At 66.1% G+C, this 55,160-nt stretch carries 58 protein-coding genes and 1 tRNA gene (2 of these 59 only partly in view); 27 read left to right on the top strand and 32 right to left on the bottom strand.

The window, feature by feature from the left end:
• The 4 genes from A3Q7_RS0116775 to A3Q7_RS0116760 form a co-directional block, all read left to right on the top strand.
• Positions 1-721 carry the 3' portion of a protein kinase domain-containing protein gene (locus tag A3Q7_RS0116775; protein ID WP_018413069.1) on the top strand. Its footprint begins 572 nt before the window's first position, so the window shows 721 of its 1,293 coding nt (coding positions 573-1,293); its start codon lies beyond the left edge, outside the window; it ends in the stop codon at positions 719-721.
• A 4-nt stretch (positions 722-725) separates the two neighbouring features.
• Entirely contained in the window at positions 726-2,036 is a 1,311-nt protein-coding gene (locus A3Q7_RS0116770) for a serine/threonine-protein kinase (protein ID WP_018413068.1), read from the top strand.
• A complete protein-coding gene (locus tag A3Q7_RS0116765; RefSeq protein WP_018413067.1) occupies positions 2,033-2,902 on the top strand; it encodes a fructosamine kinase family protein in 870 nt (289 codons plus the stop codon). Before A3Q7_RS0116770 ends, A3Q7_RS0116765 begins: the two co-directional genes overlap by 4 nt.
• Before the next feature lie 291 nt (positions 2,903-3,193).
• The gene (locus A3Q7_RS0116760) at positions 3,194-3,757 is read left to right on the top strand and encodes a phasin family protein (RefSeq protein ID WP_026224957.1); all 564 of its coding nucleotides are present in this window, start codon (positions 3,194-3,196) and stop codon (positions 3,755-3,757) included.
• 74 nt (positions 3,758-3,831) lie between these two features.
• Here A3Q7_RS0116760 and A3Q7_RS0116755 read toward each other — a convergent pair whose 3' ends face one another.
• On the bottom strand, positions 3,832-4,581 hold the full coding sequence (locus A3Q7_RS0116755) for a competence/damage-inducible protein A (protein ID WP_018413065.1): 750 nt from the start codon (positions 4,579-4,581) through the stop codon (positions 3,832-3,834).
• Between the two features lie 99 nt (positions 4,582-4,680).
• Positions 4,681-6,174: a 4-hydroxy-3-polyprenylbenzoate decarboxylase gene (gene ubiD, locus A3Q7_RS0116750; protein WP_018413064.1), complete on the bottom strand. Its 1,494-nt coding sequence runs from the start codon at positions 6,172-6,174 to the stop codon at positions 4,681-4,683.
• Between the two features lie 170 nt (positions 6,175-6,344).
• Between ubiD and A3Q7_RS0116745 the strand changes: the two genes are divergently transcribed.
• The 3 genes from A3Q7_RS0116745 (at position 6,345) to A3Q7_RS0116735 (ending at position 8,546) form a co-directional block, all read left to right on the top strand.
• The gene (locus tag A3Q7_RS0116745) at positions 6,345-7,259 is read left to right on the top strand and encodes a histone deacetylase family protein (RefSeq protein ID WP_018413063.1); all 915 of its coding nucleotides are present in this window, start codon (positions 6,345-6,347) and stop codon (positions 7,257-7,259) included.
• Between the two features lie 68 nt (positions 7,260-7,327).
• On the top strand, positions 7,328-7,999 hold the full coding sequence (locus tag A3Q7_RS0116740; RefSeq protein WP_018413062.1) for a hypothetical protein: 672 nt from the start codon (positions 7,328-7,330) through the stop codon (positions 7,997-7,999).
• Between the two features lies 1 nt (position 8,000).
• Complete coding sequence (locus A3Q7_RS0116735; protein ID WP_018413061.1) at positions 8,001-8,546, top strand: FlgO family outer membrane protein; 546 nt, start codon at positions 8,001-8,003, stop codon at positions 8,544-8,546.
• On the opposite strand, the gene A3Q7_RS20015 is transcribed toward A3Q7_RS0116735, so the two are convergent.
• The 4 genes from A3Q7_RS20015 to A3Q7_RS0116720 are packed head-to-tail and all read right to left on the bottom strand — an operon-like array spanning position 8,526 to position 10,548.
• Positions 8,526-9,476: an alpha/beta hydrolase family protein gene (locus tag A3Q7_RS20015; protein ID WP_018413060.1), complete on the bottom strand. Its 951-nt coding sequence runs from the start codon at positions 9,474-9,476 to the stop codon at positions 8,526-8,528. The two genes, A3Q7_RS0116735 and A3Q7_RS20015, sit on opposite strands and share 21 nt — an antisense overlap.
• Positions 9,476-9,976 (bottom strand): DinB family protein, encoded by a 501-nt coding sequence (locus A3Q7_RS0116725; RefSeq protein WP_018413059.1) that lies wholly within the window; start codon positions 9,974-9,976, stop codon positions 9,476-9,478. The genes A3Q7_RS20015 and A3Q7_RS0116725 overlap by 1 nt, the downstream gene beginning before the upstream one ends.
• 1 nt (position 9,977) lies before the next feature.
• Entirely contained in the window at positions 9,978-10,178 is a 201-nt protein-coding gene (locus tag A3Q7_RS20615; RefSeq protein ID WP_077231373.1) for a DUF1127 domain-containing protein, read from the bottom strand.
• The gene (locus tag A3Q7_RS0116720; protein WP_026224956.1) at positions 10,153-10,548 is read right to left on the bottom strand and encodes a hypothetical protein; all 396 of its coding nucleotides are present in this window, start codon (positions 10,546-10,548) and stop codon (positions 10,153-10,155) included. The genes A3Q7_RS20615 and A3Q7_RS0116720 overlap by 26 nt, the downstream gene beginning before the upstream one ends.
• A 225-nt stretch (positions 10,549-10,773) precedes the next feature.
• Here A3Q7_RS0116720 and A3Q7_RS0116715 point away from each other — a divergent pair, with 225 nt between their 5' ends.
• The 6 genes from A3Q7_RS0116715 (at position 10,774) to A3Q7_RS0116690 (ending at position 17,645) form a co-directional block, all read left to right on the top strand.
• Positions 10,774-12,195 carry an aminotransferase-like domain-containing protein gene (locus tag A3Q7_RS0116715; protein ID WP_018413057.1) on the top strand — a complete coding sequence of 474 codons (1,422 nt, stop codon included), beginning with the start codon at positions 10,774-10,776 and terminating at the stop codon, positions 12,193-12,195.
• A gap of 165 nt (positions 12,196-12,360) precedes the next feature.
• On the top strand, positions 12,361-12,918 hold the full coding sequence (locus A3Q7_RS0116710; RefSeq protein WP_018413056.1) for an FxDxF family PEP-CTERM protein: 558 nt from the start codon (positions 12,361-12,363) through the stop codon (positions 12,916-12,918).
• Positions 12,919-12,961: 43 nt separating this feature from the next.
• Positions 12,962-14,461, top strand: a complete 1,500-nt coding sequence (locus tag A3Q7_RS0116705) for a PhoX family protein (protein WP_018413055.1) — start codon at positions 12,962-12,964, stop codon at positions 14,459-14,461.
• Positions 14,462-14,564: 103 nt separating this feature from the next.
• Entirely contained in the window at positions 14,565-16,085 is a 1,521-nt protein-coding gene (locus tag A3Q7_RS0116700; protein WP_026224955.1) for a PhoX family protein, read from the top strand.
• Positions 16,086-16,151: 66 nt separating this feature from the next.
• On the top strand, positions 16,152-16,916 hold the full coding sequence (locus A3Q7_RS0116695; RefSeq protein WP_232418013.1) for a DNRLRE domain-containing protein: 765 nt from the start codon (positions 16,152-16,154) through the stop codon (positions 16,914-16,916).
• Between the two features lie 12 nt (positions 16,917-16,928).
• Entirely contained in the window at positions 16,929-17,645 is a 717-nt protein-coding gene (locus A3Q7_RS0116690; RefSeq protein WP_018413052.1) for a DNRLRE domain-containing protein, read from the top strand.
• A 171-nt stretch (positions 17,646-17,816) separates the two neighbouring features.
• Here the strand turns inward: A3Q7_RS0116690 and ubiA are convergent, their stop codons facing one another.
• Positions 17,817-18,680: a 4-hydroxybenzoate octaprenyltransferase gene (ubiA, locus tag A3Q7_RS0116685; protein WP_018413051.1), complete on the bottom strand. Its 864-nt coding sequence runs from the start codon at positions 18,678-18,680 to the stop codon at positions 17,817-17,819.
• On the bottom strand, positions 18,677-19,222 hold the full coding sequence (locus A3Q7_RS0116680; RefSeq protein ID WP_018413050.1) for a chorismate--pyruvate lyase family protein: 546 nt from the start codon (positions 19,220-19,222) through the stop codon (positions 18,677-18,679). Before A3Q7_RS0116680 ends, ubiA begins: the two co-directional genes overlap by 4 nt.
• Positions 19,223-19,351: 129 nt before the next feature.
• Here A3Q7_RS0116680 and A3Q7_RS20975 point away from each other — a divergent pair, with 129 nt between their 5' ends.
• Positions 19,352-19,768 (top strand): hypothetical protein, encoded by a 417-nt coding sequence (locus A3Q7_RS20975; RefSeq protein ID WP_198289178.1) that lies wholly within the window; start codon positions 19,352-19,354, stop codon positions 19,766-19,768.
• Here A3Q7_RS20975 and ccoS read toward each other — a convergent pair.
• Together ccoS and A3Q7_RS0116665 are read right to left on the bottom strand one after the other, a co-directional pair.
• Positions 19,744-19,929 (bottom strand): cbb3-type cytochrome oxidase assembly protein CcoS, encoded by a 186-nt coding sequence (gene ccoS / locus A3Q7_RS0116670; protein WP_018413048.1) that lies wholly within the window; start codon positions 19,927-19,929, stop codon positions 19,744-19,746. The genes A3Q7_RS20975 and ccoS overlap by 25 nt on opposite strands.
• A 3-nt stretch (positions 19,930-19,932) precedes the next feature.
• On the bottom strand, positions 19,933-22,404 hold the full coding sequence (locus A3Q7_RS0116665) for a heavy metal translocating P-type ATPase (RefSeq protein ID WP_018413047.1): 2,472 nt from the start codon (positions 22,402-22,404) through the stop codon (positions 19,933-19,935).
• Between the two features lie 205 nt (positions 22,405-22,609).
• Between A3Q7_RS0116665 and cfa the strand changes: the two genes are divergently transcribed.
• A complete protein-coding gene (gene cfa / locus A3Q7_RS0116660) occupies positions 22,610-23,770 on the top strand; it encodes a cyclopropane fatty acyl phospholipid synthase (protein ID WP_018413046.1) in 1,161 nt (386 codons plus the stop codon).
• A 22-nt stretch (positions 23,771-23,792) separates the two neighbouring features.
• Here the strand turns inward: cfa and A3Q7_RS0116655 are convergent, their stop codons facing one another.
• A complete protein-coding gene (locus A3Q7_RS0116655) occupies positions 23,793-25,124 on the bottom strand; it encodes an N-acetylmuramoyl-L-alanine amidase (protein ID WP_026224953.1) in 1,332 nt (443 codons plus the stop codon).
• The gene (gene tsaE / locus A3Q7_RS0116650) at positions 25,079-25,585 is read right to left on the bottom strand and encodes a tRNA (adenosine(37)-N6)-threonylcarbamoyltransferase complex ATPase subunit type 1 TsaE (protein WP_018413044.1); all 507 of its coding nucleotides are present in this window, start codon (positions 25,583-25,585) and stop codon (positions 25,079-25,081) included. The genes A3Q7_RS0116655 and tsaE overlap by 46 nt, the downstream gene beginning before the upstream one ends.
• A 63-nt stretch (positions 25,586-25,648) precedes the next feature.
• Between tsaE and queG the strand changes: the two genes are divergently transcribed.
• Positions 25,649-26,731 carry a tRNA epoxyqueuosine(34) reductase QueG gene (queG, locus tag A3Q7_RS0116645; protein ID WP_018413043.1) on the top strand — a complete coding sequence of 361 codons (1,083 nt, stop codon included), beginning with the start codon at positions 25,649-25,651 and terminating at the stop codon, positions 26,729-26,731.
• On the top strand, positions 26,728-26,928 hold the full coding sequence (locus A3Q7_RS0116640) for a SlyX family protein (RefSeq protein ID WP_018413042.1): 201 nt from the start codon (positions 26,728-26,730) through the stop codon (positions 26,926-26,928). Before queG ends, A3Q7_RS0116640 begins: the two co-directional genes overlap by 4 nt.
• On the opposite strand, the gene gluQRS is transcribed toward A3Q7_RS0116640, so the two are convergent.
• Positions 26,922-27,830, bottom strand: coding sequence for a tRNA glutamyl-Q(34) synthetase GluQRS (gene gluQRS / locus A3Q7_RS0116635; protein ID WP_018413041.1), 909 nt, complete (start codon positions 27,828-27,830; stop codon positions 26,922-26,924). The genes A3Q7_RS0116640 and gluQRS overlap by 7 nt on opposite strands.
• A 24-nt stretch (positions 27,831-27,854) precedes the next feature.
• Between gluQRS and trxA the strand changes: the two genes are divergently transcribed.
• From trxA to A3Q7_RS0116620, 3 genes are all read left to right on the top strand, one after another.
• Complete coding sequence (trxA, locus tag A3Q7_RS0116630; RefSeq protein WP_018413040.1) at positions 27,855-28,232, top strand: thioredoxin; 378 nt, start codon at positions 27,855-27,857, stop codon at positions 28,230-28,232.
• Positions 28,233-28,502: 270 nt separating this feature from the next.
• Positions 28,503-29,480, top strand: coding sequence for a UDP-glucuronic acid decarboxylase family protein (locus A3Q7_RS0116625; protein WP_018413039.1), 978 nt, complete (start codon positions 28,503-28,505; stop codon positions 29,478-29,480).
• Between the two features lie 13 nt (positions 29,481-29,493).
• Positions 29,494-30,561 (top strand): exostosin domain-containing protein, encoded by a 1,068-nt coding sequence (locus tag A3Q7_RS0116620; protein WP_018413038.1) that lies wholly within the window; start codon positions 29,494-29,496, stop codon positions 30,559-30,561.
• 5 nt (positions 30,562-30,566) lie between these two features.
• On the opposite strand, the gene A3Q7_RS0116615 is transcribed toward A3Q7_RS0116620, so the two are convergent.
• The gene (locus A3Q7_RS0116615) at positions 30,567-31,247 is read right to left on the bottom strand and encodes a glutathione S-transferase family protein (RefSeq protein ID WP_232418012.1); all 681 of its coding nucleotides are present in this window, start codon (positions 31,245-31,247) and stop codon (positions 30,567-30,569) included.
• A 203-nt stretch (positions 31,248-31,450) separates the two neighbouring features.
• Between A3Q7_RS0116615 and A3Q7_RS0116610 the strand changes: the two genes are divergently transcribed.
• Positions 31,451-33,277 (top strand): thioredoxin domain-containing protein, encoded by a 1,827-nt coding sequence (locus A3Q7_RS0116610; RefSeq protein ID WP_018413036.1) that lies wholly within the window; start codon positions 31,451-31,453, stop codon positions 33,275-33,277.
• A gap of 1 nt (position 33,278) precedes the next feature.
• On the opposite strand, the gene A3Q7_RS0116605 is transcribed toward A3Q7_RS0116610, so the two are convergent.
• The 9 genes from A3Q7_RS0116605 to A3Q7_RS0116565 all read right to left on the bottom strand — a co-directional run bounded on the left by A3Q7_RS0116605 (position 33,279) and on the right by A3Q7_RS0116565 (position 40,907).
• Positions 33,279-33,782: a DUF1579 domain-containing protein gene (locus tag A3Q7_RS0116605; RefSeq protein ID WP_018413035.1), complete on the bottom strand. Its 504-nt coding sequence runs from the start codon at positions 33,780-33,782 to the stop codon at positions 33,279-33,281.
• A 123-nt stretch (positions 33,783-33,905) separates the two neighbouring features.
• The gene (ychF, locus tag A3Q7_RS0116600) at positions 33,906-34,997 is read right to left on the bottom strand and encodes a redox-regulated ATPase YchF (protein WP_018413034.1); all 1,092 of its coding nucleotides are present in this window, start codon (positions 34,995-34,997) and stop codon (positions 33,906-33,908) included.
• Positions 34,994-35,650: an aminoacyl-tRNA hydrolase gene (gene pth / locus A3Q7_RS0116595; RefSeq protein ID WP_018413033.1), complete on the bottom strand. Its 657-nt coding sequence runs from the start codon at positions 35,648-35,650 to the stop codon at positions 34,994-34,996. Before pth ends, ychF begins: the two co-directional genes overlap by 4 nt.
• Positions 35,651-35,659: 9 nt before the next feature.
• A complete protein-coding gene (locus A3Q7_RS0116590; RefSeq protein WP_018413032.1) occupies positions 35,660-36,268 on the bottom strand; it encodes a 50S ribosomal protein L25/general stress protein Ctc in 609 nt (202 codons plus the stop codon).
• 60 nt (positions 36,269-36,328) lie between these two features.
• Entirely contained in the window at positions 36,329-37,279 is a 951-nt protein-coding gene (locus tag A3Q7_RS0116585) for a ribose-phosphate pyrophosphokinase (RefSeq protein WP_026224951.1), read from the bottom strand.
• Positions 37,280-37,492: 213 nt separating this feature from the next.
• Positions 37,493-37,569, bottom strand: a tRNA-Gln gene (locus tag A3Q7_RS0116580).
• A gap of 100 nt (positions 37,570-37,669) precedes the next feature.
• A complete protein-coding gene (gene ispE, locus A3Q7_RS0116575; protein WP_018413030.1) occupies positions 37,670-38,566 on the bottom strand; it encodes a 4-(cytidine 5'-diphospho)-2-C-methyl-D-erythritol kinase in 897 nt (298 codons plus the stop codon).
• Complete coding sequence (lolB, locus tag A3Q7_RS0116570) at positions 38,566-39,165, bottom strand: lipoprotein insertase outer membrane protein LolB (RefSeq protein WP_018413029.1); 600 nt, start codon at positions 39,163-39,165, stop codon at positions 38,566-38,568. Before lolB ends, ispE begins: the two co-directional genes overlap by 1 nt.
• The gene (locus A3Q7_RS0116565; protein WP_018413028.1) at positions 39,165-40,907 is read right to left on the bottom strand and encodes a tetratricopeptide repeat protein; all 1,743 of its coding nucleotides are present in this window, start codon (positions 40,905-40,907) and stop codon (positions 39,165-39,167) included. The genes lolB and A3Q7_RS0116565 overlap by 1 nt, the downstream gene beginning before the upstream one ends.
• A gap of 202 nt (positions 40,908-41,109) precedes the next feature.
• Here A3Q7_RS0116565 and mutM point away from each other — a divergent pair, with 202 nt between their 5' ends.
• Together mutM and A3Q7_RS0116555 are read left to right on the top strand one after the other, a co-directional pair.
• A complete protein-coding gene (gene mutM, locus A3Q7_RS0116560) occupies positions 41,110-41,922 on the top strand; it encodes a bifunctional DNA-formamidopyrimidine glycosylase/DNA-(apurinic or apyrimidinic site) lyase (RefSeq protein WP_018413027.1) in 813 nt (270 codons plus the stop codon).
• Positions 41,923-42,106: 184 nt separating this feature from the next.
• Positions 42,107-44,059, top strand: a complete 1,953-nt coding sequence (locus A3Q7_RS0116555; protein ID WP_018413026.1) for a dynamin family protein — start codon at positions 42,107-42,109, stop codon at positions 44,057-44,059.
• Here the strand turns inward: A3Q7_RS0116555 and A3Q7_RS0116550 are convergent, their stop codons facing one another.
• The 5 genes from A3Q7_RS0116550 to A3Q7_RS0116530 are packed head-to-tail and all read right to left on the bottom strand — an operon-like array spanning position 44,060 to position 48,117.
• On the bottom strand, positions 44,060-44,311 hold the full coding sequence (locus tag A3Q7_RS0116550) for a YfhL family 4Fe-4S dicluster ferredoxin (protein WP_026224949.1): 252 nt from the start codon (positions 44,309-44,311) through the stop codon (positions 44,060-44,062).
• Position 44,312: 1 nt separating this feature from the next.
• Entirely contained in the window at positions 44,313-44,813 is a 501-nt protein-coding gene (gene coaD / locus A3Q7_RS0116545) for a pantetheine-phosphate adenylyltransferase (protein WP_018413024.1), read from the bottom strand.
• Positions 44,810-45,343: a 16S rRNA (guanine(966)-N(2))-methyltransferase RsmD gene (gene rsmD, locus A3Q7_RS0116540; protein ID WP_018413023.1), complete on the bottom strand. Its 534-nt coding sequence runs from the start codon at positions 45,341-45,343 to the stop codon at positions 44,810-44,812. The genes coaD and rsmD overlap by 4 nt, the downstream gene beginning before the upstream one ends.
• 52 nt (positions 45,344-45,395) lie before the next feature.
• On the bottom strand, positions 45,396-46,700 hold the full coding sequence (locus A3Q7_RS0116535; RefSeq protein WP_018413022.1) for a M16 family metallopeptidase: 1,305 nt from the start codon (positions 46,698-46,700) through the stop codon (positions 45,396-45,398).
• A gap of 31 nt (positions 46,701-46,731) precedes the next feature.
• Positions 46,732-48,117: a M16 family metallopeptidase gene (locus tag A3Q7_RS0116530; protein WP_018413021.1), complete on the bottom strand. Its 1,386-nt coding sequence runs from the start codon at positions 48,115-48,117 to the stop codon at positions 46,732-46,734.
• A 107-nt stretch (positions 48,118-48,224) separates the two neighbouring features.
• Between A3Q7_RS0116530 and ftsY the strand changes: the two genes are divergently transcribed.
• Genes ftsY through dacB form a run of 4 tightly spaced genes read left to right on the top strand, consistent with a single transcriptional unit; the run spans position 48,225 to position 52,261 of the window.
• Positions 48,225-49,274, top strand: coding sequence for a signal recognition particle-docking protein FtsY (gene ftsY, locus A3Q7_RS0116525; protein ID WP_018413020.1), 1,050 nt, complete (start codon positions 48,225-48,227; stop codon positions 49,272-49,274).
• Positions 49,275-49,290: 16 nt separating this feature from the next.
• A complete protein-coding gene (locus A3Q7_RS0116520; RefSeq protein ID WP_018413019.1) occupies positions 49,291-49,941 on the top strand; it encodes a cell division ATP-binding protein FtsE in 651 nt (216 codons plus the stop codon).
• On the top strand, positions 49,938-50,837 hold the full coding sequence (gene ftsX / locus A3Q7_RS0116515) for a permease-like cell division protein FtsX (protein WP_018413018.1): 900 nt from the start codon (positions 49,938-49,940) through the stop codon (positions 50,835-50,837). The genes A3Q7_RS0116520 and ftsX overlap by 4 nt, the downstream gene beginning before the upstream one ends.
• Positions 50,837-52,261, top strand: coding sequence for a D-alanyl-D-alanine carboxypeptidase/D-alanyl-D-alanine endopeptidase (gene dacB, locus A3Q7_RS0116510; RefSeq protein WP_018413017.1), 1,425 nt, complete (start codon positions 50,837-50,839; stop codon positions 52,259-52,261). Before ftsX ends, dacB begins: the two co-directional genes overlap by 1 nt.
• Before the next feature lie 83 nt (positions 52,262-52,344).
• Here the strand turns inward: dacB and grxD are convergent, their stop codons facing one another.
• The 4 genes in view from grxD to hemA are tightly spaced (at most 57 nt apart) and all read right to left on the bottom strand, a layout consistent with a single transcriptional unit that may run on beyond the window.
• On the bottom strand, positions 52,345-52,656 hold the full coding sequence (gene grxD, locus A3Q7_RS0116505) for a Grx4 family monothiol glutaredoxin (protein WP_018413016.1): 312 nt from the start codon (positions 52,654-52,656) through the stop codon (positions 52,345-52,347).
• A 37-nt stretch (positions 52,657-52,693) separates the two neighbouring features.
• Complete coding sequence (gene prmC, locus A3Q7_RS0116500; RefSeq protein ID WP_018413015.1) at positions 52,694-53,521, bottom strand: peptide chain release factor N(5)-glutamine methyltransferase; 828 nt, start codon at positions 53,519-53,521, stop codon at positions 52,694-52,696.
• Positions 53,518-54,603 (bottom strand): peptide chain release factor 1, encoded by a 1,086-nt coding sequence (gene prfA, locus A3Q7_RS0116495; protein WP_018413014.1) that lies wholly within the window; start codon positions 54,601-54,603, stop codon positions 53,518-53,520. Before prfA ends, prmC begins: the two co-directional genes overlap by 4 nt.
• 57 nt (positions 54,604-54,660) lie before the next feature.
• Positions 54,661-55,160 carry the 3' end of a glutamyl-tRNA reductase gene (hemA, locus tag A3Q7_RS0116490; protein WP_018413013.1) on the bottom strand. It continues 772 nt past the right edge of the window, so only the last 500 of its 1,272 coding nucleotides appear in the window; the start codon falls outside the window, past its right edge — the gene reads right to left on this strand; its stop codon occupies positions 54,661-54,663.

The raw sequence follows: 55,160 nt of genomic DNA, 5'->3' as shown, positions 1-55,160 counted from the left end.
CAACCACCAGACCGACATCTTTTCCCTGGGTGTGGTCATGTACCAGTTGCTGACCGGGCAGCTCCCGTTCCAGGGCAGCAACAACTACAGCATGATGTACCAGATCACGCATGCCGAGCCGGTGCCGCCGTCGGCACTGCGGCCCGAGCTTCCGCCTGTGCTGGACGACATCGTGATGCGTGCGCTGCAGAAGTCTCTTGATGATCGCTATCCGACCTGGGACGCGTTTTCCTTCGAACTCGCCGAGGCTTTCCGGGCGGAGGCGCAGCGCGACCAGGACCATCGCATCGCGGACAGCGAGAAATTCAATTCGCTGCGTCGGCTGCCCTTCTTCCAGGACTTTTCCGACGTCGAGCTGTGGGAGGTGGTGCGCCTGGGCGACTGGCATCGCATGAGCGCCGGCCAGTCTCTGCTGCGCGAGGGTGAAGCAGGCGACGGATTCTTCATCCTGGCGGACGGCGAACTGAAGGTGACCCGGGGCCGCAAGCTGCTCAACGTGCTGTCGGCCGGCGAATGCGTCGGCGAAATGGCTTATCTCACGCCGGAGCGCGCCACGCGCGGCGCCGACGTGTCCACGCTGTCCGATTGCGTGCTCATCCATCTTGCCAATGCGGCGCTGGCGCATGCATCGGAAAGCTGCCGCCATCGCTTCGACCGCGCCTTCCTGCGCATCCTGGTCGAACGCCTGACGCTGGCCAACCAGCGGCTGACCGGTGTCTGAGCACGTGCCCTTCGCCTACGCGCCCGGCACATCGCTCGGCCGCTATCAGTTGCGCCGCATCATCGGCCGCGGCAGCACCAGCACGGTCTGGCTTGCGTGGGATCCAGCCAGCCAGCAGGAAGTGGCGATCAAGTGCATCGCCGCGGACGTGCTGAATGACCCGGTGCGCGGCAAGCTGCACCGCACACTGCTGATCAACGAGGCCTCGCTGGCGAACAAGCTGCAACACCCGCACATCGTCGCGATACATGATGCAGTGATCGCCGACGATCACGCCTACATCGTGATGGACTACGTGGCCGGCGGCACACTGGAAGTCCATACGCAACGGCCCGGCCTGCTGCCGATAGAGCGCATCGTCGAACTCATTTTCAAGTGCACGCGGGCGCTCGACTACGCCTGCCAGATCGGCGTGACGCACCGCGACATCAAGCCGGCGAACATCCTGCTCACGCGCGACGGCGACATCCGCCTGAGCGACTTCGGCGCCGCGCTGTTCTCGACCATGGAGCGCACCCAGGTGGAAGGCGTGGGTTCTCCCGCCTACATGAGCCCGCAGCAGGTGCGCGAAATGCCGCTGAACCACCAGACCGACATCTATTCGCTGGGCGTGGTGCTCTACCAGTTGCTGGCGGGAGAGCTGCCGTTCCAGGCCAGCAACAAGTACAGCATGGTGTACCAGATCATCCATGTCGAGCCGCCGCCGCCATCGGCGCACCGGCCGGGCATTCCGCCGGCGCTCGACGCCGTCGTCGCGCGGGCGATGCAGAAGGACATCGGTCTGCGCTATGCAACCTGGGCCGAATTCACGCACGACCTCGCGCAGGCCTTCCGCAATCGCCGGCTCAAGCCGCGCGACGATGATTCGGCCGCGCCCGAAATGTTCCGCCTGCTGCGCACGTTGGCCTTCTTTGGAGACTTCAGCGACGTCGAACTGTGGGAGGTGGCTCGATTCTCTCGCCTGGAGAGGATTGCCGCCGGCACCGTACTGATGAAGGACGGCGAACAGGGCGACCGGCTCTATGTGGTGGCGGAGGGTGAACTGGCCATCAGCAAATCCGGACGAACGCTCACCATACTGACCGGCGGCGAGTGCTGCGGCGAAATGTCGGTGGTGGCGCGCGAGCGCAAGCTGCGTGCCAACGACGTGATCGCCACGACCGACAGCCTGCTGTGCGCCATCGATGGCGAGCAGATCCGCCGCGCGTCGGAAACCTGTCGCATGCGCTTCTACGAGGCTTTCCTGCAGGTGCTGGCGTCGCGGTTGTCGGTTGCCAATGTGAGGCTGGCGGATAGCTGGCCACCCGGAACATGAACCGGCTGGCACACGAAATCTGCGCCGCGCTCGGCACGTCCGCGGTGGAAGTGACCGAGTTGCCGGCGGTGGGCGCCCGGCGCGCGCTGCGCATCCTGAGTGCCGACGCCCCGCTGTTCGTCAAGTCGCGCCCCGCTGCCCAGGCGGATCTGTTCGCCGCCGAAGCCGAAGGACTGGCCATGTTGACCGACGCCGGCCGATTCCGCGTGCCACGCGTGTTCGGCCAGGGTAAACACGGGAACGACGCCTGGCTGGCGCTGGAGTGGCTGGACCTGACCCCGCTGCGCAGTCACGACGACGGCGTGCTGTTCGGCGACGCGCTTGCCGGTCTTCATGCACGGCATGGCGAGCGCTACGGCCTCGCGCGCGACAACTGGCTGGGCGACAGCCTGCAGGAGAATGGCTGGGCGGCATCCTGGCCGCTGTTCTACGCACAGAGGCGCATCGCACCGCAGATCGCACGGCTGATCGAAAACGGCGAACGCGGAGAACTGCTGCGCACGCTGCAAGCACTGATAGAGCGCATTCCTGCACTTTTCCTCGATTACCGCCCCGCTGCCTCCCTGCTGCACGGTGACCTGTGGCACGGCAATGCCGGCATGGTCGATGGCAGACCGGCGATATTCGACCCGGCCGTCCACTTCGGCGACCGGGAATCCGATTACGCGATGACCGAACTGTTCGGCGGCTTTCCGCTGTCCACGTACGCGAGCTACCAGAAGGCTGCGCCGCTCGATCCCGGTGCCGCGTCGCGGCGCGATCTGTACCGCCTCTACCATCTGCTCAACCACCTGCTGCTGTTCGGTGAAGCCTACCGGCGGGAAACCGCACGCACCGCAGCACGCCTGCTTTCCTCGCTGCGCTGAAGCACTTTCCACGGCTGCCGGCGCAGCGCACATGAAACACAGCCGAAATGTGAACGACCGTTCACACAATCTTGTTTCATATGGAAAAAGTCCGGAAAATTATTTTTGTGCGGCGCAGCAAAACCGCTTGACATCCTGAAGTCGGTTTCTATAATCCTGTTCATGGTGCAGCGCAAAACCTTCGTGTCATCGGGATGAGCGTTCTGCCGTATCAAGTGACCTCGTGGGTGTCTTGCAGTCATGCCCGGTTCGTGGTCGCTCTTTCAACATAAATGTATGGAGATACCCACCATGGCCTTTACGACCGAGCACTTCACCGCCGTAAACAAGCACAACATCGAATCCCTGCTGACCCTGGCCAACACGGCCTTCGCCAGCACCGAACGCCTGGCTGCCCTGAACCTGAATACCGCGCGCGCCATCCTGGAAGACAGCGTTGCCAACGCGAAGTCGCTGCTGGCCGCCAAGGACGTGCAGGAAATCGTCGCGCTGCAGGGCAATCTGGTGCAGCCGTCCATCGAAAAGGCGGTTGCCTACTCGCGCAGCGTCTACGAAATCATGTCGCAGACCCAGGAAGAAGTGAGCAAGCTGGTGGAAACCCAGGTCGGCGAAATGAGCAAGGCAGTCACCAGCACGCTTGATCAGGCCGCCAAGCAAGCGCCGGCGGGTTCGGACGTCGCGGTTGCCGCTGTCAAGTCGGCGATCGCCGCCGCCAACAGCGCCTACGACAGCATCGCCAAGGCCACCAAGCAAGCGGTGGAACTGGCTGAAGCGAACGTGAATGCCGCGACCACGGCCACCGTCCGCGCAGTCGGCGCTGCCAGCACCACGGCGAAGAAGAAGGCTGCGGCCTGATCTTCACCCGCTCTCCGGTACAAGGAAAAAGCCTCGCTTCGGCGAGGCTTTTTTCGTTCACGCGATGAAAGCGATCAATCCTCCAGCGCGATGACCAGGCCGCGCGCCAGGACCTCTGCACGCATCGCCGCCATCGCCAGCGGCACCTTGTCAGCGGCGCCTTTCGCACCCAGCTCGATGTGTGGCCGGCCGTGGCGCGCGTTGCCGAAGCTGGGGAGGCTGAACACCGTGACACCGTGGTCCGCCTCGATCGCCTGCATCAGATCCAGCAGCCGGCTTTCGTGCGCATCGAACACGAATATCGACGCCTCCACCCAGTCACGGCTGTGATGCAGATGGGCGTACCGCGTATCCAGTACCCACTTGATCATGGGCCACGCCATTTCGGGAAATCCCGGCACGAAGTGGTGATCGCCACAACTGAAGCCCGGTATCCGGTTGAAGGGGTTGGGGATGATGCGTGCGCTGGCCGGGAATTCGCCCAGGCGCAGCCGGTTTTCCGTGATGTCGGCGCCGAAGCGCGCGCGGATTTCCGCTTCCGCATCGGGATGCAGCACGCAGTTCTCGCCCAGCGCGGCGGCGACGGCCTGACGGGTGTGATCGTCTGGCGTGACGCCTATGCCTCCGCACGAGAAGACGATGTCGTCGCTGGCGAACGACCGCCGGAAGGCGTCGATCAGGCGCGGCCGCTCGTCGCCGAGGTAATGCACCCACGACAGTTGCAGGCCGCGCTCGTCCAGCAGTTCGCGCATCTTCGCGAAATGGCCGTCCTGCCGGCGGCCGGACAGTATTTCATCACCGATGATGTACAGGCCGAAAGCCATCGCTCGAACTCCCTCTTGCTGAAGATGAATGCGGACCGTCAAACCGGAAAACCGCGGACCTCTGCCGCTCGAAGACGCACGACGTCAGCGGCGAGAGGCTCACAGTCCCAGTTCCGACCACATGGCATCGACCCGCCGCTTCACGTCCGCGTCCATCTCGATCACCCGCCCCCATTCACGGCTGGTTTCACCCGGCCACTTGTTGGTCGCGTCCATCCCCATCTTGGAGCCGAGGCCAGCCACCGGACTGGCGAAATCGAGGTAGTCGATCGGCGTATTGTCCACGATGACGGTATCGCGCTTCGCATCCATGCGCGTGGTCATGGCCCAGATCACTTCCTGCCAGCTGCGGATGTCGATGTCCTCATCGACGACGATGATGGTCTTGGTATACATGAACTGGCGCAGGAAGCTCCACACCCCGAACATGACCCGCTTGGCGTGTCCCGGGTACTGCTTGCGCATCGACACCACCGCCAGCCGGTACGAACAGCCTTCCGGCGGCAGGTAGAAGTCGGTGATTTCCGGAAACTGCTTCTGCAGCAGCGGCACGAACACCTCGTTCAGCGCCACGCCCAGCATGGCCGGCTCGTCCGGTGGTTTGCCGGTATAGGTCGAGTGATAGATCGGGTCGCGCCGCATCGTCATGCGGGTGACCGTGAACACCGGGAATTCCGCCACTTCGTTGTAGTAGCCGGTATGGTCGCCGAACGGACCTTCCGGCGCGTGCTGGTAGCCGGACGGATGCGCGGCATCCGGACACAGCTCGCCTTCGAGCACGATTTCCGCGCTGGCGGGCACATCGAGGTCGTTGCCGATGCACTTCGCCAGTTCCGTGCGGCTGCCGCGCAGCAGGCCGGCGAACTGGTACTCGGACAGCGTGTCCGGCACCGGTGTCACCGCGCCCAGTATCGTGGCCGGATCGCAGCCCAGCACCACCGACACCGGAAACGGCGTGCCGGGAAACTTCCGCGCGTGGTCGCGGAAATCCAGCGCGCCGCCGCGATGTGCCAGCCAGCGCATGATCACCTTGTTCTTCGCGATCACCTGCTGCCGGTAGATGCCGAGGTTCTGCCGCTTCTTGTCCGGGCCGCGCGTCACCACCAGTCCCCAGGTGATAAGCGGTGCCGCGTCGCCCGGCCAGCAGTGCTGGACCGGCAGCGTGGCAAGATCCACGTCCGGGCCTTCGATCACGACCGTCTGGCACGGTGCGGACGACACCTTCTTGGGCGCCATCGAGAACACCTGTTTCAGCATCGGCAGCTTGTCCCAGGCGTCCTTCAGCCCCTTGGGTGGCTCCGGTTCCTTCAGCATGGACAGCGTGCGACCGATATCGCGCAGCGCTTCCGCCCAGCGCCCGCCGCTCACCCCCATGCCCAGCGCGACGCGCCCGGGCGTGCCGAACAGATTTGCCAGCACCGGCATGGCGTGGCCGGTCGGCTGTTCGAACAGCACCGCCGGCCCCTGCGCCCGCAGCACGCGGTCGCAGATTTCGGTCATTTCAAGGTGGGGCGACACCGGGCGGGCAACCCGCTTCAGTTCGCCCAGACTTTCAAGCTGCGCGATGAAGTCGCGCAAATCGGTGTATTTCATGTGTCGTTCAGCCTTTTGTCGCGGCCGATGGTAAGCGAGAACGTCCGCGCGGGGGCAGACACGTGGATGTGGTCACAGACCGGCAACGCGCACGCCCGTTCCTGTGCAACCGCCCGTGATGTCACCTGTCAGAAGCGGCGCCGCCCTGCCCGCCGAGGTTTCGTCATCGCATGATCGCCTGGTACGCCGATCACTTCGTCCTGCCCTTGCCGGACGGCCACCGCTTTCCGATGGACAAGTACCGGCGGTTGCGCGAGAGGGTGGCCGCCGAGTTGCCGCAGGTCGTGCTGCGCGAGCCGCCGCCCGCCACCGATGAGCAGTTGCTGCGCGCGCACGAGGCGGATTACGTGGCGCGCGCCGTGGGCGGCATGCTGACGGCGCCGGAAATCCGTGCGATCGGCTTCCCCTGGTCGCTGCAGATGGTGGAACGCTGCCGCCGCTCTGCGGGCGCCACCCTTGCCGCCTGCCGCACCGCGCTGGACGAAGGCGTATCGGTAAACCTTGCCGGCGGCACGCATCACGCCAGGCGCGCCAGCGGCGCCGGTTATTGCGTGTTCAACGATGCCGCCGTCGCCGCCCGCATGCTGCAGGTGGAGTGCGGCATCGAACGCGTCGCCGTGATCGACCTCGACGTACACCAGGGCGACGGCACGGCGGACATTCTCGGCACTTCGGATGACGTGTTCACGCTGTCGCTGCACGGCGAACGCAACTTCCCCTTCCGCAAGGAACGCAGCCATCTCGACATCGGCCTCCCCGACGGCACAGGTGACGAAGCCTATCTGGCCGCACTGGACCGCGCACTGCTTGAACTGGAAGCCCGCCTGCACGCGCAGTTCGTGATCTATCTCGCGGGCGCCGACCCCTACGCGGGCGACCGCCTCGGCCGCCTGCGGCTGAGCAAGCAGGGACTGGCCGAACGCGACCGGCGCGTCGTCGGGTTCTGCCGCAGCCGCGATCTGCCTCTGGCCATCGCCATGGCGGGAGGCTATGCACCGGACATCGAAGACATCGTCGACATCCATCTGCGTACGGTAGCCATCGCCAGCACACTCCATTGTCGTCCCTCGCCCGGCAATCGTTGACCGCAGCGCGGTGATTTCTGGTAGCTTTCGCCCTGTATATTCATATGTCATTAACGGAGGCTGCCGAGATGACCCCTGCCGCAATCCCGCATGGCGCACTTTTCCTGCTCATCCTGCTCGCGGGCTGCGCCGCGCCCTACAGCGAAACACCGCTCGCCACCAACTTCCCGACCTCGCGACAGCCCAAGCTGCAGGCAGCCGATCACTGGGCGACCATCGCGCGTGACGTGGCGCGCCAGCTCGCTGCCGGCCTGAACGACAGTCGTCCGGTCCATATCGACGAGGCGTCCTCGCGCAGCGAATTCGAGCGCGCCTTCGCGCGTCAGCTCGCATCGGCACTGATGGAGCAGGGGCACGCGGTGAGCCGCAGTCCGCACGACGCACTGATACTGGCTTTCGATACCCAGGTCGTGCGCTTCTCGCCCGATCGCCTGCAAAGTCGAGACCATGGCGGTCTGACCTTGCTCGCAAGCGGTCTGTGGGCGCTGGCGGCGGTCGATGCCACGGCAGCCGGCGCCGCCACCGCCGGCGTGGCCGGATACGACGGCTATCGCGCAGCCTCCAGCGAATTTGCGCGTGGCGACACACCGGCGACCGAAATCCTGATCACCGTGCATGTGAGCGATGGCGCGCGCTACCTCGCGCATCGCAGCCTGGTCTATTACGCGGCGGATGGCGACCGGGCGCTGTACGATCCGGGCAGCGGCGGTCATCCGATACGCATGCAGGGAGGTCTTTGACATGCGCCGCGCACTGCTCCCCCTCGTCATTTGCACGACGTTCGCGATCTACGGATGCGCCACCGACACGAAGCCTGACCCGACCTATGAACAGGCCGCCAGCGACCGCTTCGTTCCCAGCAACTATCGTGCGGCCGAAGCGTTGATGGCGCAGATCAATGAGCGCATCGCACCCGGCAATCCGCTCATCATCGCCACGGTGGTGAATATCGACGCACTCGAACAGTCGTCCACGCTGGGGCGGCTGATATCGGAACAGGTGTCCTCGCGCTTTTCGCGCGCCGGCTACCGGATGATAGAAATGAAGTTCCGCAACAGCGTCTACGTGAAGCAGAACCAGGGCGAACTGGTACTGACGCGCGAAATCAAGGATCTGGCGATCAGCCACCAGGCGCGCGCCGTCATCGTCGGCACCTATGGCGCCGCGGACGACATGGTGTTCCTGAACCTGAAGGTGATCGACCCGGCCAGCAATGTGGCGCTCGCCGCGCACGATTACGTGCTGCCGCGCGATGCGGCGATGCGCTCACTGCTGCGCGGTCGCTGATGCCCGCACGCCTGCATCGCTGCCTGCCGATGCACCGCACAGCCAGCGCAGCGCAAGCGGCCACAGCGTGTGCTGCATGTCGGAATGAAAGGGCGCGAAATGACCGATGCGGCTCAAGCCGAAACGCTGCGGCAGGAACTGCACCTGTCGCGTACGCGCGCTGACGAACCAGCCCAGCAGGCGCTGCATCGCGGCCGGCGTGGCATACGGGTCGTCCGCCGCTGCACAGGCCAGCACGTCGGCCCGACATGCCGCGAAAGCGGCGCGGGCCGCCGCGCCATCCGGCCGCCCTCGTGCGGCCGGCAACCACGGGTAGAGGCGATCGAAATCAGGCCACAGCCGCAAGCCCCACTCCAGCGCGACCCCGCGCGGCAGATCTTCCAGCCAGCCCAGCCGGCGCCCCGGGAAGTAGCCCATGCACAGCGCGAGCAACGGCATCAGCAGATGCCAGCGCAACAGATAGCCCACGCGTTGGCGCGCTGCGTAATCGGGCCAGTAGGCGTACTGGGAACCCACCAGCAGCAGCCGTGCAAGCCGCGCATTCGCCGGCGCGCAACCCAGGCAGAAGCCGCCGATGCTGTGGCCGACGCCGACCAGGGGGCGCTCCGGGAAGCGGCCGGCGAGCCAGCGTATCGCCGCATCGGCATCCAGTGCGCCCCAGTCGAACTTGGTGGCGCGCAGCCCGCGGAGGCCGGCGTGCCGGCTCAGGCCTATGCCGCGATAGTCAAAAGTGAGCGTCGCCAGGCCCCGCTGCGCGAGCCAGGCCGCGAAGCGGTCGTAATAGCGCGCGGCAACACCCGTCGCGCAGCAGATCACCACCGCAGGACGCCGGACGCTGCCGTCGGCGGGCAGCCACAGCGTGCCGCGCAGGCGATATCCGTCATCGCTCGGGAACTCGACGGCTTCGGCCACCGGTTCGGGCGTACGCATCACTGCGTGCGCCGCAGGAAATAGATCAGATCCATTTCAGGCGCCGGCAAGCCCAGGCGCGTCAAGGCGGCAGACATCTGACCGCGGTGGTGAGTGCCGTGATTGAACACGTGCAGTGCGGTGGACGCCCAGACCGACGCGACCTGCTGACCGGAGAGAGTGCGATAGCCGAGCGGGCTGCCCAGCCGCACCTCATCGGCTTGCTGAATCAGCGTGATCCAGCGCGCCGCCTGATCAAGCACGCGTTGCGCGAGCGCATCGCGATCCGGCTCGACTTCATCGGCCAGCGAACGAACGGAGGGCGATTCGCCGACGAAACGTCCATACCAGATCAGGTCGGCCAGCAGCAGATGATTCAGCGTGCCGTGCAGGCTCTTGAAGAACAGGCCGCAGTCAGCTCGATAATCGGCGTCGGACACCTGCCTGAGCACGGCGAGCAGGCGTTCGCTGGCCCATGCGTGGTAGTCCGCCATATCGAGGCAGTGTCGTTTGAGGTTCATGTCACGCTCTCCTTCCCGGTTGCGGACGAAAGGGATGTCCGCCGAACCGGTCGCCAATGACGGACGGAATGTCCGATCGCCCGAGCCCCAGGTCGCGCAGCTCGAGATCGTTCATGCCGCGCAGCTCGGCATCCGCCCGTGCCCGACGCCGGGCAAGGGCGATGCGTCGATACAGATCACGGAGCCAGGCGTTCGCAGGCACGGGCCAGTTCCTTGGCTTCGCTGAAGCAGCTCCACGCGTCGGCAGGCACCTCGGTCACGATGCAGTAGCTGGACGGGTGCAGGGGGCCCAGAAGCTCTTCCAGGCTGCTCCATGCAGCGGCCATGAAGCGCGTCCTGTCGTGGGCCGTGGTGGTGCCGACGGTCACGCGCACCTCCAGGTGCAGGGCCATCTGCCGCGCCTCGACCGGGACTCCGCCGACGGACCAGTCGTCGACACTCTGCGCCGACAGCGCGGTTTGCGCCTTCTTCTTGCGCAGCACGTCGACGGTCAGGTCCAGCACGGCGCGTCGGACGGCAAGCATGGTGTCCGCGTCCGGTCTGCGCGACAGATTCAGCGTGATCATGGGCATGAGGGATGGCCTCCAGACTGAGGAGCCCATCATGCATCACAGGCACTGTACCGATTAACACACAGAGATTCGTTAAAGAACCGGTACAGTTTGGCTTCAACGCACACTGTATCGTTCGAGCCTGGCGGCAACTGTACCGACCACCTTCACACCATCGGCACTACAGTTGCCTCGACACACCGGTCAGAGTGGGAGCGGTGTGTCGCCCATGCCGGAGAAACCGCGATGAACCGATACGAACAGCTCGCCGATCGCCTGCGTGCGGACATCCGCGCCGGCCTCTATCCGCCGGGACAACGGCTGCCCTCGGTACGCCGGATCGCTTCGCAGCAGGGACTGAGCATCGCCACCTGCATTTCGGCCTATCGCAAGCTCGAAGCCCAGGGGTGGCTCGAAGCGCGGCCGCAGTCGGGCTTCTATGCGCGCACACCCGAAGCACTGCCGCCGCGCGCGCACCAGACCTGCGAGGACGAGTCACCAGGCGAGGTCACCATGTCGGAGCGCGTGGCGCAGGTGATGCGCGCCTCGCATCGCGAGGATCTGCTGGTACTGAGCACGGCCATTCCGCACATGGACTTCCTTCCGGTGAAGGATGTGCGGGCCAGCCTGAGCCGGGCCTTGCGCGCGGACGATGCGGGCAGTGCGCGCTATGGCGAATTCATCGGCGAAGAGGTATTGCGTACCCAGATCGCGCGCCGCTCGATCGAATCCGGCTGCCAGACGCACCCCGACGACGTGATCATCACCACCGGCTGCCAGGAAGCTCTGACCCTGGCCCTGCGCGCCACCACACAGCCCGGCGACGTGGTCGCAATCGAATCGCCCACCTTCTTCGGCACGCTGCAACTGATCGAATCGCTGGGCCTGAAGGCGCTGGAAATCCCCACCGATGCCCAGACCGGGTTGAGCCCGGAAGCGCTGGAGCTGGCGCTGGACAAATGGCCGGTCAAGGCCTGCCTGATCTGCACGAGCTTCAGCAATCCGGGGGGCGCCAGCATGCCCGACGCGCACAAGCGGCGCATCGTGCAGATGCTGTCCGCACGCGGCATCGCGCTGATCGAGGACGACATCTATGGCGAACTGGCGCACAGCGGCGAGCGCCCGCGCGTGGCCAAGGCATGGGATCGCACCGGCCATGTGCTGCTGTGTTCGTCCTTCTCCAAGACACTGGCACCGGGGCTGCGACTGGGCTGGATCGTGCCCGGCCGCTGGCGGCGCGAGGTCGAGCGGCTCAAGTACGGCAGCACCATGTCCACCGCGCTGCTGCCGCAGCGGGCACTGGCCGACTATCTGTCCACCGGCCGCTGGGAGCGGCATCTGGCCAAGGTGAGGCGTCAGTACGCCGAACAGATGGAGCGCATGCAGACGGCGATTTCGCGGCACTTTCCGCCCGGTACCCGCTGTACGCGCCCGGCCGGCGGCTTCATCCTGTGGGTGGAACTGCCGGAACAGGTGGACGCGCTCGCCCTTCAGGCACAGGCACTGGCTGCCGGCATCAGCGTGGCTCCGGGTCCGATGTTCTCGCCCCAGGGCAAGTACCGCAACTGCATGCGGCTCATGTGCGCGGTGCGCTGGGACGCGCGCGTGGATGCGGCACTGGCCCGACTGGGCGCGCTGGCCAGCAACCTCGCATCGGGTCGCCGCTGACCTCGCGCATTCGACGGACACCGGGGCGCCGATAGTCCGTTCGGCGCACCCCACCCGGCCGAACGGACTATGACTTGCGTACTCGTGAAGTTAACGCGAGGTTAACTGACGATACATCGGTCCCCTGCAAGCTCTCCGGGCCTTGACCCACCTCCGGAGAGCACAATGAAGAAGACCTGTTCCATCCTGGCCGCGGCGCTCGGCGCCGGCCTCATGTCCCTCGGCGCGCACGCGGCCGCCCCCACCTTCGCCGGCAGCTTCGGCTCCGGCACCACGGCCGGCACGGTCGCGGCGGAAAGCCTGGGCAGCTCGGGCAACTGGACCTTCTGGACGTTCACCGCCGACTTCCTGAGCGATGTGAGCATCACCATCACGCCCACCAGTTCCGATCTCGACGTCATATTCGGTGTCTGGTTCGGCGTGGAAACCGATACCGAGAACTACTCCGGCATCAACACGGATTCGCTGAGCACCCTGCTGGTGGGCTATGCCGATGGCACGGAATTCAATCCCACCGCCGGCGCCGGCCAGGCCGCAAGCCTGCGCTTCTTCAATGATTACGGCACGGGCCCCTTCGTGCTGGCCATCGCCGACTACACCGACGGCGTGGGCAGCGGCCAACTCGGCTACACCATCACCGCCTCGGTTCCGGAACCGGAAACCTACGCCCTGCTGCTCGCCGGCCTCGGTCTGATCGGCGTCGCCGCGCGCCGTCGCGCCTGACGGTTTTACACCCCTGCCCGAACGCACAAGGAGAGATACAAAGATGAACCATCAAGACGATCTGATCGATGTCCTGCGCGACTTCAGCAAGACCGACGCCACCAAGGACATGGACCCGCACTGGACCTATGGCCGCCGCGGCTTCCTGAAGAGCGGCGTCGCTGCCGCCGCCACGGTTGCCATGCCGTTCAGCATCATGGGCGCCAGGCAGGCGCACGCGGTGCAACTGCCGTACAGCCCCGATTACGGCCCGCTCGCCCCGGTCAATGACGAAGTGACCGGCCTGCCGCTGCTGCAACTGCCGGAAGGTTTCAAGTACTGGTCCTTCGGCTGGACCGGCGACGTGATGACCGATGGCATCGCCACGCCGGGCGCGCATGACGGCATGGCAGTGGTCGCATCCGACGCCAACAAGCTGGTGCTGGTACGCAACCACGAACAGAGCAGCCGTACCGCCGGCTCGTTCGCGAACGCGAAGATCACCTACGACCCGACCTGTAATGGCGGCACGACCAATCTGGTATTCGCTCCGCGCTCCAAGCAGTGGGTCGGTTCGTATGCATCGATCTCCGGCACCATCCGCAACTGCGCCGGTGGCCCGACGCCGTGGAATTCGTGGATCACCTGTGAAGAAACCTCGGATGGCGTGCACAACGGCGCCACCAAGCAGCATGGCTACTGTTTCGACGTGCCCGCGTCCGGCGCGGCCAAGCCGGTGCCGCTGGTCGACATGGGCTGTTTCAGTCACGAAGCGGTGGCCGTCGATCCGGTCACCGGCATCATCTACGAAACCGAGGACAGCACGCCGTCCGGCTTCTACCGCTTCATCCCGAAGGTGCCGGGCAATCCGGCTGCCGGCGGCAAGCTGCAGATGATGAAGGTGGTCGCCTCGACCAACGCGTCGCGCACCCTCAACGGTGTGGCCTACCCCTACTTCAACACGGCAGCGGCAGACATCCCGGCCGGTACGACCTGGGATGTCGAGTGGGTGGATATCGACGAGCCGAACAAGCCTTTCATCACCGGCACCACCTACGGCGGCGTGGTCGCCCAGGGCATCATGAAGGGTGCGTCCAGCATCACCCGTGGCGAAGGCTGCTGGTATGGCAACGGCCAGATCTTCGTCTGCTCGACCAGTGGCGGCGCCACCGGAAACGGCCAGATCTTCGCCTACGATCCGCGCAAGGAAACCTTCTCTCTGCTGTTCGTGTCGGGCGGCAACAGCCAGGTGGACAATCCGGACAACATCGCATGGAGCCCGCGTGGCAGCCTCATCCTGTGCGAAGACGGCGACGCGACCCCGCAGGCACTGCGCGGCCTCACCCTGGACGGCACCATTTTCCCGTTCTGCTACAACAACGTGAACTTCTCGGCTTCGGGCACCGGCAGCTATACCCGTCCGTCGGGCCGCTCCTTCACCAGTGACCAGCGTGGTTCCGAGTTCTGTGGTGCGACCTTCCACAACGAATGGCTGTTCGTGAACATCCAGTCGCCCGGCATCACGTTCGCGATCACCGGTCCGTGGGACAACGGCGCGCTGTAATAAAAGACTTCGAATGACGATTCATGGCCGGCGCAGCTCTCGCGCCGGCCATTTTTCATACCCTGGCCACACTGACGGCCGACGAATACGCAAGGATACGAACATGACACTGCGCGATGACACGATGGACATGCTGCGCGACTTCAGCCGCACCGACGCCTCACGCGAGATGGATCCGCACTGGAGCTACGGCCGCCGCGGCTTCCTGAAGAGCGGCGTCGCCGCTGCCGCGACCCTGGGCATGCCCTTCAGCATGCTGGGCTCGAACAAGGCACAGGCCGTGCAACTGCCCTACAGCCCGGATTACGGCCCGCTCGCACCGGTCGCCGATCAGAGCACCGGTCTGCCGCTGCTGCAACTGCCCGCCGGCTTCAAGTACTGGTCCTTCGGCTGGACCGGCGACATGATGACGGACGGCATCGCCACGCCCTCCGCTCACGACGGCATGGCCGTCGTGGCTTCCGATGCCAACAAGCTGGTGCTGGTGCGCAACCACGAACAGGGCAGCCGCACCGCCGGCTCCTTCGCCAACGCAAAGATCACCTATGACCCGACGTGCAATGGCGGCACCACCAATCTGGTGTTCGCACCGCGCACCGGTACCTGGGTGGGCGCCTATGCGTCGATCTCGGGCACCATCCGCAACTGTGCGGGTGGCCCGACGCCGTGGAACTCCTGGATCACCTGTGAAGAAACCTCGGATGGCGTGCACAACGGCGCCACCAAGCAGCACGGCTTCTGCTTCGACGTACCGGCGACCGGTGCAGCCAAGCCGGTGCCGCTGACCGGCCTGGGCTGCTTCAGCCATGAGGCGGTCGCGGTCGACCCGGTCACCGGCATCGTCTACCTGACCGAGGACGACAACCAGAGCGGCTTCTACCGCTTCATTCCGAATGAACCGGGCAATCTGGCCGCCGGCGGCAAGCTGCAGATGATGAAGCTGGTCGCGGCGCCCAATGTGTTCAATCAGAAGATCGGACACAGCGGCACCTCGGCCACCTACACCTATTTCGACACCGGCGTCGGTTTCGCTGCCGGCACGACCTGGGACGCCCAGTGGGTGGATATCGAGGATCCGACCCGCGCCTTTGTCGAGAACAACACGAACTTCTACGGCGGCGTGCGCGCACAGGGCTTCGCGCAGGGCGCCACCAGCATCCGCCGTGGCGAAGGCTGCTGGTATGGCAATGGCCAGATCTTCCTGTGCTCGACCAATGGCGGTGCCGCATCGCGCGGCCAGATCTTCGCCTTCGATCCGCGCACGCAGACGCTCACCCTGGTCTACGAGTCGCCCAATGGCTCGACCCTGTACCAGCCCGACAACATTGCGTGGAGCCCGCGCGGCAGCCTCATCCTGTGCGAGGACAGCGACGACAGGACGGAAGTGGAATACCTGCGTGGTCTGACGCTCGACGGCACCATCTTCCCGTTCGCCGCCAGCAATGTGGACTTCCGCAGCACCGGCATCGGCAGCTACAGCCGCAATGGCGTGACCTACAACAGCGACTACCGGATGAAGGAATTCACCGGCGCGACTTTCCACAACGAGTGGCTGTTCTGCAACATCCAGACGCCGGGCATCACCTTCGCGATCACCGGCCCCTGGGGCAATGGCGCGCTGTAATCACGACGCATCACTTTGAATGACGAGGCCGGCATGCGATGCATGCCGGCCTATCAGAAGGAGCACATGATGATACGCATGACGCTGATCGCCGCAGCCACTCTCGGCGCCCTGCCGGCCTTCGCAGCCGATACGCTGACCTTCCAGCACGGCAGCAACGGCTACCAGTCCGCGCAGGACACCATGATACGCAGCAACGAAACCGCCAGCGGTTCGGGCCAGAGCAGCAATGGCGACAGCCGCGGCACCAACTTCGGTTCGCTGGACTACGTCAGCGTCGACGGCGACGATGGCAGCCCCGGCAGCAAGCCCAATCAGGGCCTGATCCGTTTCGACGGGCTGTTCGGCAATGCAGCCGGCCAGATCGGAGCCGGAGACACCATCGTTTCCGCCACGCTGAACATCCATGTATTCGATGTGGGCAGCGGCTTCACGCTGCACGACATGCTGATCGACTGGTCGGAATCGAATGTCACCTGGAACAGCGTCGGCAACGGTGTCCAGACCGACGGCGTCGAAGCGAGCACCAGCGCACTGTTTTCGATCGGCGCCAACAACAGTTCCGGCAATGTGCCGACCGGCTGGCTGAGCATCGATGTCACGACTTCCCTGCAGGCCGTCCAGGCCGGCACCCTGCCCGGCTTCGGCTGGTTGCTGTCGCCGTTCACGGCGGGTACCAATGGCATCGACTTCCGCAGTTCCGAGTACGACACGGTCAGCCTGCGCCCTTATCTGAGCGTCGAAGTCGCGCCGGTTCCCGAACCCGCGAGCTGGGCCCTGCTCGGCATCGGACTCGGCCTTCTGGGCGCGGTCGCACGTCGCAAATCCTGAGGACACCACATCATGAACAAGATCATTCTTGCGGCACTGCTCGCTGCGATGACGACGGCTGTTTCCGCGAAGACCTACACCTTCCAGCAGGATGTCGACGGCTATCACGGCAATATGGACGTGACGCTGTACAGCTCGGAGCCCGATTCCAGCAACGGCTACGAGCAGGAGCTGAGCATAGACGCTTCCGACAGCGGCTCGCCCAATCATGTGCTGGTGCGCTTCGACGAACTGTTCGGCTCGGCGGCCAACCAGATCAAGGCGGGCGAAACCATCGTGTCGGCGACGCTTACGCTGGAAATCACCAGCGCGGGCAGCGGCATCCTGTTCCACGACATGCTGATGGACTGGGACTCGGCATCCGCGACCTGGAACAGCTTCGATGAGGGCGTGCAGACCGATGGCGTCGAGGCGGTGGCCACGCCCTTCCTGGTGATCGGCGCGAACAACGGCGACACCAATATCCAGGAAGGCCGTCTGGTGCTCGACTTCACCGAAGCGCTGCGCCGCATGCAGGCCGGCAGCGTGCCGGGCTATGGCTGGGCGCTGCTGCCCTTCATGCCCAATGGCACGAATGGCGTGGACTTCTACAGCGCGGAAGGCTTCGAACTGAGCACGCGTCCGCTGCTCACCGTGGAAGTGAGCGCGGTTCCGGAAGCCGACAGCTATGCCCTGATGCTGGCCGGTCTTGGCCTGACGGCGCTGATGGCCCGTCGCCGTCGCGTCTGATGCATGCCGGGGCACGTCGCCCGCGGGCGATGTGTCCCGGCGGCTCCGCAGCACACCTCCCGCGTCTCATGCCGCCGCAGCGACGTGGAATCCCTGGAACGTCGATCGCCGCCAGGCATGTCATCCTTGTTGCGCCCCCCGGCGACGAACAACCCGTTCGGTGCGCGACAGTCAGCGCGTCAGGTAGTCGGCCAGTATGCCGACGAACACCGCCGCGCCGAACCAGTTGTTGTGCAGGAAGGCGCGGAAGCACTGCGCACGGTCCCGATCGCGTATCAGCGTCCAGTGATAGAGCGCAATGCCGGCGGCGACGCCTAGACCGGCATGAAACGCCAGACCCAGTCCTTCCATCCATCCCCACAGCGCGAGCAGTGCGAGCGTGGCTGCATAGCACACCATGATGGCCGCCACGTCGAAGCGGCCGAAGGTGATGGCCGATGTGCGTATGCCTAGGCGCAGATCGTCCGGCCGGTCCACCATGGCGTACTCGGTATCGTAGGCGATCGCCCAGAACACATTGGCTGCCAGCAGGATCCAGGCTTCGACCGGCACGGTGTAGAGCTGGGCGGCGTACGCCATCGGGATGCCGAAACCGAAGGCAATGCCCAGATAGGCCTGCGGGATGGCGAAAAAACGTTTGGTGAATGGATAGCTGGCGGCCAGGAAGAGTGCCGCGAAAGAAAGCAGCATGACCAGCCGGTGCAAGGGCAGGATGAGCACGAAGGCGATCAGCGACAGCGTCGCCGCCAGCAGCAGCGCCTCGCGCGGGCTGACTTCGCCGGTTGCGAGCGGGCGGTTGCGCGTGCGCTCCACATGGCCGTCGAAATCGCGGTCGGCGTAGTCATTCATGACGCATCCGGCACTGCGCATCAGCACCGTGCCGAGCATGAATATCCAGACGATGAAGGCCGACGGGCGACCGCCACCGGCAACCCAGAGTGCCCACAGCGTGGGCCAGGCCAGCAGCAGGATGCCGATCGGCTTGTCCAGCCGCATCAGTCGTTCCCAGGCGTTGAGTCGGGCCAGCAGATTCACCGTGCAAGCTCCATGATGGCGGGCAGGAAGACTTCGGTCACCAGCAGGGGGCGCCCGTGTCGCATGAACAGCGAGCGCCTCGCCCACAGCGGCCGGTCCGGCACGAGTCCCAGTGCGCGGATGCGCCGGTGCAGCGCATGATCCGGGGCGAGACGGCGCGCCGCCAGCGGCGAACGCACGACCCGGTGATCGGCGAACAGTGCATCGCCAAGCGGGCGGTGACCCATGCCGGAAAACAGGCGCCACACGCCGCGCAGGTCATCCAGACGCACGATGCTGTGCGCGAACACCACGGGCACGCCATCCGCACACAGCAGCACTTCGCGCACGCGCACCGCCCGGCCCGGCGCCACCCTGAGCGCGTTGCGCTCGTCGCGTCCGGGCAAGGCGGTCGACTGCCGCAGAGGCACCACGGTCATGCAATGACAACGGCACCTGATGCGCGAAGTGAGCGAATGCGGATCGGTGAGCCAGCCACTCAGTGCGGCGGGCACGAAAAGCGCCGGCGAACGCCATGCGTCGCCGGCCTGATGAAAGGACATGAAGAAACAGAGCGGATCCGGAACCGGACCACATGATAACCAAGCCGATGCCGCTGCGCCCCGTCGGGCTGCGCGGCTGCGGCAGGAGTCCGCCGCAGCCGCGCGCGCTCACGCAATGCGGAGCGGACCGTGATCGTCGCAATGATCGCCGTGCGGGTGGTGCAAATGCCCGTCCACAAGGTAATCCACATGGTCGCCGTGCGGCACCGCCTCATGGCCACACCCGGGGCCGTGAACATGACCGGCGGCGTGGCCGCTGCAACGGTGCTGCGGCGTGCAGCTGTCGGGATTCTCCGCGCCAACCGCGATCACATGCTCGTCCACATGGTCGCCATGCACATGATGCAGATGTCCGTCATGCAGATAATCCACATGGCCCTCGTGTTGGACCGCAGTATGGCCGCAGTTCGCGCCGTGCCGATGGTCGTGATGATCGTGCTGTTTGCATCCGCTCATGCGATGTCCCCCGGTGAAGGTGTCTGCACTATAGTCGATGGATCACGCGTCCGCCGCATTGTGCGTCACGACCGGCGCCGCTCCGGCTGATCGGCGCCGATCTGCTGCGAGCGATCGTCGTCCATCAGCATGCGATGAGCCGGCCCCTCGAGGTCATCGAACTGCCCGCTGCGCGCCGACCACACGAATATCGCACCGATGCCGAGCGCAATCAGCACCGACAGCGGAACCAGCAACCAGAGTATGTCCATGCCTCAATCGACCTTGTGACGTCGCTGCAGACGCAGCGCATTCAGCACCACCAGCAGCGAACTGAGCGACATGCCTATGCCGGCCATCCACGGCGTGATCCAGCCCAGCATGGCGGGCGGGATGGCAAGCAGGTTGTAGGCAAACGCCCAGCGCAGGTTCTGGCGCACGATGGCCAGTGTCGCACGCGCGGTATCCAGTCCCAGCGTCATCGCATCGAAGCGGTCGGACAGCAGTACCAGATCGCCCTGGGCACGTGCCAGTTCGGTGCCGCTGCCCATGGCCACCGACACATGGGCCTGGGCCAGCACCGGCGCGTCGTTCACGCCGTCGCCGAGCATGGCCACCACCGCGCCATGCGCCTGCAGCGCTTCGATGCGCGCGCGCTTGTCCTCGGGCGACATGCGCGCCTGCGCGTCGGCGATGTCCAGCTCTCCCGCCAGTGCGCGCACCGGCTCTTCGGCATCGCCGGACAGGAGAGTGATGCCTATCCCCCGTTCGCGCAGTCGGGCGAGCAGGGCCCGGGCGCCCGCACGCAATTCGTCACTCAGATCGATGCGGCCGATCAGGCCATGTTGGTCGCCCAGCCAGACCGGGGTGGCCGATGACGCCCCGGCGCTGGCCGGCGGCGTCGCACCCGACAGTTCGCATACGTAATCGGCGCGCCCCAGTCGGTACAGACGCCCGGCGACCTGCCCCTGCACGCCCTTGCCGGTCTGCGCCGACAGATCGGTCGCGGCGAGCGCACCCGCGCGCTCGCGCAGCGCGCGCGCGATCGGATGCGCGGACGGACCTTCCAGCGCGGCGGCCACGGCCAGCATGTGCGCCGCATCCATCGCGGCGGACGGGTGCACCGCCTGCACCTTCATGTTTCCGGTGGTCAGCGTGCCGGTCTTGTCGAACACGACATGCGTCACCCGCGCCAGCGTTTCGATGGCATGGGCGCGCGTCACCAGCAGCCCGCTGCGCGACATGACGCCGGTACCCACGGTGAGTGCCGCCGGGGTGGCCAGTGACAGCGCGCACGGGCAACTCACCACCAGGACGGCAACGAATATCCACAGGGCGCGCGATGGATCCAGCCACAGCCAGATGGCGCCGGTGAGCGCCGCCAGCACGATGAGCGCCGACACGAAATGCACCGCGACGCGATCGGCGAACTGCACCACTTCGGGACGGCTGGCCGACGCGCGGCCGATCAGCCGGCGGATGGCGGCGAGCCGGGTGGCTTCGCCCACCTGCTCCACTTCCAGCACCACCGGCGACGCGATATTCACGCTGCCGCCGACCACGCGGTCGCCGGGCGCGCGCGCCTGCGGTCTGGATTCACCGGTCAGCAGACTTTCGTCCACTTCGCTGCGGCCATCGACCAGTCGTCCGTCGGCCGGAAACACCTCACCGGCGGCCACTGCGACATGGTCACCGGCGGCCAATCGCGCCACCGGCACGGCTTCCGTCGCCGAACCGGGCCAGGTGACCAGACGACGGGCAAGTGCCGGCATCACGCGAGCCAGTTCCTCGACGCCGCGAACCGCACGCTGGCGCGCCAGCATTTCAAGATAGCGGCCGCCCAGCAGCAGGAACACGAACATGGTGACCGAATCGAAATACACCTCGCCCGAATGGGTGACCGTGGCCCATACGCTGGCGATGAAGGCGCTGCCTACGCCGAGCGCGACCGGCAGGTCCATGCCTATGCGTCGTGCCGACAGGTCGCGCCAGGCGCGGGCAAAGAACGGCGCGGCCGAATAGCACACAACCGGTGCGGTAAGCACCAGACTGGCCCAGCGCATCAGTGCGGCAACGCTGCCTGGCAGCTCCAGCTCGCCCGCGATGTACTCGGGCCACGCGTACATCATGACCTGCATCATGCCGAGTCCGGCCACGGCCAGCCGCCACAGCGCATCGCGACGCTCGTTGCGCGCCACCGACTCGGCATGCGCCTTGTCGTTCGGCCACGCTTCGTAACCGATTTCGGCCACCGCCCGCAGAATCCCGGAAAGGCTGATACGGGCGGGATCCCAGACCACCCGCGCGCGTCGCGTCGCGTAATTGATATCCAGATCGAGCAGACCCGGCAGGCGTCCGACGTGCTGCTCGTTCAACCAGACGCACGCCGCGCAGCGTATGCCTTCGATGATGAGCAGGGCCTCGCGCGCCTGCGCGCAATCGGGGTGCGCAACAGTGCGCACGAAATCTGCTTGTACCTCGGGCAGATCATAGACCGTCAGGTCGCGCGTGCCCGAGCCGTCTTCGGCCTTCGGCGACAGCGTGTCGCGGTGCGCATAGAAGGCCTCGAGGCCACCGCCGGCGATGGCCTGCGCGACAGCCGCACAGCCGGCGCAGCACATCGGACGGTCTTCACCGGCAACGCGCACGCGATAGCGCACCGGCCCATCGACCGGCAGGCCGCAGTGGTAACACTGCACCGCGGCGCCGGGGGGGCTGTGCAGCACCGGCGTGTCGGGGGCATTCATCAAGGACAGGGACTTTCGGTCATGCGGCGGATTCTAGTCGTGGCGGGGCATGGGCCCCATGACGTGAGTCAAGCACATCCGGCCGCCCGGCAGATGCCGCCCGGCCTGTCTGCGCACTTGCACCATCAGGATACTTGCGGATGAATTTAGACTTGGTCTAAATTCAGAAGACCGACCGATTTCTGATCCCCGGAGAGACCTGCCCATGAAACAGGAGAGCTTCGACACCTCGTCCTCGCTTGCATTCCCCGTGCCCGGAAAGCGCTACCGGCTGATGGCCGGCCTGCTCGAACACGCGGGCATCCACCTCGACGGCCGCGCGCCGTGGGACATGCGCATGCATGCCGCCGATGTGCCCGACCGCGTATTCGCCGAGGGCAGCCTGGGGCTGGGCGAGTCCTACATGGATGGCGACTGGGACGCGGAACGTCTCGATGAATTCTTCGCGCGCCTGCTGCGCGCCGAACTCGACGAGAAGGTGCGCCCCTTGAACATGTTGCTGCATGTGCTCGGCGCCCGCATCCTGAACCGGCAGACCCGGCGTCGGGCGTGGAGGGTCGGCGAGCAGCACTATGATCTGGGCAACGAGTTCTACGCGGCCATGCTGGACCCGCGCATGACCTATACCTGCGGCTACTGGAAGGATGCGCGTGACCTGGCCGCGGCGCAGGAGGCGAAGCTGGACCTGATCTGCCGCAAGCTCGAACTGAAGCCCGGCATGCGTCTGCTGGACATAGGCTGCGGCTGGGGCAGCCTGCTCGGCTTCGCCGCGGAGCGCTACGGCGTCAGTGGCGTCGGCGTCACGATTTCGCGCGAACAGGCCGAGTTCGCCCGCGAGCGCTATGCGCGGCTGCCGCTCGAGTTCCGCCTTCAGGATTACCGCGACGTAGACGAACGCTTCGACCGGGTGGCGAGCGTGGGCATGTTCGAACACGTGGGCCGCAAGAATTTCCGCACCTTCATGCAAGTCGTACGGCGCGCACTCATGCCGGACGGGCTGGCGGTGCTGCACACGATAGGGAAGAACAGCCGGCGTGGCGCCACCGATCCGTGGATAGACCGCTACATCTTCCCCAACGGCGATCTGCCGTCGATCGGCCAGATCGGCGACGCGGTCGACGATCTGTTCGTGGTCGAGGACCTGCACAACTTCGGATCCGATTACGACCGCACGCTGATGGCCTGGCACGACAACTTCGAACGCGCCTGGTCGCGTTTCGCCGATCGCCTGGGAGAGCGCTTCCATCGCATGTGGCGCTACTACCTGCTGTCCTGCGCCGGTGCGTTCCGCGCACGCGACATCCAGCTGTGGCAGTGGGTGCTGTCACCGGCCGGCGTGGTCGGCGGCTATCGCAGTCCGCGCTGAACGCTGCGCCCGCGCGGGTCGGTCAGAGCTGGGCGATGCGCGAGCGGTTGAGCGGCGGATTCTTCGCCAGATAGCGGCGGATGCCGCGCAGGATGGCTTCCGCCAGCTTGTCCTGATAGGCGTCGTCGGTCAGCCGCTTTTCCTCTTCCGGATTGGAAATGAAGGCGGTCTCGACCAGGATGGACGGAATGTCCGGTGCCTTGAGCACCGCGAATCCGGCCTGTTCGACCTGTGCCTTGTGCAGCGTGTTGATGCCGCCCAGTTCGCCCAGCACGGCGCGCCCGAGCTTCATCGAGTCATTCATGGTCGCGGTCTGCGACAGATCGAGCAGCGTGCGCGCGAGATAGGGATCCTTCACACCCAGATTCACGCCGCCGACCAGATCGGCGGCATTCTCGCGCTGCGCCAGCCAGCGCGCGGCAGAACTGCTGGCACCGCGGTCGGACAGCACGAATACCGAACTGCCACGCGCGTCCGGGCGCACGAAGGCATCGGCGTGTATCGACACGAACAGGTCGGCGCGTACCCGCCGCGCCTTGGTGACGCGGGTACCCAGCGGCACGAAGTAGTCGCCGTCACGCGTGAGCACCGCGCGCATGCCGGTCTCGGCTTCGATCTTCTTGTGCAGCCGTCGGGCCACCTGCAGTGTCACGTTCTTCTCGTAACTGCCGCCGCGTCCCACGGCGCCGGGGTCCTCGCCGCCATGACCCGGATCCAGCACGATGGTCACCAGACGATTCACGTCGGCCGCGGTCGCCGGAGCATCCTTCGCCTGGGCGCCCGGCGTCGCGGCATCGGGCGCTGCCGCGAGCGGTTCCTCCGGCTGATCCGGCGCGACATCGCCCTCGTAGCGGATATCGCCCTGGCGCGCGAGCTGCATAAGCGGATCCAGAGGCTGGGCCGGATAGATGTCCATCACCAGACGGTGCCCGTACTGCCCCACCGGCGGCAATGTGAACACCTGCGGCTTCACCTCGGTCTTCAGTTCGAGCACGAGGCGCACCACGCCCGGCTTGTTGCGTCCGGCGCGGATGAGCTTGATATGGGGATCGGAGTCGGCAATCTTGCCCGGCAGGCTGCCCAGCACGCTGTTCAGTTCGACGCCTTCGATGTCGATCACCAGACGTTCCGGATTCTGCACCGTGAAGTGGGCGTACTTCAGGGCATCGCGGGATTCCAGCGTGATGCGGGTATATTCCAGCGACGGCCACACGCGTACTGCCAGCAGTGAGGTGCTGGACGCGCGGCCGACCGGGCTCACCGACAACAGCAGCGCTGCGCCCGACAGCGCGAGAAAATCGCGGCGCTTCAGGGGCCCGGTAACGACCGACCGGCGGACAGGCGGCCTAGACATGCGACACCTTGCGGCGTATCGCCGGACACGCGCGCACGACGCGCTTCACCGACGACGTCGAGCGCGATGCGCAGATCGGGTTGCGGCAGGTGCGCGCCAGCCTTGTCCGGCCATTCGACCAGACAGACACCGGCCTGCTCGCCGGTTTGCCCGAAAAATTCGTCCAGACCTGCTTCGATGAATTCATCTGGATGGCTGAAGCGATAAAAATCAAAGTGATACAACGGGAAGTTTAAGCTAGAAATAGCATACGATTCAAGCAAAGTGAAGGTCGGACTTTTTACCTTGCCGCTATGGCCCACGGCGCGGAGCAGACCGCGCACCAGCGTGGTCTTGCCGGCGCCCAGATCTCCCTCGAGGAAGATGCACAGGCCCGGCCGCAGCGCCGATGCGAGAGCGGCGCCAAGCTGTTCGGTGGCCGCGCTGTCGGCGAGATCCAGGATCAGGGTGCTCGAGGTCATGACAGAGGGGGTATCCAGGGTGACAGTGCGCGGATTATCCGCCGCCCCGGCCGGGCTCGGGCAATGAACATCGGGCTGCCCTGTGCGCCGGACGAGCTGGTGCGCCGCATCCGCGACTGGTCCCGCGAACTGGGTTTCGCGTCGGTCGGCATTTCCGGTGTCGATCTGGGCGAAGCGGAAACGCGCCTGCTGCAGTGGCTGGCAGAAGGACGTCACGGCGAACTGGACTACATGGCGCGCCACGGCGCCACGCGCGCCCGTCCGGCCGAACTGGTGCCGGGCACGCTGTCGGTGATCAGCGTGCGCATGCCCTACTGGCCGGAGGCGGCGGCGGATGCCCAGAAGGTGCTCGACGCACCCGGCCTCGGTTATGTGTCACGTTATGCACTGGGACGCGATTACCACAAGGTGGTGCGCAACCGGCTGCAGAAGCTGGCCGAACGCATCGAGGCGCTGACCGGGCCATTCGGCTACCGCGCCTTCACCGATTCCGCACCGGTGCTGGAGGTGGAAATCGCGCGCCGTGCAGCGCTCGGCTGGCGTGGCAAGCACACGCTGCTGATACATCGCGATGCCGGTTCGCTGTTCTTTCTGGGCGAACTGTTCACCACACTGCCGCTGCCGCCCGATACACCGCAGGCCGACCATTGCGGCCGCTGCACGCGCTGCATCGACGTATGCCCGACCGGTGCCATCGTCGCGCCGTACCAGCTCGACGCGCGGCTGTGCGTGTCCTATCTGACGATAGAACTCGCTGGCGCGATTCCGGAGGCGCTGCGGCCGGCGATCGGCAACCGCATCTACGGTTGCGACGATTGCCAGCTCGTCTGTCCGTGGAACCGCTACGCGCAGCGTGCGGTGGCACCGGATTTCGCGGTGCGCAACGGGCTGGACCGCGCCACCTTGCCCGAACTGTTCGCCTGGAGCGAGGATGAATTCAACCGCCGGCTCGAAGGCAGCGCGATACGGCGCATCGGTCACGAGCGCTGGCTGCGCAATATCGCGGTGGCGCTGGGTAATGCCCCGGTCAGTGAAGCCCACCGCGCCGCGCTCGAGGCGCGCGCCGACCACACCTCCGCGCTGGTGCGGGAACACGTGGCCTGGGCGCGATCCCGGCAGACGACACGACAAGGAACCGAAGAATGAATGCACGGCTGGACGATATCGAGGCACGTATCGCGCTGATGGATGACATGCTGGATGCGGTCAACCGCACGGTATTCGAGCAACAACGGGCGATAGAGGCGCTGCAACTGCAGCTCAGGCACGTGTATGAACAGATGCGCACGCTGCAGCCGGCCGAGCGCGCCGACGCGCAGCAGGACATTCCGCCGCATTACTGACGGGGAGCGCCTGTCGCGATGCCCTCGCGCGGCACGCGCACCAGATTCCAGTTGCTCACGGCCCAGTCGAGCAGCGCGTCGCGGTCATCCGCCCGCACGTCCTCAGGTGGCGGATGACCCAGAAAGCACAGCGCATCGACCAGATCGCTGGACGCATGGTCTGGCCGCAACGCCGGCGCGCGGGTCTGCTTGGACAGCTTTTCGCCCTTTGCGTCGAGCACCAGCGGCAGATGGGCGTAACGCGGCTGGGGCAGCCGCAGCGCGCGCTGGATCAGGATCTGCCGCGGCGTCGAGGTAAGCAGATCGGCTCCTCGCACCACGTCGGTCACGCCCTGGTCGGCGTCGTCCACCACCACGGCGAGCTGGTAGGCACAGTAGCCATCGGCCCGCCACAGCACGAAATCACCGGCGTCGGCCGCGACATCCAGCGCGACGCGGCCGAGCACCCGGTCATAGAAAGCGGTTTCGCCCGGCGCGGCACGCAGTCGCCAGGCGCGCGCCGGGATGCCGGAACGGTCGCGGCAGGTGCCGGGGTAGCGGCGCGTGCCGTCCGACGCCAGCGGCTGGCTTTCCAGGTCGCGCCGGCTGCAGGCGCAGCCATAGGCCAGACCGCGCACGACCAGCGCGTCGAGCGCGGCGCGGTAGACCTCGGTTCGGCGACTCTGCACCCTCACCTCGCCATCCCAGTGCAGCCCCAGCGCTTCGAGCTGATGCAGGATGGTGTCGCTGGCCGCCTGCGAACAGCGCGGCACGTCCACATCCTCGATGCGCAGCAGCCAGCGCCCCCCGTGCGCCCGCGCATCCAGCCAGCTTGCCAGCGCGGCGACCAGCGAACCCTTGTGCAGCGGGCCGGTCGGACTGGGAGCGAAACGGCCGACATAGGATGTCCCTTCGGCTAACATCGCAGCTCAACCGCAAGGACAATCATGGCGACCATCGAACTGACCGAAGAGAATTTCAACAGCACGATAGAGAACAATCCTTTCGTGATCATCGACTTCTGGGCCGAGTGGTGCGGACCGTGCCGCAATTTTGCCCCGGTGTTCGAAGCCGCGTCGGAAAACAACCCCGACATCGTATTCGCCAAGGTGAATACCGAGGAACAGCAGGGCATCGCCGCCGCGTTCAGCATCCGTTCCATTCCCACCCTGATGGTGTTCCGTGAGCAGATCGTGCTGTACGGGCAGCCGGGCGCCTTGCCGGCAGGACAGCTCGACCAGCTCATCGAGCAGGCCAAGGCGCTGGACATGGACAAGGTGCGCGCCGAAATCGCGACCCAGCAAAGCGACGGCGCGACCTCCTGATCGACCGCCCGGTGCTACTGGACGCGTCCGCTCCAGGACGCATCCAGTCACGCCCTATGAGCTTGCGTTGCCCTTTTCGGTGCACGGGCGTCGATGGTGCCCGCCAGCGGCCATCGCGCAGCCTTGCGCGGAACCCGGCACACGCCGGCGCGACGCATGGATCGATCTCCCTAGTACTTTTGGCCGATGTTGCACGAGGCATGCCGCACTGCATGATGGCGGACATGACATGAATCTTGTCCATCCACGCCCCGTACGGCAGAGGTCCGCATGCGAAACTATGATGACCGGAAACGTGTCCTGGTCACCGGCGGCGCCGGCTTCCTCGGCTCGCACCTGATCGACCGCCTGCTCGAGCGGGGCGACGAGGTGGTCTGCGCGGACAACCTGTTCACCGGCACCAAGCGCAACATCGACCATCTGCACGGCCATCCGCGCTTCGAGTTCCTGCGGCACGACATCACCTTTCCCCTCTATATAGAGGTCGACCAGATCTACAACCTGGCCTGCCCGGCCTCGCCCATCCACTACCAGCACGACCCGGTGCAGACCACCAAGACCAGCGTGCATGGCGCGATCAACATGCTGGGCCTGGCCAAGCGGCTCAAGGTGCGCATCTTCCAGGCGAGCACGTCCGAGGTATATGGCGATCCATCGGTACATCCGCAGACCGAGGGCTACTGGGGCAACGTCAATCCGGTCGGTCTCCGCAGTTGTTACGACGAAGGCAAGCGCTGCGCCGAAACCCTGTTCTTCGACTACCACCGCCAGCACGGACTGGACATCCGGGTAGCGCGCATCTTCAATACCTATGGCCCGCGCATGCATCCGAACGACGGACGCGTGGTCAGCAATTTCATCGTGCAGGCCCTGCGCGGCGAGGACATCACGCTGTACGGCGACGGCAGGCAGACGCGCAGCTTCTGCTATGTCGACGACCTGGTAGAGGGATTCCTGCGTTTCATGGACCTGGGCGACGACCACAGGCCGGGCTTCACCGGGCCGATCAACCTCGGCAATCCGGGCGAGTTCACCATACGGGAGCTGGCGGAGAAGGTGCTCGACATCACCGGCTCGCGCTCCCGCCTGGTGTTCCGTCCGCTGCCCGCTGACGATCCGATGCAGCGGCGCCCGGACATTTCGCTGGCGCGCGAACATCTGGACTGGCAACCGACCGTGGCGCTGGACGAAGGGCTGCGCAGGACCGTGGCGTACTTCGACGCACTGCTGTCCGGCCGCAACAACTGAGGGGACGTCCGTGATGCCCGTCCATCCGAACGACCCCACGGCCGATACTCCGCGAGAGCTGAAGGTATTCATCTGCAGCTACCCGGAACTGCAGGCCGGGCAGATGGCGGACCGCCTGCGCAGCTACCACGCGGCGTCCGACGGACGACACCGCCTTACCGACGATCCGGAAGCCGCGGACATCATCCTGGTCGGCGCACCGGGCAACGAAATCGACCGCCTGCCCTATCTGCGCATGATCGCGCAGCACGACATCATCGACCGCTATCCCGACAAGTGTTTCTCGCTGAGCCTGCGCGACCTGCCTCTGCCGCTGCAGCGCGGCCTGTATGAATCGTCGTGCAGCGATCTGCTGAGCCGCGGCCGGGTCCGCACGGGCGCCTATGCCCGATCCACCTTCAACAGTCTGGTCGCCGGCCACGAGGCGGACGATGCGCCCGAAGCAGACCGTGACTATCTGTTCACCTTCATCGGCCGTGCATCGCATCCGGTGCGCGAACGCATTTTCGCGCTGCAGCCCGCGCGGTCCGACATCCTGATCGAGGATTCGTCCAGCTTCAATTTCTGGGGCAATACCGACCCGGCCGAACGTGAACGCCGGCTGCGGCGGTACTTCGACCTGCTGCGGCGCTCGCGCTTTTCGCTCTGTCCACGCGGCGTCGGCACCGGCAGCATCCGGCTGTTCGAGTCGATGCGCATGGGTGTGGCGCCCATCATTCTCGCCGATGGCTGGGTGCGGCCGGTCGGGCCGGACTGGGACCGCTGCGCACTGTTCGTGCCGGAACGCGACGTCGATCAACTGGAACGCATCGCCCGCCAGCACGCACACCGCTGGCGCGACATGGGTGAGGCCGCGCGGCAGGCCTATCGCGACTGGTTCGCGGATGATCGCTACTTCAATTACGTGATCGACAACTGCCTCGACATCCTGCGCAGCCAGCGCATCGCGGAACGCCACTACTGGCGTGCACGCAAGCTGGTCCGGCTGATCGCCGCCCCGGATTCGATCGAGCTTTACCTGAACCTGCCGCGCTACTACCTCGCGCGGCTGGGCGCCTTGCTGCGCGGCAAGGTGCGCTGATCCGTTCAGCGATAACCTTCTTCCGCCAGCACCCGCCGCACCACTTCGCGCTCGCGCATGCGCCGGTAGAAGGCGGTGCAGCGCGCCGGCAGGGGCAGTTCGATGCGATCGGCCCAGAACGTCACGTAGAAGAGTGCCGCGTCGGCGATGGTCAGATCGTCGCCGAACAATCGTCCGTCGTCGTCGATGCGCGCCTCGATCAGCGCGAAGGCATCCTGCGCCATGGCTCGACCCTGCGCCTGTATCGCGTCCAGCCAGCCCGCGCGTGCGTCACCGCTCATGCCTTCCGCCAGGCTCGCGGGCAGGTAGCGTTCCGGCGTGAAGATGCGCGTGCAGGCCGCGCCATGCACCGTCGCCACGGCGTAGTTCATCAGGTCCACCGCCTGCGCCGCATCCAAGCTCGCTTCCGGCAACAGGCGCGCACGCGGGAAACGCCAGGCCAGCCACAGCGCGATGGACTGGAATTCGGTCAATGCCGGATCGTCGTCGATCTGCAGCGCCGGTATGGTGCCCTTGGGATTGATCGCAAGGTATTCCGGCTTCCTGTGATCGCCCGCCGGCAGGTTCACCAGGTACACCTCGAACGGCAGTTCCAGATGTTCGAGCAGGATGTGTATGCCGGTCGAGCACGAGCCCGGTGTCATATGGAAGCGCAGTCGCATGGTCCGCCTTTCGCTGTTCGGCATGCGCTCCGGTATGGGCGCTGCGGCCGTCGCAGGCACAAAAAGCAAGATGCATGCAGCGTCAGCACGGAACTTGCAGTAGCCCGACCATCCGCCGGTCGGCGCGGATGGTCGGGCCTGCGCATGCGCGGAATGTGCGGTTTGGTGCATCCGGCTGTCCTCATTGTCGCGTTCGCGCCGGCACTTCGATTCCAGGAAGGACATCCATGAGCAGTGCTCCGGCATCCAATCCGCGCAACCGCCTTCCCGGTGCATCGTCGGCCTATCTGCAGCAGCACGCGGCCGATCCGGTGAACTGGTATCCGTGGGGTGAAGAGGCTTTCGCCGAGGCGAGCCGACGCGACCTGCCCATCCTGCTGTCCATAGGCTATGCATCGTGCCACTGGTGTCATGTCATGGCGCGCGAGTCATTCGCCGACGCGGCCACGGCAGCCGTGCTCAACGAAGGCTTCGTCGCAATCAAGGTCGATCGAGAGGAAAGGCCGGACATCGACGGCCTGTACCAGCAGGCGCTGCAGTTGCTGCGCCGGAGCCATGGCGGTTGGCCACTCACCGTGTTCATGTCGCCCGAGGGCGTGCCGTTCTACGGCGGCACCTATTTCCCGCGTGAAGCATCCGGTGGTCAGAGCGCCTTGCGTGACGTGCTGGCATCGGTCAGCACCGTGTGGAGCGAGCGGCGCGCCGACCTCGCCCGCCAGGACGAGGCGCTGATCGCCGCGATGAATGCCGCCCGGCCGCATGCAAGCGGGCCGGCCATCGATCCCACTGTGCAGGACCAGGCGATACAGCAGCTCGCCACCGCCTTCGATGCACGCCATGGCGGCTTCGGCGGTGCGCCGAAATTCCCGCATCCGACCGACCTCGATTTCCTGCTGCAGCTCGACAGCGATGTCGGTACGCCGTCACCGCGCACCATGGTGCTCGCCTCTCTGCGCCACATGGCCGAGGGCGGCCTGTTCGACCAGCTCGGCGGCGGCTTCTTCCGCTACAGCGTCGATCCGTCCTGGCAGATTCCCCATTTCGAGAAGATGCTGTGCGACAGCGCCATGCTGCTGCCGCTGTACGCCGATGCCTGGGCGCGGACCGGGGATCCGCTGTTCCGGCGCGTGGTCGAGCTCACCGTCGGCTGGGCGGAGCGGGACATGCGCGCGGACGACGGACTGTTCTGCAGCGCCCTGGCTGCCGATGGTGCGGATGGCCGGGAAGGCGCTGTCTACCTCTGGGATGCGGCCGCGGTGCGCGAACCGCTGTCGCCGGTCGAATGGGATCTGTGCTCGGCACACTGGGGACTGATCGACCCGCCCGGTTTCGAGGGCAAGTCCTGGCATCTGCGCGTCGCGCGCAGTGCGGAGAAGCTGGCCGATACCTTCGATCAACCGGAGGCGGCGGTGCAGGCGGTGATCGACGGCGCGCGTGGCCGGCTGTTGAACCGGCGCGACGACAGGGCGCGCGCGGCGCGTGACGGCAAGACACCGACCGCCTGGAACGCGCTGATGGTGAGCGCGCTGGCCCGAGCCGGCGCACACTGCCAGCGGCCGGACTGGACCGATGCCGCCCGGCGCACACTGGATGCGCTGCGCAGCACGCGCTGGCAGGCGGACGTGGACGGCATGGACAGGCTGCAGTCCCTGCCCGGCGTCGAAGGCTTTCTCGATGACCACGCCTTCCTGCTCGATGCGCTGCTCGACCTGCACGACCATGCACCGCAGGAGGGCGATCTCGCCTTCGCCACCCGGCTGGCTGACGTGATGATGATGCGCTTTGAGGATGATGCATCAGGCGGCTTCTTCTTCACCGCGCACGACGCGCTGCCGCTGTTCCACCGCGCCAAGCCGGGGCTGGACGCCGCCACGCCGTCGGGTAATGGCATAGCGGCGCTCGCGCTGATCCGCCTGGGCCGGCGCACCGGCAGCACGCGCTATCGGCAGGCGGCGGAACGCTGCGTCAGGCTGTTTGCCGCCACCGTGCGCGCCGATCCGGCCAGCCACACGCGGCTGCTCACCGCTGCGCGCCTGCTGGACGAGGGCGCCTGACTCAGCGCTCCGCGATCGCGCGCAGATAGCGCAAGCGCATGACGGGTATCCAGTTGCCGTCGGCATCCTGCATGAAGGACGACAGCGTGCGCTCGTCCGGACCGTGCAGCGCGACCACGTCGCGATAGCGCGCGATGCGTCCGCCGCTCTTGAAGTCAGGGCCCTCGGTGTCCAGCGTCAACGCCTGCGCGCTCTCGTCCAGGGCGCCCTCATAGGTCCACAGGGTGGCCATCATCGATCCGACCCAGCTGCCGACGAAAAGCCCGCGCTCGCCGCGCGATGGATCGAAGCCCAGCGTCATCAGCGTGCGTGGCCGCACGCCTTCGAATGCATCGCCATCCCCCTCGAACAGGGTCCACAGTTCGCCCAGCGCGCGCACCGTTTCGCGGCCGGTCCAGCAGGCCTCATCCTTCCCGGCAGCGGTCACCGCCTCGCTGCGGCAGGTCCACTCACCCTCGAACTGCCTGAGCCAGCGATGTTGCGCCTGAGCATCCATCTTCATCATCCCGTCCTCCGTAGTTGTTGACAGCGATACAGCGGAACGACGAAACAACGCTCGCCTTTTCGACAGCCATGAAAAAAGCCCCGGGACCAGCGGTCACCGGGGCCGTGCGCTGCGCGCGGACGCTCAGACGTTGAACAGGAAATTCAGCACGTCGCCGTCCTTGACCACGTAGTCCTTGCCTTCGGCGCGCATCTTGCCGGCTTCCTTTGCGCCCTGTTCGCCCTTGAAGGCGATGAAGTCTTCGAAGGCGATGGTCTGCGCGCGGATGAAGCCGCGCTCGAAGTCGGTATGGATGACGCCCGCCGCCTGCGGTGCGGTATCGCCCTTGTGTATGGTCCAGGCGCGCACTTCCTTCACGCCGGCGGTGAAGTAGGTCTGCAGGCCCAGCAGGTCGTAGCCGGCGCGGATCAGGCGGTTCAGGCCCGGCTCGTCGAGGCCGAGGTCGGCCAGGAAAGCCTTCTTGTCCTCGTCGTCGAGGTCGGCCAGTTCGGCTTCGATCTTGGCGCATACCGACACCACGGGCGCGCCCTCCCGGGCCGCGAACTCGCGCAATCGGTCGAGGTAGGGATTGTTGTCGAAACCGTCTTCCAGCACATTGCCCACATACATGGCGGGCTTGATGGTGAGCAGGCACAACGGCTTGATGAGCGCGCGCTCGTCGTCCGACAGGTCCAGCGTGCGCGCAGGCTTGCCTTCGTTCAGATGCGGCAGCAGCTTTTCCAGCGCCGCCACCAGCTTCTGCGCATCCTTGTCGCCTGACTTGGCCTTCTTGCCATCGCGCGCGATGGCACGCTCCACCGCGGCGAGATCGGCCAGCGCAAGTTCGGTCACGATGGTTTCAATATCGGCGATCGGATCGACGCGACCATTCACATGCACGACGTTCTCGTCATCGAAACAGCGCACCACATTCACGATGGCATCGGTTTCGCGGATATTGGCGAGGAACTGGTTGCCCAGCCCTTCGCCCTTGCTGGCCCCCGCCACGAGGCCGGCGATATCGACGAATTCGACGATGGCCGGCTGTATCTTCTGCGGCTTCACGATTTCGGAAAGCTGCGCCAGACGGGGGTCCGGCACCTCGACGATGCCAACATTGGGTTCGATGGTGCAGAACGGATAGTTCTCGGCGGCGATGCCGGCCTTGGTGAGCGCATTGAAGAGCGTGGATTTGCCGACATTGGGCAGACCGACGATGCCGCACTTGAGGCTCATGACTGTTTTCCCTGAGTGGATGCCTGAGAGGATACCTTGGGCGCCTTGCCGGCACCCGGTCTGGCGTTGAGCAGCGTGGACACGCGCGTCCAGTCGCCTGCTGCGATCATCGGCCAGGCGTCGAGCGCCCGCGTGATCGCCGCGTCGATGTCCTGCTGTTCCTCGATGCGCGGACGATGCAGCACATAGTCGGCCACTTCGGTACCGGGCGCACGGTCACGGGGATGACCTATGCCGATGCGCAGTCGCCAGTAATCGTGCGTGGACAGGTGGGCGCTGATGTCCTTCAGGCCGTTGTGGCCGCCAAGACCGCCACCGAACTTCAGTCGCAACTCGCCGGGCGCGATATCCAGCTCATCATGCACCACCAGTATTTCGGCCGGCGCGATGCGGAAGAATCGGGCCAGCGCGCCGACCGACTGACCGGAACGGTTCATGAAGGTCTGCGGCAGCAACAGCGTGATGCCGTCTGCACGCGACGAACCGGTGAAGCCATTGAAACGCGCTTCACGGTTGAGCGTGATACCCAGCTTGCGTGCCAGCCCCTCACAAAACCAAAACCCGGCGTTGTGCCGGGTTTCGGAATACTCCGGGCCGGGATTCCCCAGCCCGACGACGAGCCGGGGCACGGCTTTGGAACCGTTCCCGGACATGGTCGCCGATTACTTCTCTTCGCCGCCTTCGGCCGCGGCTTCATCCGACTTGGCGCCGCGCGGCAGCGTCACGGTGGCAACCACCGGATCGGTGCCGTGAGTCAGCGCCTCGACACCGAGCGGCAGCTTGATCTGCGACACATGGATCGAGTGGCCGACCGACAGACCCGAAAGATCGACTTCGATGAATTCCGGCAACTGGCTGGGCAGGCACTGCACTTCGATCTCGTTCATCACATGCGACACGATGCCGCCCTGCAGCTTCACGCCGGGCGCGACTTCGGCATTCACGAAGTGGAAGGGCACCTTGGTATGCAGCTTGTGCGTGGCGTCGACGCGATGGAAGTCGACATGCAGCACCTGCAGCTTGTACGCGTGCATCTGCGTATCACGCAGCAGCACGGTTTCCTTCTCGCCTTCGACGTTCAGCGTCAGCACGGACGAATGGAAAGCTTCCTTGCGCAGTGCGTGGAAGATTTCGTTGTGGTCGAGGGCGATCATCGTAGCGGGCTTGTTGCCGCCGTAGATGATGGCCGGGACCTGGCTGGCACGACGCAGGCGGCGGCTCGCTCCGGTGCCCTGCGCTGTGCGCTTCTTGACGTTCATTTCGATGGTCATGATGACTCCTGGTGGATGAAGGGTCGCCCGCGACCAGGCGACCCGGGGTGTCCCTCTTCCTTATTCCATGAAGAGGGACGAAACGGATTCCTCGTTGCTGATGCGCAGCAATGTCTCGGCAAGCAGCTCGGCAATGGACACGACACGGATGCGATCGCAGGCCTGGGCGACCGGAGACAGAGGAATGGTGTCGGTGACGACCAGTTGGTCGAGATCGGAACTCGTGATGCGGCTGACCGCTTCGCCGGACAGCACCGGATGGGTGCAGTAGGCCAGCACGCGGGCCGCGCCGTGCGCCTTCAGCGCCTGCGCCGCCTTGCACAGCGTGCCGGCGGTATCGACCATGTCGTCCATGATGACGCAGGTGCGTCCGGTCACATCGCCGATGATGTTCATCACTTCCGACACATTCGCCTTGGGACGGCGCTTGTCGATGATGGCCAGGTCACATTCCAGTCGCTTGGCGAAGGCGCGCGCGCGCACGACACCGCCGACATCGGGGGATACCGCCATCAGGTTCGGATATTCCTGCTTCCAGATGTCGCCAAGCAGGATGGGCGTGGCATAGATGTTGTCGACCGGGATGTCGAAGAACCCCTGGATCTGGTCGGCGTGCAGGTCAACCGTGAGCAGGCGCTGCACACCAACCGCCTGCAGCATGTTGGCGACCACCTTTGCGGTGATGGGGACACGCGCGCTGCGCGGCCGACGGTCCTGGCGCGCATAGCCGAAGTAGGGCATGGCGGCGGTGATGCGCCCTGCCGACGCTCGCTTGAGTGCATCGACCAGGATGACCAGTTCCATCAGGCTGTCGTTGGTCGGCGCACAGGTCGATTGCAGCACGAACACGTCCTTGCCGCGGACGTTCTCGAGAATCTCGACGTTGACCTCACCGTCCGAGAAACGTCCCACCTGCGCCCGGCCCAGGGACATGTTGAGCCGTTTGGCAACGTCCGCCGCCAGCTTGGGGTTGGCGTTGCCGGTAAAGACCATAAGGCTGTCGTAAGCCATGCTGCCTCGCGAAACTCGGTTGTTGCTGACTACACACCGGCCGGAGCCGGACCTGCGATCGATGCCTGTTCCCCGCAACCACGCAGATCGGCGAGAGGACCAGGCATGTCATGCTCCAGGCAGATGACCGGTTTCGCACCGACGCGGCATGCCTGCTGCCTTGAAAACACATCGGGCAGGCCCACACTGGCTGCGAGCCTGCCCGATCACGAGTGGCTGAGGAGGAAGGATTCGAACCTTCGAATGCCGGAATCAAAATCCGGTGCCTTGACCAACTTGGCGACTCCCCAAAACCTGCTGACATCCCGCCCGACCCACCTGGCCGGCGGACTGCCTCAAACCTGCTTGTACTGCGCGAAGCACACCGCGTCGCTCACGCCGTGCCTCCTGCTACCAGCCGGCCGCCGCGTGCAGGGGATGGAGATCCACACCTTCCGCGACGAAACCACGCCAGGTCGCCGGCCACTGTGCCGACGTCGCCTGCTTCAGGTTCTGCGCGTGCACGACATCCGGACACTGGACAAACACACAGGCACCGGACCCGCTCATGCGAACCTGCCTTTCATCGACCCGGTGCGCGAGATTCTTGAGCACATGATCGACTTCCGGATACAGACGCTTTGCCACCGCTTCGAGATCGTTGCGCCCGTAAAGACGCGGAAACGAGCCACTCGCCGCCGCAGCAAAGTCCGCTATTTTGCAAGGGTCGGAGTTCCGTGTCAATTCCGGATCGCTGAAAATTCGCGGTGTGGGAATCGACACGCCGGGCGCGATTACCAGGTAGGCCGCCGGCGGCAGGGACAGCGCCTGCAGCCTTTCGCCGACCCCTTCGGCAAATGCCGACCGGCCGGATACGAATACCGGCACATCGGCACCCAGCGACAGGCCCAGCGCCTGCAGCGCCTCGAGTGGAAGATCGAGGCGCCACAGCCGGTTCAAGGCGAGCAGCACGGTGGCGGCATCGGAACTTCCACCGCCAAGGCCACCGCCCATCGGCAACACCTTGTCCAGTTCGATGTCGACACCGAGCGCGCAACCGGTGTGCTGTTGCAGCAACCGTGCCGCGCGCACGCACAGGTCGTCCTGCTCGGCGACGCCCGGTATGTCGCCAACGCGCCGGATGACTCCGTCATCGCGACGCGAGAAGCGCAGGCGGTCTCCGTGATCCAGGAATCGGAACACCGTCTGCAGCAGATGGTAGCCATCGGCACGCCGGCCGGTCACGTGCAGGAACAGATTGATCTTTGCCGGCGCGGGCAGCCAGCGGCCCCAGTCGATGCCGACCATCACGGCACCGGATGCCAGGCGTCGATGCGCAGACGGAAGCTGTGCTCGCCGTCGCTCGCGTCGATCTGCTGTGGCAGGGCATCCGCCTCGGCGCTGGCGTACTCGGCAAACTCAACGCGCCAGCCGCCCTCGGTCAGCACGGCGACGCGACCCTGCGCATCGCGCGCACGCACATCCGCAGTCCCCGCCTGTCCGGTCACCCAGATTGCGGCACGGGACAGCGGCAACCGCACGCCGAACAGCTCGCTCGACAGTGCATCGAGGCTGGCCGCCTCGACCACGCGCTGCCGGTCGTCGACCAGGCGCACGCCATGGTCGTCCCGCACCAGCCGGGCGAGCACCTTGCCCAGCGGACCGTTGATCTGCAGCTCATCGCGCTCGCGGGTGTGCAGCCAGTCCATCGCGGCCGACGCGGTGCGTTCCGGGCCGCGCACCACGAAACGCGCGCTCAGCGAAAAGGCCGCGTCCTCGCCCTGCCGCGCGCGACGCTCGAGCGCATGCGCGTCCTGCGCATCGGGCGACGGCACCGAGGCACATCCGGTCAGCGCGATCGCGGACACAAGCACCGCGCCTCGCGCGGTCGACCACAGTGCGGACATCAGGGCAGGAAGCGCTTGATGGTGGCTTCGAGTGCGGCGTTGTCCGGATGCTGGGCGGCCACCGTGCGCCACAGTTTCTCCGCCTCCTCGCGACGTCCGAGCAACCACTGCACTTCGCCCAGGTGGGCGGCGATTTCCGGGTCCGGGCGGATATCGAAGGCGCGTTGCAGATAGGTGAGCGCGCCATTCAGGTCGCCCCGCCTGAACAGCACCCAGCCCATGCTGTCGAGGATGAAGGGATCGTCGGGCGCCAGTTCAAGCCCGCGCGCGATCAGCGCCTGCGCCTCATCCAGCCTTTCGTTGCGATCCGCCAGAGAATAGCCCAGCGCATTGTAGGCATGCGCATGATCCGGTTTCACTTCGATCAGGCGGCGCAGACGCTGCTCGGCCAGCGCCACATCGTGGCGTCGTTCGGCCACCATGGCCGTCTCGTACAGCAGGTCCGGATTGTCCGGCTGCGCCGCGAGCGCGTCCTCGAGCACCTTGTTCGCCTCGTCCGCCCGATCGGCGTCGCGCAGCAACTGGAATTCCATCATCGCCGCGCGCGCGGCATCGGCCGGCGAGCGCGCAGCCATGTCGCGCAGGTGAGCGCGCGCCTCGTCCAGTCGCCCCATGCGGCTGAGCAGCAGCACATAACGGCCCTGCGCCCCCATGTAGTGCTCGCCCTGGCCGACGTCCTTGTACCAGCCGAGCGCTTCGTCCGGCTGCTTGAGTTCTTCGGCCAACTGGCCGAGATACAGCTTGATCAGATTGGGATCCGGGTGGCGCAGCGTGAGCAGCTTCTTGAAATAGGTCTGGGCGCCCGCGTAGTCCTGCATCTGCATGGCCAGCACGCCGACCGCGAACACGACATCCGGATTGTTCGGCGCATTGCCCATCACCGCCTCGAACTGCCTGCGCGCTTCCGGGAAGTTGCGTTCGGCGACCAGCATGCGCGCGTACTGCAGTCTCACCTCGCGCGCCTCGGGATAGCGCTTGAGGTAATCCCCCATCAGTCGCGTCGCGGCGTGAGGATCGGTTTCCGACTGCGCCTGCGCCTTCATCAGCAGGGCCGCCTCCCATTCCGGCCGCAGCTCCAGCGCCTTCGACGCCTCGTCGAATCCGGATTTCGAATCCCGCGCCAGCAGGGCGGACTGCGCACGCGCAAACCAGGCTTCCGGATATTCCAGATAGGGCTCGGTCAGACGCAGCACCATGCGCCGCGCCTCGCTCTTGTCGGACAGTCGGGCGAGCACGCGGTTCAGACGCAGCAGGCTTTCGCCGATCTGCACACCTTCCTGCGCCAGCAATGCGGCCAGTTGCGGCTCCAGTTCCTGCGGCCGGTTGGCATTGACCAGCAGACCGGACAGCATCTGCCGCGCCTGGATCGACTCCGGATCCAGTTCCAGCCAGAGCTGGGTGGCCTGCAGCGCCTGTTCGTTCTGCCGGCTGAAAGAGGCGATTTCCGCCGCGCGCTTGGCGATGCGCGGATCGCGCGTCGACTGTGCAAGGTCCAGATAGGCGGCCGACGACAGACCGAAATCACCCCGCTGTGCGGCGACTTCGGCCAGCAGCAGCTGATAGGCGATCTGTCCGGTCAGTTCGACCTCGGGCAAGGGCGGCGTGCGCGGCGCCTCTTCCGCCCGCGCAACCGCCTTCTCCGGTGCCCCCGCTGCCTCCGCGGTGGGGCGCTTCGCAGTCTGGGCGCAGGCGCCGAGCACCAGGGGAAGGAGGACGGCCAGCAACAGTGGGCGGGTATTCATGAACGGATGATCGCCAGGTGACTGATAGGGATGGACATGGCGTCGGTCTGCCCGGCCGGGGAAACCGACGCCGTTTGGAGTGCCGCAGCTAGAATTCGTTGCATGCGCCGTTCGGCGGCCCGCTCCATCGTGCGACGCTGCCGCCGATGGTATTCCAATTGCGCTTTTCCCGTCCTGCCTACTGTGCCCGGATCGTTTCACGATGCCTGAACTGCCCGAAGTCGAAGTGACCCGCCGCGGCATAGCCGCACCACTCACCGGCCGGCGGGTGAGCGGTGTGACAGTACGCAACCCGTCGCTGCGCTGGCCGGTGCCGGCCGATCTGAGCGAGCGTCTGTACGGACAGACGCTCGAATCGATAGATCGCCGCGCGAAATACCTGCTGCTGCGCTTTGGCCAGGGAACGCTGCTCATCCACCTGGGCATGTCGGGCAGCCTGCGCGTGCTCGACCTTTCGGTGGCGGCCGCGCCGCACGACCACGTAGACATCGCTTTCGGTGACCGACTGCTGCGACTGCGCGACCCGCGCCGGTTCGGCGCGGTGCTCTGGTACGAAGGTGCCGATGGACAGCACCCTCTGCTCGCCCACCTCGGCCCGGAGCCATTGGGTGCGGACTTCACCGCAGACCGTCTGCACGCAGCGCTGCACCGGCGCAGTTGTGCGATCAAGCTGGCCATCATGGACAGTTCGGTGGTGGTGGGCGTCGGCAACATCTACGCGTCGGAAAGCCTGTTCCGCGCACGCATAAGGCCAGGCACCGCTGCGCGCCGGCTGAGCCAGCCACAGGTCGCCCGCCTGCGCGACGAGATCCGCGCCACGCTCGAGGATGCGCTGGCCGCCGGTGGCAGCACCTTGCGCGACTTCCTCCATGCCGATGGCGAACCCGGCTACTTCCAGCAATCCTATTTCGTGTACGGCCGCGCCGGCCAGCCCTGCCACGTCTGCGCGATGCCGATCAGGATGCGGCGGCAAGGCGCGCGCTCGACCTTCTTCTGTCCGCTCTGTCAGCGCTGACCCTCGAGCGGCGACGGTCGGCGCCGGAACGCATGGGCGCGGGCGGACCGACGCCTGCGTTACCAATGTTTCATTCTGTTACGGCGGAGAATCTCTGTGCTAGATTGACATCCGGGTGTGGCCGCATGACAGGAAGGCGCGCAGTTCCGCGCATCGTTCCGGCAGGTGGCAACGGGAGAGGGCGATGGGCATGCAGGACGAATTGTCGGCGTATGGCGCATGGCGCAGCCGGGTCGAACAGACCCTGGTGCGCCTGCGCGGCTGGCTGTTCGAAAGCAATCTCAAGGACACCCTGAACGACCAGCTGATAGAACAGCTGTTGATGAAGCTGCGTGACGACCGTCTGGTCGTCGCCTTCGTGGCCGAGTTCTCGCGCGGCAAATCCGAACTGATCAATGCCATCTTCTTTGGCGACCAGGGCACGCGCGTGCTGCCTTCGAGCACCGGTCGTACGACCATGTGCCCGACCGAACTGATGTACGACCCGCAACGCCCGGCCTGCATCGACCTGCTGCCGATCGATACGCGGCGCAGCGGCGTGCAGGTGTCGGACCTCAAGGCGCAATCCGCCGCCTGGACGCGGCTGCCGCTGGACACGCGCTCGGCAAGCGCCATGCAGCAGGCGCTGTCGCGGGTCAGCGAACAGCGCGTGGTATCGATCGAGGACGCCGAAACGCTCGGCTTCCGCATCGACCTGAGCGGCGAGAACGGCCTGCAGCCGGACGCCCACGGCCGGGTGGCGGTACCCGCCTGGCGCCATGCGGTGATCAACCTGCCCCATCCGCTGTTGCGCCAGGGTCTGGTCATCCTCGACACGCCCGGGCTCAATGCCATCGGCGCAGAGCCGGAGCTGACGCTTTCACTGCTGCCGGCGGCGCACGCCGTGCTGTTCGTGCTGGGCATGGATACCGGTGTGACGCAGAGCGATCTTGGCGTCTGGAAATCGCATGTCACGGCGGCCGGCGGTTCCCGTCAGGGACGGCTGGCGGTGCTCAACAAGATGGACAGCCTGTGGGATGGCCTGCGCAGCGAAGCGCAGATCGAATCGGAGATCCAGCGCCAGATCGCGTCCTGTGCGACGACGCTGGACATCCCTGCGGCACGGGTGTTTCCCGTGTCCGCGCAGAAGGGGCTGCTGGCGCGCGTGCAGGGCGATGCCGCGCTGCTCGCGCGCAGCCGTCTGCCGTTGCTGGAGCGTGCGCTGCTCGAGGACCTTCTGCCAGCCAAGCGCGACATCGTCGCCGCAGCGGTGGAGAAGGACGCCTGCGAACTGATCGCACGCACGCGCGAACTGCTGCAGGGGCGACATCGCGCGATCGACGACCAGATGGCCGAATTCTCCGACCTGCGGGGCAAGAACCGCGGTGTCATCCAGTACATGCTCCGTCGCGTGCGCGCGGAAAAGGACGACTTCGAACGCGGCCTCGAACGCTTCTATGCGACACGCAACGTGTTCTCGACACAGACCAACGAACTGTTCGCCCATCTCGGCATGGACGCGCTGCGCACGCGCACGCAGCGGACGCGGCAGATCATGGAGGATGCGAATTTCTCGCTGCAGTTGCGCGAGGCCATGAACGGCTTCTTCGAGGAGGTGCGCGACAGCCTGCGCAGATCCGCCGCCAGCATCGACGAGATATTCAGCATGATGGAAGCGATGTACCAGCGCTTCTCGACCGAGCACGACCTGCGGCTGGGCGTGCCGGTGCCGTTCTCGGTGCACCGCTACGAGAAGGACATCACCCGTCTGGAACAGGCCTTCCATCAGCAGTTCAACACCTGGCTCAACCTCATCACGACGGAGAAGCGGGCGCTCACCCAGCGCTTCTTCGAAACCGTGGCGGTCGAGGTGCGCAAGCACATGGAGGTGGTGAACCGCGATGTCGAACACTGGTTGCGCGCCATCATGGCACCGCTGGAGAACCAGGTGCGGGAGCACCAGAAGCAGCTCAAGCGCCGGCTGGACAGCGTCAAGCGCATCCACGAGGCGACCGACACGCTGGAGGAGCGCATCGAGGAACTGCGCCAGAACGCGGCCGCGCTCGATCAGCAACTGGAAGAACTCGCGCGCGTCGAGGCCACGCTGCAGGCCGCGCTGCGTGCGCCGGTGCTCAGCGTGGTGTCGGTTGCCGCCTGATCAGGCCTTGACCGTCAGCCGGTGGTATTTCTCCATCAACTGTTCGCGGCTTTCCCGGCGCGCCGGATCGAACGGAATGCAATCGACCGGGCACACCTGCTGGCACTGCGGCTCATCGAAATGGCCGACGCATTCGGTGCACTTCTCCGGGTCGATCTGATAGATCTCCGCGCCCTGTGAAATCGCCCCGTTCGGACATTCCGGCTCGCACACATCGCAATTGATGCACTCGTCGGTAATCATGAGGGACACGTCACTTGCCTCCACGCATGGCGTCCACCTTGTCACCGATGCGCACCAGCACGTCGGGATGGACGAATTTCGATACATCGCCACCGAGCGACGCGATTTCGCGCACCATGGTGGCGGAAATGAACATGTACTGGTCGGATGGCGTCAAGAACACGGTTTCGACATCCGGCCGCAGCGCGCGGTTCATGCCGGCCATCTGGAACTCGTACTCGAAATCGGACACCGCCCGCAGCCCGCGCACGATGATGCGCGCGCTGCACTGCTGCAGGAACTCCATCAGCAGGCAGGAAAACCCCTGCACCTCCACATTCGCGCAGCCGGCGAGCACCTCGCGCGCCATGTCCACCCGCTCGTCAACCGAAAAGAAGGGGCGCTTGGAGCGGCTTTCCGCGACGCCGACAATGACGCGGTCGAACAGCGTCGCCGCGCGCCGCACCAGATCCTCGTGGCCACGGGTGATCGGATCGAAGGTACCCGGGTAGACCGCAATCGTGCCGTTCATGCGCGTTCCAGCAACTGGTAATGGACCTGCCCCGCCCGGCCTTCGCGCGTCGCGCGAAAATCGCCCAGCGCGGGCACCGCATGCTCGGCTTCGCAGTAGATGCGCGCATCGTCGGTCAGCAAGGCCGGAAGATGCGGCACCACCTTGTCGAGCAAACCCCTGCCATAAGGCGGATCGAGGAACAGCAGATCGAAGCGCCGCGAGGGCCGGGCAGCGAATTCTAACGCATCGCCCCGCACCAGCCGGACCTGCGGCGCCGGCAGCAGTTCGACCGCTTCGCGCAATCTTGCGAAAGCGCGCACATCGCGTTCGACCAGAGTGACCGAGGCGGCGCCACGCGACGCCGCCTCGAAACCCAGCACGCCGGTACCGGCGAACAGATCCAGACAGTGCATCGCGTCCAGATCCTGGCCCAGCCAGTTGAACAGGCGCTCTCGCACCGCGTCGGGCGTAGGGCGCAGGCCGGGCACGGCGGCGACCGGAAGCAGCCGGCTGCGCCACTGGCCGCCGATGATGCGAATGCGGGACATGGCGCGGATTCTAACCGCGCCCCGGCCCGGCGGGCGGAAGCAGACGCCGCGCTCAGTCGCCCGCGACGATCACCTTCACCCTGTGCGCGGCCGACAGGCGGCGCTGGAAGGCCTCCTTGACCTGAGCGGCCGTGACCGCCTCGACCCGCTCCGGAAACTTGTTCAACCAGTCCAGCGGCAGCCCGTAGAAACCGATCACCGACAGGCTGTCCAGCAGCTTGCGATTGCTGTCCAGACGCAGCGAATAGCCGTCGACCAGATTGCGCTTGGCCGCCTTCAGTTCGGCTTCCGTCGGGCCGTTGCGGATGAATTCGGCCAGCGTGTCGTCGACCACCTTCAGAGCGTCCGCGGCCTGGCTGCGCTGTGTCTGCAGCCCGATCTGGAACGGGCCGGGTTCGCGCTGCGGACTGAAATAGCTGTACACGCTGTAGGCGTAGCCGCGCTTTTCACGCACCTCCTTGGTCAGCCGCGACACGAAACCGCCGCCACCCAGGATGTAGTTGCCCACCTGCAGCGCGAAGAAATCCGGATCGCCGCGCCGGGTGACCGGCTCGCCGATGAAGATGTGGCTCTGGTTGGCCGGATGAGCGATGCGTTCGACGGTGGCCGTCGGCGGCGTCACCGCCGGTATCGGCGGCAGCGGTTCGCCGGCCGGCAGGTCGCCGGTCAGTTGCAGCGCGATGGACTCCGCCTGTTCGCGGCTCACGTCGCCGACGATGGACACCACGGCACGCGACGCAACGTAATGGCGGCGGTAGAAGTCGAGCACGTCGTCACGCGTGATCGCGGCCACCGATTCCTGGGTCGGACTGCGTCCATAGGGATGGTCGCCGTAGAGCAGGCGGGCGAAGGCTTTGCTGCCGATCTGGTCAGGCTTGGTATCGGCTTCGCGCAACCCGGCGATCGCGCGCGCCTTCTCGCGCTCCAGCACCGCGGCCGGGAATTCCGGCTTCGACAGCACGGTACGCAGCAGCGCGAGCGAACCGTCGCGCTCGCGCGCACTGGCCAGCGTGCGCAAGGCCACGCCGGCGCGGTCGGCGTCGGCCACGCCTCCGAGGCGGGCACCCAGGTCGCTGAACTTCTCCGCCAGCGTTTCCTCGTCCATGCCTCCGGCAGCCGCGTCGAGCAGCCCCTGCGTCATCGCCGCCAGACCGCTGCGGTCCTGCGGATCGCGCGCCGAGCCGGCATCGAAATCGACCTGCACATCGAGTATCGGCAGCACATGGCTCTCGACGAAATAGACGCGCGCGCCATTGGCGGCGGTCCAGTGCTGGATGTCGATACGCGCACTGGCGGGTGTCGCGCACAGCAGCGACGCACCCGCGGCGAGCAGCGCGCCGCGTAGGAATCGGATCATATGTACTCCCTGCTGAAGCTTGTGTAATTGCTCAATGACGCAGGCCAGCCGGCCTGGGGCGCGGCTTGGCATCCGGATCGACGGGCTGCGGATCGAGTACGGCCACGGTCACCGTATCGGCGCCGAAATACTTGCGCGCCACCGCCTGCACCTCGTCCGCCGTGACCGAACGCAGCTTCTGCAGCATGCGATCGGCATCCTGCCAGCGGAAGCCGGCCGCCTCGACGCGCCCGATCTCCATCGCCTGCACATAGGTCGAATCGAGCTTGTAGGTTTCCGACGCCACGGTAAGCGTCTTGATGCGCTCCAGCTCCTCGGCCGACACGCCCTCGTCGGCGATGCGGCGGATCTCGGCGCGCAATGCCGACTCCAGCTCCTGCACCGAGTGGCCCTTGGCCGGCGTGCCGCCCAGCATGAACACGGTCTCGCCGCGCGCGGTGGAATCGTAATAGGCGCCGACCTCGACCGCCATGCGCGTACCGCGCACCAGCGACCTGGGCAGACGGGATGCCGCGTGCCCGTCGAGTATGCCGGCCAGCACCTCCAGCGCATAAGGTTCGCGGTCATGCTCCACATCGACCAGCTTGGGCACCTTCCAGGCCATGGCGAGCTGCGGCAGTTCGGCCGGCGCCTTGACGACGATGCGTCGCTCGCCGGTCTGCGGCGGCTCTGCCGTCACCTTGCGCACCGGAAGCTGCACCGGCTTCATGCCGCCATACAGCTTCTTCGCCAGAGCGAATACCCTGCGGTGATCGACATCGCCGACCACCACGACATAAGCGTTGTTCGGCGCGTACCAGTGGCGATACCAGTCGCGCGCATCCTGCGGCCGCATGTGTTCCAGGTCATTCATCCAGCCGATCACCGGTCGCCGATAGGGATGGGCGATGAAAGTGGCGGCCATGAGCTGTTCATGCAACTGGGCCTGCGGCTGGTCGTCCGTGCGCAGCCGGCGCTCCTCCATCACCACCTTCAGCTCGCGGGCGAATTCCTGGTCGTCGATCACCAGGTTCTTCATGCGGTCGGCTTCCAGCTCCATCATGCGCGGCAAGGCGGCAGCGGGCACACGCTGGAAGTAGGCGGTGTAGTCCTGGTTGGTGAACGCGTTGTCGTTGCCGCCCGCCTGCGCCACGATGGCGTTGAATTCGCCGGGCTTGAGCTTCTTCGTGCCCTTGAACATCAGATGCTCGAGCAGATGCGCAATGCCGGTCGTGCCATCGTGCTCGTCCATGGCACCGACCCGGTACCACACCATGTGCATCGCCACCGGAGCGCGATGATCTTCCTTCACGATCACCTTGAGCCCGTTGGCCAGCGTCGTTTCGTAGGGATTGGCCCGAGCCGGCGACGCCAGCAGGACCGCGGCGGCAAGCGCGCCGCACAGCGCGATGCCATTGGAAAAACGGCGCAAATCCATCTGATACACTCTCCATCCAAGATCGTGACGCGGGCGCCGGACCCTGTCACGCCGGTGTTTTCCCGCCGTGCGCAGCGTCGCACGGTGCATCACAGACCGTCCCCCACATGTTTGGTTTCTTCAAGAAGGACAAGCCCGCCCCCGCCGAGGCGGACGGGCAGCCCGACACCGCAGCACCCGCGGCCGGGCAGGATAGCGCGCCCGCTGCGGATGCGCCGCCGAAAATGTCCTGGGCGCAGCGCCTGCGCGCCGGTCTGGCCAAGACGCGGGCGCAGCTCGGTGGCCAGCTGAGCGCGCTGTTCTCGCGCACACGGGTCGACGACGAGCTGCTGGAAGAACTGGAAACGCTGCTCATCACGGCCGATGTCGGTCTCGACGCCACGCAGCACCTGCTGGATGCCTTGCGCGAACGGGTACGCCGCGAGCGCATCGAAGACCCGGCGCGACTGCGCGATGTGCTGAAGGAGGAACTGACGGCACTGATCGCGCCGCTGGAGAAGCCGCTCGACCTGAATGCGCACAAACCCTTCATCATCATGATCGCGGGCGTCAATGGCGCCGGCAAGACGACCTCCATAGGCAAGCTGGCCAAGCACTTCCAGTCGCAGGGCAAGAGCGTGCTGCTGGCTGCCGGCGACACCTTCCGCGCCGCCGCGCGCGAACAGCTCGAAACCTGGGGGGCGCGCAACAATGTGGCGGTGATCGCGCAGGATTCGGGCGACCCGGCGGCCGTGGTATTCGACGCAGTCAATGCCGCGCGCGCGCGCAATATCGATGTCGTGCTTGCGGACACCGCCGGCCGGCTGCCGACCCAGTTGCACCTGATGGACGAGATCGCCAAGGTGAAGCGCGTCATCGGCAAGGCCGACCCGAGCGGCCCGCACGAAGTGCTGCTGGTGCTCGACGGCAATATCGGACAGAACGCGCTGGCACAGGTGAAGGCCTTCGACGCGGCGATCGGCGTGACCGGCCTGGTCATGACCAAGCTGGACGGCACCGCGCGCGGCGGCGTGATCGCCGCCATCGCGAAGCAGCACGCGCCATCCCGTCCGATCGCGCTGCGCTATATCGGTGTGGGCGAAGGCGTGGACGACCTGCAGCCCTTCCGCGCCGACGAATTCGTCGACGCCTTGTTCGACGCACCGCAACCGGCCTGATCCCGCTTCGTCCCGCATGATCCGTTTCGAACAGGTCACCAAGCGCTACCCGGGCGGCCACACTGCGCTGGAACGTGTCGATGTCGATATCGCGCGCGGCGAGATGGTGGTCGTGACCGGGCATTCCGGTGCCGGCAAGAGCACGCTGCTCAAGTTGCTGGCGGTGATGGAGCGGCCCACCGAAGGACGCGTGTGCGTCGGCGGCGAAGATGTGTCTTCGCTCCGGCGGGCCGCACTGCCCTACTGGCGGCGCTCCATCGGCCTCATCATGCAGGACCAGCGGCTGCTGTTCGACCGCAGCGCCTTCGACAACGTGATGCTGCCGCTGTCCATCAGCGGACACGCGCCGCGGGAAGCATCGCATCGGGTGCATGCGGCCATGGAGCGGGTCGGCCTGGCCGGCCGCGAGAAGGCCATGCCGGTCGAACTGTCGGGCGGCGAACAGCAGCGACTCACCATTGCCCGCGCCATCGTGAACCGGCCGCAGATACTGCTCGCCGACGAGCCGACCGCCCACCTCGACGACGCCTATGCGCGCGACATCGCCGAACTGTTCCGCTCCTTCAACGAAGCCGGCGTGACGGTGCTGCTCACCACGCACGACGGCGGGCTGTTCTCGCGCTACGCATCGCGCGGGCTGACGCTCGCGCACGGACAACTGCAATGAACTGGTTGCGACTGCAAGTGCGCGCCGCCGGACGCGCCGCACGCCAGATGCTGCGCCAGCCCTTCAACACCCTGCTGGCGGCCGTCGTGGTCGGCATCGCGGCGGCCCTGCCCGCCACCGGCTACATGTTGCTGGGCAATCTGCAGCGCCTGGCCGGACATGTGAGCGCAGCGCCCGAGGTATCGGTGTTCATGCAGCCGGGCATTCCGGCGCAGGCCCTGCGCGACGCCGAGAAGGCGATCCGCGCACGCGCCGCGCAAGCGCGTGTCGAACTGGTGACGCGCGACGCGGCACTCGCGCGCTTCCGCGCCAATGATGCGCTGGCGGACATCCTCGACGCCCTGCCCGACAACCCGTTCACCGACGCCTTCATCGTCCGTCCGCGCGACGCCGACGCGCAGGCGCTGGAAGCCCTGCGCAGCGATCTGGCGAAGCTGCCGGATGTCGAACATGTTCAGCTCGACTCCGACTGGGCTCGCCGGCTGGATGCGGCGATCGCGCTGGGCCGGCAGGCCTTGTTCATGCTGGCCGGCGTGCTCGGGCTGGGCCTGGTCGCGGTGACCTTCAACACGATACGGCTGCAGTTGCTGACCCAACGCGACGAAATCGAGGTCAGCCGTCTGCTGGGCGCGACCGACGCCTGGATACGCCGCCCCTTCCACTGGTTCGGCACGCTGCAGGGACTGCTCGGCGGCGCGCTGGCCGGGCTGCTCACCCTGGCGGCCGGCCGCATGCTGTCACAGCCGGTGGCCGAACTGGCCGGTCTGTACAGCCTGGAATTCGTACTGCGACCGCTGTCCGCGCTCGACTGGACAGCATTGTTGTCGGTGTGTGCGCTGCTGGGCTGGCTGGGCGCCAGCGCTTCAGTGCGCCGCCACCTGTCGCGTATCGCGTGATGCGTCGCCTGCTCTGCCTGGCCGCACTGCTGCTGTTGAACGGCACGGCTGCCGCGGTGCTGCCGGCGCAGGTCATGCACGCCTTGCGCGCGGCCGACATCCCCGCGGACGCGCTGTCCGTCCATGTGCAGTCGGTGGAAGGCGGATTGCCGCGCATCAGTCATCGCGCAAAGCAGCCCATGAATCCGGCTTCGGTCATGAAGCTGGTCACCACCTATGCAGCGCTCGACATGCTGGGCCCCGCCTGGGCCTGGCGCACCGAGCTCTACACCACCGGCACCGTGCGCGACGGCGTGCTGGATGGCGATCTGTACATCCGCGGCAGCGGTGACCCGGCGCTGACTCTGGAACAGTTCTGGCTGCTTCTGCGCGATGTGCGCTCGCGCGGCGTGCGCGACATCCGCGGCGACGTGGTGACCGACCGCAGCCGCTTCGCCACGCTCGCGCACGATCCGGGCGCCTTCGACAACGAGCCGCTGGCGCCCTACAACGTCGGACCGGATGCGCTGATGCTGGCACTCAACGCCCTGCGCATCCGCATCACCCCCCTCCCCGGCGGCGTTCAACTGTGGTCGGAGCCGCCGCTGGACGGGATGACGCTGGACGCCCGGGTGCAGCTTGTCGCAGGTGACTGCGGCGACTGGAAGGACGGGCTGCTGGCGCGCCTCATCCCCGGTGCCCAGGGCGGACTGACACTGCAGATCAGCGGCCGCTACGCGCGCAACTGTGGAGAACGGGTATGGAACGTCTCGCCTCTGCCGCATGCCGATTTCTTCGCGCGCGCGCTGCGCGCGATGTGGATGGACATGGGCGGCCGCATCGGCGGTCAGGTGCGCGACGGCCGCGTACCGGCGGAGGCCCAGCCACTGACCGCGATCGATTCGCCGCCGCTTGCCGCCATCGTTCGAGACATCAACAAGTTCAGCAACAACGTGATGGCACGCCAGCTCTTCCTGTCGCTGTCTCCGGCGGGCAGTCCTGCCGATGTGCCGGGTGCCGACGCAGCGCTGCGCGCATGGCTCGCGCGGCGCGGACTGTCCATGCCCAGCCTGGTCATGGAGAACGGTTCCGGCCTGTCGCGCACCGAACGTCTGTCCGCGCTCGATCTGGCCCGACTGTTGCGGCATGCCTGGAACAGCCCGGTGATGCCGGAATTCGTGTCATCGATGCCGGTGCTGGCGGTGGATGGTACGCTGCGGCGCCGGCTGAAGAATTCGCCGGCGGCCGGACAGGCCCACATGAAGACGGGTTCGCTGGCCGACACGCGCTCCATCGCCGGCTACATGCTGGATCGCAACGGTCAGCGCGTGCTGCTGGTGGCCTGGCTGAATCACCCGAACGCCTCCCGCGCGCAGCCGGTGCTGGAAGCTCTGCTGGAATGGGTGTGGCTGGGCAATCCGGCCGCGCTGCCGGTCACCGAATGAAGCTGCGGTGCGCCATGCACCGCACGGCCGAGCCGGGCCGGGCCGCGCCCGCGCGACTGCGGCCCGCCCGCGCGGCCGCGGACTCAGAGGCCTTCCAGTTCCTTCTTCAGTTCGCCGGACTGGAACATTTCTTTCATGATGTCGCAGCCGCCGAGGAATTCTCCGCGCACATAGAGCTGGGGAATGGTCGGCCAGTTGGCGTATTGCTTGATGCCTTCACGGATTTCCATGTCCTCCAGCACATTCACCGTGTGCAGGTTCTGTACGCCCAGATGCTTCAGGATCTGGATCGCGGTAGCGGAAAAGCCGCATTGCGGGAACTGCGGCGTGCCCTTCATGTAGAGCACCACAGGGTTGCTGGTGACGGTTTCCTTGATGCGGTCCTGGACGCTCATATTCGTTTCCTTTCCGGAGGTTTGACGTTCAATCTGCTCAATAGGGTGCGACACGACCGCCGCTGATGCGTTCTATGCCGGCGAGGTCGCGCCAGGAAGCGACGTCTTCCAGGCCGGCACAGCGCATCAGCGACCGCACGGCGGCCGCCTGTTCATGTCCGTGCTCGCACAGCAACCAGCCGCCCGGCACCAGCGCGTCCGGTGCCTGCCGGCACAGCACGCGCAGCGCGTCGAGTCCGTCCTCGCCGCTGGCGAGCGCAGCCAAGGGTTCGAAGCGCAGATCGCCCCGCCCCAGATGCGGATCACCGCTGCAAATATACGGCGGATTCGACACGATGCATTCGAACTGCCGGCCGGCGACCGCTTCCAGCCAGTTTGAGGCGATCCACTCCACTTCAAGGCCAAGCCGTGCGCCATTGTCGCGCGCGATGGCCAGCGCATCCGGCGACAGATCGAGCGCGCTGACTGCGGCGCGCGGACACTGCGCCTTGATCGCCAGCGCCACCGCGCCGGAACCGGTCCCCGCATCGAGCAGACGCGGCGCGTCGAATCCGCCGATGCGTTCCAGCGCGAGTTCGACCAGGCCTTCGGTTTCCGGCCGCGGAATGAGAACACCCGGCGCCACCCTGAGCGCCAGTCCGAAGAACTCGCGCCGACCGACCAGATAGGCCACCGGCTCGCCGGCTGCACGCCGGTCCAGCAGGTCATCGAGCACGGCGTGCACGTCGGCCGCCAGCGGCTCGCGGCCGCGTGCGATCAGCCCGGCACGGCCACAGCCCAGCGCATGCGCCGCCAGCACCTGGGCATCCCGGCTGTCGATTCGGCTGCGCGCTGCGCGCAGCCAGTCGTCCAGCACGACCTTCACCCCCCCTCCTCGGCGAGCTGTGCGAGCAACTCCGCCTGGTGCTCCTGCGCCAGTGCATCCATCAACTCGCTCAGGTCGCCATCCATGATGGCATCCAGCTTGTACAGCGTGAGATTGATGCGGTGGTCGGTCATGCGTCCCTGAGGAAAGTTGTAGGTGCGGATACGCTCGGAGCGGTCGCCGCTGCCGACCAGATTTCTGCGGGTGGACGCGATCTGGCTGTCGCGCGCACGCACCTGCGCGTCGCGGATGCGTGCCGCCAGCACCGACATGGCCTGCGCCTTGTTGCGGTGCTGGCTGCGGTCATCCTGGCATTCGACGACGATGCCGGTCGGGATATGGGTGATGCGCACCGCCGAGTCGGTCTTGTTGATGTGCTGGCCGCCGGCGCCGGAGGCGCGGAAGGTGTCGATGCGCAGATCGGCCGGATTGATGTCGATTTCGCCCACTTCGTCGACCTCCGGCATCACCGCCACGGTGCACGCCGAAGTATGGATGCGACCCTGGGTTTCGGTCACCGGCACGCGCTGCACGCGATGGCCGCCGGACTCGAACTTCAGTCGCTGGTACACGCCTTCGCCGCTGACGCGGGCGATGATTTCGCGGTATCCGCCGAGATCGGATTCGCTGGCCGACACCACCTCCACCTTCCAGCGCCTGCGTTCGGCAAATCGCGAGTACATGCGGAAAAGGTCGGCGGCGAACAGCGCGGATTCATCACCCCCGGTGCCGGCGCGGATTTCCAGGAACACATTGCGTCCGTCGTCCGGATCCTTGGGCAGCAGTGCGCACTGCAGCTCTCCCTCGAGCCGGGCCATGTCGGCGACCGACTGTTCGATCTCGGCCTGGGCCAGTTCCTTCATGTCCGGATCGGCCAGCAGCGCGCGCGCCGCCTCGCCGTCGTCGCGCGCGCGGCTCCACGCCTGGTACAGCGCGATGACCGGAGTCAGTTCCGCATGCTCGCGCGACAGCTTGCGATACTGCTCGATGTCGGCGGTCACCGCCGGATCGGCCAGGGCTGCGTCCAGATCGGCAAGACGGGTGGAAAGCTGTTCAAGTTTGTCGACGATGCGCGGCTTCATGGAAACGACTGGAATGAGGGCGTGCGCCGACGGGCGGCGCGGTGCGGAGGCCGGACGCTAGGCGTCGTGGCCGTTCTGCGGAAACAGGCGCCGGACCAGATCCTCGATGTGCTCGCGCGCCTCGGGCGGCGCCTCGTTGAGCAGACGGGTCGGTCCGTGCATCAGCTTGTTGGTCAGGTTGCGCGACAGGGTATCCAGCACCTGCTCGGCGGATTCGCCTCGGGACAGCGCACGCAAAGCACGCTCGAGTTCCAGCGCACGCAGGTCTTCGGCGTGTCCGCGCAGCGCGCGTATGGCAGGCACGGATTCGCGCGCCTGTACCCATTGCAGGAAATTCGCCACCCGGGCGTCGATGATGGCCTGTGCTTCGACCACTGCAGCCTGGCGCGATTCCAGGCCGGAATCGACGATCTGCGCCAGATCGTCCACGGTGTAGAGGAATACGTCGTCCAGCGCGTCCACCTCCGCTTCGATGTCGCGCGGCACCGCCAGATCCACCATCACCATAGGGCGGTGACGGCGCTGCTTGAGTGCGCGCTCCACCAGGCCAAGGCCGA

Source organism: Methyloversatilis thermotolerans (assembly GCF_000372885.1).
In the GTDB taxonomy this organism is placed as follows: domain Bacteria; phylum Pseudomonadota; class Gammaproteobacteria; order Burkholderiales; family Rhodocyclaceae; genus Methyloversatilis; species Methyloversatilis thermotolerans.
The sequence above is the reverse complement of the archived record's forward strand: the minus strand, read 5'-3'. Positions and strand labels throughout refer to the sequence as shown.

Bases quoted from the DNA above. Each gene is read 5' to 3' on its own strand.
- cfa (WP_018413046.1), top strand. From the start codon at position 22,610: ATGAAACAGGAGAGCTTCGACACCTCGTCCTCGCTTGCATTCCCCGTG.
- ubiD (WP_018413064.1), bottom strand. From the start codon at position 6,174: ATGAAATACACCGATTTGCGCGACTTCATCGCGCAGCTTGAAAGTCTG.
- A3Q7_RS0116715 (WP_018413057.1), top strand. From the start codon at position 10,774: ATGAACCGATACGAACAGCTCGCCGATCGCCTGCGTGCGGACATCCGC.
- A3Q7_RS0116690 (WP_018413052.1), top strand. From the start codon at position 16,929: ATGAACAAGATCATTCTTGCGGCACTGCTCGCTGCGATGACGACGGCT.
- A3Q7_RS0116530 (WP_018413021.1), bottom strand. From the start codon at position 48,117: ATGGATTTGCGCCGTTTTTCCAATGGCATCGCGCTGTGCGGCGCGCTT.
- tsaE (WP_018413044.1), bottom strand. From the start codon at position 25,585: ATGACCTCGAGCACCCTGATCCTGGATCTCGCCGACAGCGCGGCCACC.
- rsmD (WP_018413023.1), bottom strand. From the start codon at position 45,343: ATGTCCCGCATTCGCATCATCGGCGGCCAGTGGCGCAGCCGGCTGCTT.
- ftsX (WP_018413018.1), top strand. From the start codon at position 49,938: ATGAACTGGTTGCGACTGCAAGTGCGCGCCGCCGGACGCGCCGCACGC.
- A3Q7_RS0116565 (WP_018413028.1), bottom strand. From the start codon at position 40,907: ATGAATACCCGCCCACTGTTGCTGGCCGTCCTCCTTCCCCTGGTGCTC.
- A3Q7_RS0116590 (WP_018413032.1), bottom strand. From the start codon at position 36,268: ATGACCATCGAAATGAACGTCAAGAAGCGCACAGCGCAGGGCACCGGA.
- A3Q7_RS0116625 (WP_018413039.1), top strand. From the start codon at position 28,503: ATGCGAAACTATGATGACCGGAAACGTGTCCTGGTCACCGGCGGCGCC.
- gluQRS (WP_018413041.1), bottom strand. From the start codon at position 27,830: ATGTTAGCCGAAGGGACATCCTATGTCGGCCGTTTCGCTCCCAGTCCG.
- trxA (WP_018413040.1), top strand. From the start codon at position 27,855: ATGGCGACCATCGAACTGACCGAAGAGAATTTCAACAGCACGATAGAG.
- ychF (WP_018413034.1), bottom strand. From the start codon at position 34,997: ATGAGCCTCAAGTGCGGCATCGTCGGTCTGCCCAATGTCGGCAAATCC.
- A3Q7_RS0116705 (WP_018413055.1), top strand. From the start codon at position 12,962: ATGAACCATCAAGACGATCTGATCGATGTCCTGCGCGACTTCAGCAAG.
- A3Q7_RS0116710 (WP_018413056.1), top strand. From the start codon at position 12,361: ATGAAGAAGACCTGTTCCATCCTGGCCGCGGCGCTCGGCGCCGGCCTC.
- dacB (WP_018413017.1), top strand. From the start codon at position 50,837: ATGCGTCGCCTGCTCTGCCTGGCCGCACTGCTGCTGTTGAACGGCACG.
- coaD (WP_018413024.1), bottom strand. From the start codon at position 44,813: ATGAACGGCACGATTGCGGTCTACCCGGGTACCTTCGATCCGATCACC.
- A3Q7_RS0116745 (WP_018413063.1), top strand. From the start codon at position 6,345: ATGATCGCCTGGTACGCCGATCACTTCGTCCTGCCCTTGCCGGACGGC.
- A3Q7_RS0116665 (WP_018413047.1), bottom strand. From the start codon at position 22,404: ATGAATGCCCCCGACACGCCGGTGCTGCACAGCCCCCCCGGCGCCGCG.
- A3Q7_RS0116610 (WP_018413036.1), top strand. From the start codon at position 31,451: ATGAGCAGTGCTCCGGCATCCAATCCGCGCAACCGCCTTCCCGGTGCA.
- A3Q7_RS0116680 (WP_018413050.1), bottom strand. From the start codon at position 19,222: ATGTCCTTTCATCAGGCCGGCGACGCATGGCGTTCGCCGGCGCTTTTC.
- A3Q7_RS0116740 (WP_018413062.1), top strand. From the start codon at position 7,328: ATGACCCCTGCCGCAATCCCGCATGGCGCACTTTTCCTGCTCATCCTG.
- A3Q7_RS0116640 (WP_018413042.1), top strand. From the start codon at position 26,728: ATGAATGCACGGCTGGACGATATCGAGGCACGTATCGCGCTGATGGAT.
- A3Q7_RS0116765 (WP_018413067.1), top strand. From the start codon at position 2,033: ATGAACCGGCTGGCACACGAAATCTGCGCCGCGCTCGGCACGTCCGCG.
- A3Q7_RS0116585 (WP_026224951.1), bottom strand. From the start codon at position 37,279: ATGGCTTACGACAGCCTTATGGTCTTTACCGGCAACGCCAACCCCAAG.
- A3Q7_RS0116695 (WP_232418013.1), top strand. From the start codon at position 16,152: ATGATGATACGCATGACGCTGATCGCCGCAGCCACTCTCGGCGCCCTG.
- A3Q7_RS0116605 (WP_018413035.1), bottom strand. From the start codon at position 33,782: ATGATGAAGATGGATGCTCAGGCGCAACATCGCTGGCTCAGGCAGTTC.
- lolB (WP_018413029.1), bottom strand. From the start codon at position 39,165: ATGTCCGCACTGTGGTCGACCGCGCGAGGCGCGGTGCTTGTGTCCGCG.
- pth (WP_018413033.1), bottom strand. From the start codon at position 35,650: ATGTCCGGGAACGGTTCCAAAGCCGTGCCCCGGCTCGTCGTCGGGCTG.
- A3Q7_RS0116760 (WP_026224957.1), top strand. From the start codon at position 3,194: ATGGCCTTTACGACCGAGCACTTCACCGCCGTAAACAAGCACAACATC.
- prfA (WP_018413014.1), bottom strand. From the start codon at position 54,603: ATGAAGCCGCGCATCGTCGACAAACTTGAACAGCTTTCCACCCGTCTT.
- A3Q7_RS0116735 (WP_018413061.1), top strand. From the start codon at position 8,001: ATGCGCCGCGCACTGCTCCCCCTCGTCATTTGCACGACGTTCGCGATC.
- A3Q7_RS0116520 (WP_018413019.1), top strand. From the start codon at position 49,291: ATGATCCGTTTCGAACAGGTCACCAAGCGCTACCCGGGCGGCCACACT.
- A3Q7_RS0116720 (WP_026224956.1), bottom strand. From the start codon at position 10,548: ATGCCCATGATCACGCTGAATCTGTCGCGCAGACCGGACGCGGACACC.
- grxD (WP_018413016.1), bottom strand. From the start codon at position 52,656: ATGAGCGTCCAGGACCGCATCAAGGAAACCGTCACCAGCAACCCTGTG.
- A3Q7_RS20015 (WP_018413060.1), bottom strand. From the start codon at position 9,476: ATGCGTACGCCCGAACCGGTGGCCGAAGCCGTCGAGTTCCCGAGCGAT.
- A3Q7_RS0116655 (WP_026224953.1), bottom strand. From the start codon at position 25,124: ATGTCTAGGCCGCCTGTCCGCCGGTCGGTCGTTACCGGGCCCCTGAAG.
- A3Q7_RS0116700 (WP_026224955.1), top strand. From the start codon at position 14,565: ATGACACTGCGCGATGACACGATGGACATGCTGCGCGACTTCAGCCGC.
- A3Q7_RS0116755 (WP_018413065.1), bottom strand. From the start codon at position 4,581: ATGGCTTTCGGCCTGTACATCATCGGTGATGAAATACTGTCCGGCCGC.
- mutM (WP_018413027.1), top strand. From the start codon at position 41,110: ATGCCTGAACTGCCCGAAGTCGAAGTGACCCGCCGCGGCATAGCCGCA.
- ccoS (WP_018413048.1), bottom strand. From the start codon at position 19,929: ATGGACATACTCTGGTTGCTGGTTCCGCTGTCGGTGCTGATTGCGCTC.
- ispE (WP_018413030.1), bottom strand. From the start codon at position 38,566: ATGGTCGGCATCGACTGGGGCCGCTGGCTGCCCGCGCCGGCAAAGATC.
- queG (WP_018413043.1), top strand. From the start codon at position 25,649: ATGAACATCGGGCTGCCCTGTGCGCCGGACGAGCTGGTGCGCCGCATC.
- A3Q7_RS0116615 (WP_232418012.1), bottom strand. From the start codon at position 31,247: ATGCCGAACAGCGAAAGGCGGACCATGCGACTGCGCTTCCATATGACA.
- A3Q7_RS0116535 (WP_018413022.1), bottom strand. From the start codon at position 46,700: ATGATCCGATTCCTACGCGGCGCGCTGCTCGCCGCGGGTGCGTCGCTG.
- ftsY (WP_018413020.1), top strand. From the start codon at position 48,225: ATGTTTGGTTTCTTCAAGAAGGACAAGCCCGCCCCCGCCGAGGCGGAC.
- A3Q7_RS0116620 (WP_018413038.1), top strand. From the start codon at position 29,494: ATGCCCGTCCATCCGAACGACCCCACGGCCGATACTCCGCGAGAGCTG.
- A3Q7_RS0116725 (WP_018413059.1), bottom strand. From the start codon at position 9,976: ATGAACCTCAAACGACACTGCCTCGATATGGCGGACTACCACGCATGG.
- A3Q7_RS0116555 (WP_018413026.1), top strand. From the start codon at position 42,107: ATGGGCATGCAGGACGAATTGTCGGCGTATGGCGCATGGCGCAGCCGG.